This window comes from Streptomyces huiliensis (assembly GCF_020037025.1).
Taxonomy (GTDB): Bacteria; Actinomycetota; Actinomycetes; order Streptomycetales; family Streptomycetaceae; genus Streptomyces; species Streptomyces huiliensis.
In genome coordinates this window covers 1-56378 of sequence record NZ_JAIQLH010000081.1, presented here as the reverse complement: position 1 = coordinate 56378, position 56378 = coordinate 1, and the positions used below count along the sequence as shown (strand labels likewise).

The 56378-nt window shown below is 74.4% G+C and carries 46 protein-coding genes; 27 read left to right on the top strand and 19 right to left on the bottom strand.

What is annotated here, in order from left to right:
• Positions 1-71 precede the first annotated feature (71 nt).
• A complete protein-coding gene (locus tag JNW98_RS16675) occupies positions 72-362 on the bottom strand; it encodes a hypothetical protein (protein ID WP_223769025.1) in 291 nt (96 codons plus the stop codon).
• Positions 363-583: 221 nt separating this feature from the next.
• Here JNW98_RS16675 and JNW98_RS16670 point away from each other — a divergent pair, with 221 nt between their 5' ends.
• Entirely contained in the window at positions 584-2989 is a 2406-nt protein-coding gene (locus tag JNW98_RS16670; protein WP_223769024.1) for a hypothetical protein, read from the top strand.
• Positions 2990-3237: 248 nt separating this feature from the next.
• Here JNW98_RS16670 and JNW98_RS16665 read toward each other — a convergent pair whose 3' ends face one another.
• Positions 3238-4707: an MFS transporter gene (locus tag JNW98_RS16665; RefSeq protein ID WP_223769021.1), complete on the bottom strand. Its 1470-nt coding sequence runs from the start codon at positions 4705-4707 to the stop codon at positions 3238-3240.
• 968 nt (positions 4708-5675) lie between these two features.
• On the opposite strand from JNW98_RS16665, the gene JNW98_RS16660 reads away from it, so the two are divergent.
• The 5 genes from JNW98_RS16660 (at position 5676) to JNW98_RS16640 (ending at position 9996) form a co-directional block, all read left to right on the top strand.
• Positions 5676-6308 (top strand): dTDP-4-dehydrorhamnose 3,5-epimerase family protein, encoded by a 633-nt coding sequence (locus tag JNW98_RS16660; RefSeq protein ID WP_223769020.1) that lies wholly within the window; start codon positions 5676-5678, stop codon positions 6306-6308.
• A complete protein-coding gene (locus JNW98_RS16655) occupies positions 6305-7324 on the top strand; it encodes an NAD-dependent epimerase/dehydratase family protein (RefSeq protein WP_223769019.1) in 1020 nt (339 codons plus the stop codon). The genes JNW98_RS16660 and JNW98_RS16655 overlap by 4 nt, the downstream gene beginning before the upstream one ends.
• Positions 7325-7469: 145 nt before the next feature.
• Positions 7470-7778: a ferredoxin gene (locus JNW98_RS16650; protein WP_263420862.1), complete on the top strand. Its 309-nt coding sequence runs from the start codon at positions 7470-7472 to the stop codon at positions 7776-7778.
• Between the two features lie 76 nt (positions 7779-7854).
• Positions 7855-8967, top strand: coding sequence for a DegT/DnrJ/EryC1/StrS family aminotransferase (locus JNW98_RS16645; RefSeq protein ID WP_223769018.1), 1113 nt, complete (start codon positions 7855-7857; stop codon positions 8965-8967).
• A gap of 159 nt (positions 8968-9126) precedes the next feature.
• On the top strand, positions 9127-9996 hold the full coding sequence (locus tag JNW98_RS16640; protein ID WP_223769017.1) for a YceI family protein: 870 nt from the start codon (positions 9127-9129) through the stop codon (positions 9994-9996).
• Between the two features lie 8 nt (positions 9997-10004).
• Here JNW98_RS16640 and JNW98_RS16635 read toward each other — a convergent pair whose 3' ends face one another.
• Positions 10005-10922 carry an MBL fold metallo-hydrolase gene (locus tag JNW98_RS16635; protein ID WP_223769016.1) on the bottom strand — a complete coding sequence of 306 codons (918 nt, stop codon included), beginning with the start codon at positions 10920-10922 and terminating at the stop codon, positions 10005-10007.
• A 113-nt stretch (positions 10923-11035) separates the two neighbouring features.
• On the opposite strand from JNW98_RS16635, the gene JNW98_RS16630 reads away from it, so the two are divergent.
• From JNW98_RS16630 to JNW98_RS16615, 3 genes are read left to right on the top strand one after another with little or no spacing between them, the layout of a single operon-like run.
• Complete coding sequence (locus tag JNW98_RS16630) at positions 11036-11230, top strand: hypothetical protein (RefSeq protein ID WP_223769015.1); 195 nt, start codon at positions 11036-11038, stop codon at positions 11228-11230.
• Positions 11217-12617 (top strand): amidase, encoded by a 1401-nt coding sequence (locus tag JNW98_RS16625; protein ID WP_263420861.1) that lies wholly within the window; start codon positions 11217-11219, stop codon positions 12615-12617. The genes JNW98_RS16630 and JNW98_RS16625 overlap by 14 nt, the downstream gene beginning before the upstream one ends.
• 22 nt (positions 12618-12639) lie before the next feature.
• Complete coding sequence (locus JNW98_RS16615) at positions 12640-13206, top strand: TetR/AcrR family transcriptional regulator (protein WP_223769014.1); 567 nt, start codon at positions 12640-12642, stop codon at positions 13204-13206.
• On the opposite strand, the gene JNW98_RS16610 is transcribed toward JNW98_RS16615, so the two are convergent.
• Entirely contained in the window at positions 13182-13868 is a 687-nt protein-coding gene (locus tag JNW98_RS16610; RefSeq protein WP_223769013.1) for a TetR/AcrR family transcriptional regulator C-terminal domain-containing protein, read from the bottom strand. The genes JNW98_RS16615 and JNW98_RS16610 overlap by 25 nt on opposite strands.
• A 56-nt stretch (positions 13869-13924) precedes the next feature.
• On the opposite strand from JNW98_RS16610, the gene JNW98_RS16605 reads away from it, so the two are divergent.
• From JNW98_RS16605 to JNW98_RS16590, 4 genes are all read left to right on the top strand, one after another.
• Complete coding sequence (locus JNW98_RS16605) at positions 13925-15427, top strand: FAD-dependent monooxygenase (RefSeq protein ID WP_223769012.1); 1503 nt, start codon at positions 13925-13927, stop codon at positions 15425-15427.
• Positions 15428-15497: 70 nt separating this feature from the next.
• Positions 15498-15995: a macro domain-containing protein gene (locus JNW98_RS16600; RefSeq protein ID WP_223769011.1), complete on the top strand. Its 498-nt coding sequence runs from the start codon at positions 15498-15500 to the stop codon at positions 15993-15995.
• Positions 15996-16136: 141 nt separating this feature from the next.
• The gene (locus tag JNW98_RS16595) at positions 16137-17156 is read left to right on the top strand and encodes a COX15/CtaA family protein (protein ID WP_223769010.1); all 1020 of its coding nucleotides are present in this window, start codon (positions 16137-16139) and stop codon (positions 17154-17156) included.
• Positions 17157-17359: 203 nt separating this feature from the next.
• Positions 17360-18802 carry an FAD-dependent monooxygenase gene (locus JNW98_RS16590; RefSeq protein ID WP_223769009.1) on the top strand — a complete coding sequence of 481 codons (1443 nt, stop codon included), beginning with the start codon at positions 17360-17362 and terminating at the stop codon, positions 18800-18802.
• Between the two features lie 65 nt (positions 18803-18867).
• Here JNW98_RS16590 and JNW98_RS16585 read toward each other — a convergent pair whose 3' ends face one another.
• Positions 18868-20379 carry a glycoside hydrolase family 3 protein gene (locus JNW98_RS16585; protein WP_223769008.1) on the bottom strand — a complete coding sequence of 504 codons (1512 nt, stop codon included), beginning with the start codon at positions 20377-20379 and terminating at the stop codon, positions 18868-18870.
• A gap of 549 nt (positions 20380-20928) precedes the next feature.
• Here JNW98_RS16585 and JNW98_RS16580 point away from each other — a divergent pair.
• The 5 genes from JNW98_RS16580 to JNW98_RS16560 are packed head-to-tail and all read left to right on the top strand — an operon-like array spanning position 20929 to position 26363.
• Positions 20929-22080: a phytanoyl-CoA dioxygenase family protein gene (locus JNW98_RS16580; protein ID WP_223769007.1), complete on the top strand. Its 1152-nt coding sequence runs from the start codon at positions 20929-20931 to the stop codon at positions 22078-22080.
• Positions 22062-23402: a DUF6271 family protein gene (locus JNW98_RS16575; protein ID WP_223769006.1), complete on the top strand. Its 1341-nt coding sequence runs from the start codon at positions 22062-22064 to the stop codon at positions 23400-23402. Before JNW98_RS16580 ends, JNW98_RS16575 begins: the two co-directional genes overlap by 19 nt.
• Complete coding sequence (locus JNW98_RS16570) at positions 23399-24619, top strand: type III PLP-dependent enzyme (RefSeq protein ID WP_223769005.1); 1221 nt, start codon at positions 23399-23401, stop codon at positions 24617-24619. The genes JNW98_RS16575 and JNW98_RS16570 overlap by 4 nt, the downstream gene beginning before the upstream one ends.
• Positions 24607-25197: a GNAT family N-acetyltransferase gene (locus JNW98_RS16565; protein WP_372459263.1), complete on the top strand. Its 591-nt coding sequence runs from the start codon at positions 24607-24609 to the stop codon at positions 25195-25197. Before JNW98_RS16570 ends, JNW98_RS16565 begins: the two co-directional genes overlap by 13 nt.
• A complete protein-coding gene (locus JNW98_RS16560) occupies positions 25197-26363 on the top strand; it encodes an MFS transporter (RefSeq protein ID WP_223769003.1) in 1167 nt (388 codons plus the stop codon). The genes JNW98_RS16565 and JNW98_RS16560 overlap by 1 nt, the downstream gene beginning before the upstream one ends.
• A gap of 159 nt (positions 26364-26522) precedes the next feature.
• Here the strand turns inward: JNW98_RS16560 and JNW98_RS16555 are convergent, their stop codons facing one another.
• The 4 genes from JNW98_RS16555 to JNW98_RS16540 form a co-directional block, all read right to left on the bottom strand.
• Complete coding sequence (locus JNW98_RS16555; RefSeq protein ID WP_223769002.1) at positions 26523-28250, bottom strand: acyl-CoA dehydrogenase family protein; 1728 nt, start codon at positions 28248-28250, stop codon at positions 26523-26525.
• 41 nt (positions 28251-28291) lie between these two features.
• Positions 28292-28846, bottom strand: coding sequence for a PadR family transcriptional regulator (locus tag JNW98_RS16550; RefSeq protein WP_223769001.1), 555 nt, complete (start codon positions 28844-28846; stop codon positions 28292-28294).
• A gap of 72 nt (positions 28847-28918) precedes the next feature.
• Complete coding sequence (locus tag JNW98_RS16545; protein ID WP_223769000.1) at positions 28919-29536, bottom strand: TIGR03086 family metal-binding protein; 618 nt, start codon at positions 29534-29536, stop codon at positions 28919-28921.
• Positions 29537-29624: 88 nt separating this feature from the next.
• Positions 29625-30911 carry a DNA/RNA non-specific endonuclease gene (locus JNW98_RS16540; protein ID WP_223768999.1) on the bottom strand — a complete coding sequence of 429 codons (1287 nt, stop codon included), beginning with the start codon at positions 30909-30911 and terminating at the stop codon, positions 29625-29627.
• A gap of 487 nt (positions 30912-31398) precedes the next feature.
• Here JNW98_RS16540 and JNW98_RS16535 point away from each other — a divergent pair, with 487 nt between their 5' ends.
• The 6 genes from JNW98_RS16535 to JNW98_RS16505 all read left to right on the top strand — a co-directional run bounded on the left by JNW98_RS16535 (position 31399) and on the right by JNW98_RS16505 (position 40780).
• Positions 31399-32679, top strand: coding sequence for an RICIN domain-containing protein (locus JNW98_RS16535; protein WP_372459262.1), 1281 nt, complete (start codon positions 31399-31401; stop codon positions 32677-32679).
• Between the two features lie 172 nt (positions 32680-32851).
• Entirely contained in the window at positions 32852-33889 is a 1038-nt protein-coding gene (locus JNW98_RS16530) for a hypothetical protein (RefSeq protein WP_223768998.1), read from the top strand.
• Positions 33890-34388: 499 nt separating this feature from the next.
• Positions 34389-35534: a carboxylate-amine ligase gene (locus tag JNW98_RS16520; protein ID WP_223768997.1), complete on the top strand. Its 1146-nt coding sequence runs from the start codon at positions 34389-34391 to the stop codon at positions 35532-35534.
• An 88-nt stretch (positions 35535-35622) separates the two neighbouring features.
• Positions 35623-37152 carry a DHA2 family efflux MFS transporter permease subunit gene (locus JNW98_RS16515; RefSeq protein WP_223768996.1) on the top strand — a complete coding sequence of 510 codons (1530 nt, stop codon included), beginning with the start codon at positions 35623-35625 and terminating at the stop codon, positions 37150-37152.
• A complete protein-coding gene (locus JNW98_RS16510; protein WP_223768995.1) occupies positions 37130-37741 on the top strand; it encodes a TetR/AcrR family transcriptional regulator in 612 nt (203 codons plus the stop codon). Before JNW98_RS16515 ends, JNW98_RS16510 begins: the two co-directional genes overlap by 23 nt.
• Before the next feature lie 312 nt (positions 37742-38053).
• The gene (locus JNW98_RS16505) at positions 38054-40780 is read left to right on the top strand and encodes an ATP-binding protein (protein WP_223768994.1); all 2727 of its coding nucleotides are present in this window, start codon (positions 38054-38056) and stop codon (positions 40778-40780) included.
• Positions 40781-40837: 57 nt separating this feature from the next.
• Here JNW98_RS16505 and JNW98_RS16500 read toward each other — a convergent pair whose 3' ends face one another.
• Positions 40838-41758 (bottom strand): SDR family oxidoreductase, encoded by a 921-nt coding sequence (locus JNW98_RS16500; RefSeq protein WP_223768993.1) that lies wholly within the window; start codon positions 41756-41758, stop codon positions 40838-40840.
• Positions 41759-42482: 724 nt separating this feature from the next.
• Here JNW98_RS16500 and JNW98_RS16495 point away from each other — a divergent pair.
• A complete protein-coding gene (locus JNW98_RS16495; protein ID WP_372459261.1) occupies positions 42483-43163 on the top strand; it encodes a helix-turn-helix transcriptional regulator in 681 nt (226 codons plus the stop codon).
• Here the strand turns inward: JNW98_RS16495 and JNW98_RS16490 are convergent.
• The 5 genes from JNW98_RS16490 to JNW98_RS16470 all read right to left on the bottom strand — a co-directional run bounded on the left by JNW98_RS16490 (position 43156) and on the right by JNW98_RS16470 (position 50088).
• Entirely contained in the window at positions 43156-45072 is a 1917-nt protein-coding gene (locus tag JNW98_RS16490) for a feruloyl-CoA synthase (RefSeq protein WP_223768991.1), read from the bottom strand. The two genes, JNW98_RS16495 and JNW98_RS16490, sit on opposite strands and share 8 nt — an antisense overlap.
• Positions 45073-45101: 29 nt before the next feature.
• Positions 45102-46712: an HAL/PAL/TAL family ammonia-lyase gene (locus JNW98_RS16485; protein WP_223768990.1), complete on the bottom strand. Its 1611-nt coding sequence runs from the start codon at positions 46710-46712 to the stop codon at positions 45102-45104.
• Between the two features lie 285 nt (positions 46713-46997).
• Positions 46998-47180, bottom strand: coding sequence for a tautomerase family protein (locus JNW98_RS16480; protein WP_223768989.1), 183 nt, complete (start codon positions 47178-47180; stop codon positions 46998-47000).
• On the bottom strand, positions 47171-48424 hold the full coding sequence (locus tag JNW98_RS16475) for a DegT/DnrJ/EryC1/StrS family aminotransferase (RefSeq protein WP_223768988.1): 1254 nt from the start codon (positions 48422-48424) through the stop codon (positions 47171-47173). Before JNW98_RS16475 ends, JNW98_RS16480 begins: the two co-directional genes overlap by 10 nt.
• The gene (locus tag JNW98_RS16470; RefSeq protein ID WP_223768987.1) at positions 48421-50088 is read right to left on the bottom strand and encodes a (2,3-dihydroxybenzoyl)adenylate synthase; all 1668 of its coding nucleotides are present in this window, start codon (positions 50086-50088) and stop codon (positions 48421-48423) included. The genes JNW98_RS16475 and JNW98_RS16470 overlap by 4 nt, the downstream gene beginning before the upstream one ends.
• Before the next feature lie 151 nt (positions 50089-50239).
• Between JNW98_RS16470 and JNW98_RS16465 the strand changes: the two genes are divergently transcribed.
• On the top strand, positions 50240-51487 hold the full coding sequence (locus JNW98_RS16465) for a cytochrome P450 family protein (protein ID WP_223768986.1): 1248 nt from the start codon (positions 50240-50242) through the stop codon (positions 51485-51487).
• A gap of 71 nt (positions 51488-51558) precedes the next feature.
• Positions 51559-52257 carry a thioesterase II family protein gene (locus JNW98_RS16460; RefSeq protein WP_223768985.1) on the top strand — a complete coding sequence of 233 codons (699 nt, stop codon included), beginning with the start codon at positions 51559-51561 and terminating at the stop codon, positions 52255-52257.
• Positions 52258-52269: 12 nt separating this feature from the next.
• On the opposite strand, the gene JNW98_RS16455 is transcribed toward JNW98_RS16460, so the two are convergent.
• From JNW98_RS16455 to JNW98_RS16440, 4 genes are all read right to left on the bottom strand, one after another.
• Entirely contained in the window at positions 52270-52800 is a 531-nt protein-coding gene (locus JNW98_RS16455; RefSeq protein ID WP_223768984.1) for a GNAT family N-acetyltransferase, read from the bottom strand.
• Between the two features lie 84 nt (positions 52801-52884).
• Positions 52885-53661: an SDR family oxidoreductase gene (locus tag JNW98_RS16450; protein ID WP_223768983.1), complete on the bottom strand. Its 777-nt coding sequence runs from the start codon at positions 53659-53661 to the stop codon at positions 52885-52887.
• 43 nt (positions 53662-53704) lie between these two features.
• Positions 53705-55006 carry a phthiocerol/phthiodiolone dimycocerosyl transferase family protein gene (locus JNW98_RS16445; RefSeq protein ID WP_223768982.1) on the bottom strand — a complete coding sequence of 434 codons (1302 nt, stop codon included), beginning with the start codon at positions 55004-55006 and terminating at the stop codon, positions 53705-53707.
• 213 nt (positions 55007-55219) lie between these two features.
• The coding region (locus JNW98_RS16440) for an alpha/beta fold hydrolase (RefSeq protein WP_223768981.1) at positions 55220-56378 on the bottom strand (1159 nt) is incomplete at its 5' end.

Genomic DNA, 56378 nt, shown 5'->3' with positions numbered 1-56378 from the left:
CCCGGCTGCTCCCCGGTTGCTCGACCCCCTTCGTGGCCACCGCGCTGCCCGGGCTCGCGCACGCCCTCACCTCACCGGTCCGTCTGGCCCGCCGCCACCCTGGCCCCTTCCTCGACCAGGCCGAGCGGGACCTCGCCGAACGGCCCCGGGGCTCCGGGCACGCCGACTGGTGGCAGCGGCACGCCGGCGCCCTGGCCGTCGTCACGGCGACCCGGCCGGAGCGGGTGCTCGCCCTGCTGGAGCGGCACGGGCCCGGCACCCTGCCCCACTGCCTCCGCCGCTCGGCGGGCGCCCTCGTCGCCGCGGACGCCGAACGCTTCGTCCGCTGGCTCCTCGCGCCGGAGCGGGACCGCCCGCGTCACGAACCCGGCCTGCCGTCCGGGGTGTTCCGCGCGCTCGTGCGGGCCGACCCGCCGTCCCTCCCCATGCTGGGCCGGCACTGGCGGACGAGGACGACGCATCTGACGGCCCTGGTCAAGGCGGTGCCGCCGGGCCGCCGGGCCGCCGGGCCGCCGGGCCGCCGGGCCGCCGGGCCGCGTTCCTCGACGAGGTCACGGCGGCCGACGAGGCCGGGCGGGTACCCGTGTTGGACCTCGCCCTCCTCCCGCGCGAGCGCCGTTGGGCGGAGGTCCGGCGGGAGCTCACCGACCCCGACGCGCCGGTGTGGTTCTGGCGCGACCTGCTGGATATCCGCTCGCACGGTCCCTTCGACGAGGCGAGGCCCGAACTGCTCGCCGCGCTCGACCGCCCCGACGCGGGCGACCGCGCCGCCGTCTGGCCGCTGCTGATCGCCTGCGCGGGACGGGACGGGGGACGGGCCGCGGTGGCGGAGGTGCTGGAGCTCATGTCGCGGCGGCTGCGCAACGAGCGGGACCCCGTGCGCGCCGCGGCCCTCGACGCCCTCGCGGACCTGCACCCCGCCCGGTTCGCCGCCGAGGACGCCGGGCCGCTCGACCGGATCCTGCCGGACGCCCTCGGCGCCCGCGACACGTCGGCCGCCACCCGGGACGCCCTGCGCCGGCTCGCCGTCGGACTGCTCGTCGAGCACGGCACGACCGAGGACTCCCGGCCCGCTCTCCTCGACTGGGCGCTGCACGCCCTGGAGCGCGTCACCGGGCACATCGGCGACCGCGCCTTCGGGCCGCTGCACCGCACCCTGCGGCGGGGTCAGGAGCACCTGCTCTTCGAGGTGCTGCGCCCTTGGCTGGAGGCCGCTCAGGAAAAGGGGGACCACCGGCTGCTGTTCGCGTTCACCACCGCCCTCGGGCGGCGGGCCCACCGGATGCCCGCGCTGCAGCGCATGCTGGAGGACGCCCTCGGCACCGGTGACGACGAGGCGTTCACGACGGCGGTCCGGCTGTGGCTGGAACCGCCCGCGACGCGCGACGAACGCGCCGCCCGCGTTCTGGAACGCGAGCCCTCCGCCGCCGCCCTCCCGCCCGTCCTGGAAGTCCTCGCCGCGAGCCGGACGGACCTCCTCGACGTCCTCCTCGGCGACCGCCCGCCGTACGGGCGCTTCCTGCCCCCGGGCGCCGACCGGCCCCTGCCCGACGCGCGCCACAGCGACCGGCTGCTGCCCCGCCAGCAGGAGGCGGTCGTCAGGGTGGCCCGCGCGGTCGTCGACGACGTGTTCCGGCCGCTGCCCGAGCGCGTCGCCGCCCTGGACGCGGTCGCCGGACTGCCGGCCGGGCACCGGCTGGTGCTGGGGCAACTGGGCGCGCCCGACGTGCTCCTGGCCGAGGCCGCGCTGGCCGCGCTACCGCGCGGCGGCCGGCCCGCTGACACCCTCGGCACCCTGCTCGGCCACGCCGGTGACGACCGCGCCCGGGTGGCCGTGTACGCGGCCGGCCGGGCGGCCCGGTCCGTCGCGCCGTCCGAGCTGGCCCGCCGGCTGGAGGATGTGCTTCTCCGGCAGCCCGGCGCCAAGGTGACCAGCCGGAAGGAAGCCGTCCGGCTGGCGGCCCGGTTCCTGCCGGCGCCGCGCGCCGCGGCGCTGCTCGCCGCGGCGTACCGGATACCGGACCAGCACCCCGACGTCCGGGCCGCGGCCGTCACCGCGGCGGCCGGGCTGCCCGGCGCGGCGGACGCGTGGACCGTGCTCGACCACGCCGGGCGTGCGGAGCCACGCGTCCGGCGGGCGCTCCTGGCGACCGCGCCCCTGCGGCTGCCCGCGGCGCACCGACCCCGGTACGCGCGGCTGGTCGCCGACGTGTGCTCCACGGAGGACCCCGAGGTGCGCGAGGCGGCACTCGGAGCGCTGGCCGACTGGGCCCCTTACGCTCCCGGGGCCGCCGCCGTGCTCCGCGAGACCGTCACCGACTTCGACGTTCGTGTGGGCTGGCTCGAGGCGGCCCGGGCGCTGGGCTCCCTGGCCGTCTCCGGACTGCCCCACCCCGTCGGAGGCGCCGCGCCCGGCAGTCTGCTCCACGACACGATCGGCGAGCTCCTCGCCGCGGTCCGGCGCGCCGAGTACGACGCCTGCCCGGACCGCGACCTTCCCGCCCGCCAGCGGCTGCGCCGGCTGCTGCACGGCGTGCCCTCCCGCCCGGATCCCGGGCTCGTCCCCGTCCTGGAGGCGGTGGCCGCCCAGCTGGCCGGCGAGCCCGCGTTCGCCGAGGCCCGCGCCGACCTGCTGCGCGCGCTGATCGTCCCGGAACAGGAACTCCCGCTTCTTCGGGCCCGGTTGTCGGCCCTGGCCGAGGCGCTCCGGGGCCGGCCCGGGCTCGCCTGCCGTATGGCGGAGTACCTGCGGAACCAGTTCGCCGTCGGGGCACCGCCGCCGGATCCCGCCGTCGTCCTGGCCGCGGCGCGGCACTCGGCCGCCGCCGACGGGGTACCGGGCGGGCTGCTGGCCGTCGCCCTGGTGGCCGCCGAGGGGCAGCGGCTGGGGTGGCCGGAGGAGTGGCGGGTGCTGCTGCGTGAGCTGCGGCGGCATGAGGACGAGGAGGTGCGGGCGGCGGCGTTGGAGGCTGTGGTGCATTACGAGTGACGTCCGGCCTCGTCGGGTGTTCGCCCTGCCGGTGTGCGGGCCTGCCGGTGTGCGGGCCTGGGCGGTCGACCGGCGGCGCGGGAGCCGTCGTGCCCCCCATGGCTCGGGTGGCGGGCCGGTGGGTGTGAAGTGCCCCGGTCCCTCCCCCAGAGGGGGCACCCCCATTCACCGTTTCCTGGGGGCTCCGCCCCCAGACCTCCGAAGCGTGCTGTTCTCACGCGCCGGACGGGCTGGGCCGGGGTGCCCCTTCAGCGGCTCACCGGTGGCACGGGAGCCGTCGCGCCCTCCGTCTCGCCCGCCGTCGTGCGGCGGACGATGAGGAGCGCGCAGGCGAGGGCGGCCGTCGCCGCGGCGACGGCGAGGGCGTAGCGGGCGCCGGTGGGGGAGTCGGTGAGGCCCCAGGTGGCGGAGGCGAGGGCGGGGCCGAAGGTGAAGCCGAGGTTGCGGGAGAGCTGGACGGCGGAGCCGGCCGTGCCGGCGGCCCTCGGGGGTGCCGCGTTCATCACCAGGGCCTGCGTGGGCCCGCCGTACAGGCCCATGCCGGCCCCGGCTATCGCGAGCCGCCAGACGATGTCGCCCGTGGACCAGTCGTGGTCGCCGAGGAGGGTGAGCAGGAAGAGGCCCAGGGTGGTGAGGGCGGCGCCCGCGACGGCGGTCGGGCGGTGGCCGTACCGGTCGGCGAGGCGCCCGCCCAGCGGCCCCGCCACGCCCATCGCCAGCGGGAAGGCGAGCACGGTCAGGCCGGTGGCCGTCGCCGACAGCCCGCTGTCGTCCTGCAGCCGCAGGGCGACGACGTAGTGCATGGCGCCGAAGCCGCAGGCCAGTGCGAACACCGCGCCGTAGACACCCTGCGTACCCGAGGCCCGGACGACGTCCAGGACCGGCCGGGCGCCCGGCCCGCGCAGCCACCGCACCGCGGGCGGCAGGCCGGCGAGCGCCAGCAGGAGCCAGGCGGGGGAGGAGGGGGCGAGGGTCAGGGCGAGCAACAGCGCCGTGATCGCGCCGCCGACGAGCGCGGCGTCCGCCAGCAGCCGGCGGTCCGGGGCGACGAGGCGGCCGCGGGCGGGCAGCGCGCGGCGCGCCACCAGCAGGGCCCCGAGGCAGAACGGCAGCTTGACGAGGAAGACCGCGCGCCACCCGAAGGCGTCGAGGAGGACGCCGCCCACGGCGGGCCCGGTGACGGCGCCGAGGGGGCCCAGGGTCGCCGGGACGCTCATGGCCCGGCCGCGCAGGTGCGGCGGTACGGACCGGGCCGCCAGGACGGGCATGAGGACGAACAGCACGGCGGCGAACGCCCCTTGGAGCACGCGCGCCGTCGCCAGCATCGGCATCCACGGCGACGCCGCGGAGAGCAGGCCGCACAGCGCGAACCCGGACGTGGCCGTCAGGACGGCCGGCCGCAGCCCCGTGCCCGTACCGCCGCCGCTCACGTCCAGCCACCGCCCGGCGGGCAAGAGGAGGGCGACGACGGCGAGTTGGTATCCCAGGACCGTCCACTGCGCCATGGAGGGGGAGACCCGGAGATCGTGCGCGATGTCGGCCAGTGAGACGTTGACGATGTTCATGTCGAGCATGGCCACGAACGAGAGCACTCCGGCGATGCCGACCAGCACCCACCGGGGCCGTCCGTCCTCGGCCGGCGGGCGCGTCCGCTCGGGCCCCACCGGCCCTACCGGCCCCTCCGGCCCCACCGGCCGTTCTTCCGCACCGTGTTGCATCGTGTCCCCTCCGAGGCCGTGAGGCCGCCGTCGTCCGGTTCCGGAGGGCGAGGGCGCTCGCCTCCGTGCCGTGCCACCGGCGCGGCCCGCGCCCCGGTGACCGGAAGAGTTCGCGGTGGGGTTCCCCGGCCCGGACGGATTCCGTGGCTCCCGGTGTCGTTCAGGGGAAGAGCGCCGCCCCGAGGAAGTCGGCCGCGGGAGGCCGCTGGTTCCCGGGACGGATCGGAAAGCGGTTCGGCCCCGAAGGCCAGGATGGCACGCGGGAGTTCACCGGGGGCGCCCGGATACGGCCTCTTCCCGTCGCCTTCCCGCCTCCTGTCACCTCCCGTCGCCTTCCGCTTGCCGTCCCGCGCGCCCCCGGGCGGCGTCGGCGGATGACCGGTTCCACGTCTTGCTTTTCGGCCGTCCGGCACGTTGGTTGAGCTTGTCGCCGGGGCGAGCGGGGAAGGCCCGGTCGGGGGAGCGGCCGCGCCGGCGGCACCGGGGGCCGTTCAACCGGGCACGGTACGCGGTTGAACACCTGCGGCTCGGGCCCGGGCCGGTCCGCGCCGGTTTCTCCGCGGGCCGGAACACCGTACCGCTCCCGGCCCCCGTCGGCGGTCCAGGGCACGCGGCACCGGCGCCGGTGGGGCGTCGGGCTCGAACGCCGCTTTCCTTGAACGGCCCCGCTGGAGCATCGTTTCGGTGACCGGGCGGCAGGGGGACGGCAGGGAGCGCCCGTGCTGCCTGCCCCGACAACCCCGTTGCCGGTCCGGTTCGCCGGGAACCGGCCACGGAGCGCCTTCGCGCCGTCGGCTCTCCCCTTCCGTCTTCCGTCGACGACTCCCGCCGGGCGGGCAGTGGAGGTGACCGCTGGTGACCGACGAGGACGCGGGCGCGCCGCCCGCCGCCCGGACGACGGCCGTCCCGGCTCCCCCACGGTCCCCATCGGCCCCTCCCCAACGGCACCCACACCGAAAGGCCCCTTCATGGACGTACGTGAACTGAGGATCGCCGGCGCCTTCCACTGCGTCCCCGACAACTTCCCCGACGAACGCGGCCACCTCGCCTCGCCCTTCCAGGAAGAAGCCTTCGCCAAGGCCACCGGGCACGGCCTGTTCCCCGTCCGGCAGACCAACCACAGCCGTTCGCGCCGCGGGGTCGTGCGGGGCGTCCACTACACCACGACGCCGCCGGGCGGGGCCAAGTACGTCCACTGCTCCCACGGCAGGGCGCTGGACATCGTGGTGGACGTACGCGTCGGGTCGCCCACCTTCGGGGTGTGGGAGTCGGTCGTGCTCACCGCCGAACACCCCAGCGCCGTCTACCTCCCCGTCGGGCTCGGCCACGCCTTCGTCGCCCTGGAGGACGCCGTCATGACGTACCTCCTCTCCGTCCCCTACGACCCCGCGCACGAGCAGGCCGTCTCCGTCCACGACCCCGCACTGAACCTCCCCGTCCCCCACGAGGACGTCATCCTGTCCGACCGCGACAGCGTGGCCCTCACCCTGGAGGAGTCCGCCGAGCGGGGGATGCTGCCGGACTACGAGAAGTCGCTGGAGATCGAGGCCGCCCTGTACGGCGCGCACCCGGGGGAGATCCGGACGGGGGGCCGCGCGTGAACGCCGAGGAGAAGCGCCCGTTGGTGACCGTGCTCGGCGCCTCGGGGTTCATCGGCTCCGCCGTCGCGGCCGAACTCGTCCGGCGGCCGGTCCGCCTGCGCCTCGTCACCCGGGGCCACCGCCCGCCGGCGGCCGTCGCCGACGCCAAGGACGTCGAGCTGCGCACCGCCGACGCCACCGACCCGGCGGCCCTCGCCGCCGCCGTGGCCGGCTCGGACGTCGTCGTCCATCTGCTGGCCCACCTGTCCGGCGACATCAACTGGCGGGGCGCGGACCCGGTCGCCGAACGCGTCAACGTGGGCACCATGCGGCACCTCACCGAAGCCCTGCGCCCGGGGCCCGGCGGTCGGCCGGTCACGGTGATCTACGCCGGGGCGGCGAGCCAGGTCGGCCTGTCGGCCTCCCCGCGCATCGACGGCTCCGAGCCCGACGAGCCGCAGGGCGCCTACGACCGGCAGAAGCTCGCCGCGCAGCGGCTGCTGGAGCAGGCGACGCGGGCGGGCGACGTCCACGGGATCACCCTGCGCCTGCCCACCGTCATCGGCTGCGCACCCGGCCGCACCACCTCCAAGGGCGTCGTGGCGGCCATGGCCAAACGGGCCCTGGCCGGCGAACCCATCACCATGTGGCACGACGGCACCGTCCGCCGCGACATGCTGCACGTCGACGACATCGCCCGCGCCTTCGCCGCCGCCCTCGACCACGGGCACGAACTCGTCGGCCGGCACTGGCTGCTGGGCAGCGGCCACGGCGAACCGCTGGGCGACGTCTTCCGCCGGATCGCCGACCTGGTCGCGGAGCGCACCGGCCGGCCCCCCGTCCCCGTCCGCACCGTCGACCCGCCCGAGTACGCCGAACTGGGCGACTTCCACAGCATCGAGATCGACGCGTCCGCGTTCCGCGGCGTCACCGGCTGGCAGCCGCGCCTGACGCTCGACGAGGCCCTGGAACGCACCGTGGACGCCCTGTACCGGCACACCGTGGACGCGCCGGAGGCACCGGAACCGCGGTCCTGAGCGGCACCCGCCCGCCGGCACCGCCTGCCGGCACCGCCCCGCCGGCACCCGCCCGCCGGCACCCGCCCGCCGGCACCCGCCCGCCGGCACCCGCCCGCCGGCACCCGCCCCGCCGCCCGCCCTTCGCCCGCCTGAGGAGAAGAGAATGCCCGAACCACGCACCGCCTCCGCCACCGCTCCCGAGGCCCCCGCGCGGGAGCATCCGCCGGCCCCCGAACCGGCCGCCACCACCGGCCGGTGGCGCATCGAGGTCGACCGCAACGTCTGCGCGGGCACGGGACTGTGCCTGGGCACCGCCCGCCGTCACATGCGCCTGGACAACGGCAGGGCCCGCCCGGTCGAGGAGGTCGTCGACCCCGACCTCAGCGTGACCGACGCCGCCGACACCTGCCCGATGGAGGCGATCACCGTCCGCGACGCCGAGACGGGCGAGGTGCTCGCGCCCGAGCGCTAGCCACCCGTCCGCACCTGACGGATCGTCACCTGACCGTTCCCTTCTGCTGTTTCCTCCGACCCGAGGTGGTTTGTGCATGAGCGTGCTGGTATGGGCCTACGGCGATGAGTACGAGGCCGAACGCGCGGAGATCCTCGACGCCGTGGACACGGTGTTCTCCTCCGGACGCCTGGTGCTGGGGCCGAGCGTGCGGGACTTCGAGACGGAGTTCGCCGCGTACCACGGCATCGGCCACTGCGTCGGCGTCGACAACGGGACGAACGCCGTGAAACTCGCCCTCCAAGCGCTCGGCATCGGCCCCGGCGACGAGGTGATCACCGTCTCGAACACCGCCGCGCCCACCGTCGTCGCCATCCACGGCACCGGCGCGGACGTGCGGTTCGTCGACATCGACCCGACGACCTACCTCATGGACCCGGCGGGCCTGGCCGCCGCCGTGACCCCGCGCACCCGCTGCATCGTCCCCGTCCACCTGTACGGCCAGTGTGCCGACATGGACGCCATCGGGGAGATCGCCCGCGAGCATGGCCTGGCGGTCGTCGAGGACTGCGCCCAGGCCCACGGCGCCCGGCAGAACGGACGGCTCGCCGGCACGTTCGGGGACGCCGCCGCCTACTCCTTCTACCCGACCAAGGTGCTCGGCGCCTACGGCGACGGCGGCGCCGTCCTCACCGGCCGGCAGGACACCGACCGCGCGCTGCGCCGCCTGCGCTACTACGGCATGGAGGAGCGCTACTACGTCGACTCCCTGCCCGGCCACAACAGCCGGCTCGACGAGGTGCAGGCGGAGATCCTGCGCCGCAAGCTGCGCCGGCTCGACGACTACATCGCCCGCCGGCGCGCCGTCGCCGACCGCTACCAGGAGGCACTGAAGGACACCTCGCTCACCCTGCCGCGGCTCGCTCCCGGCAACGACCACGTCTACTACCTCTACGTCGTGAGCCACCCCCGGCGCGACCCCATCCTGGAGCGCCTGCGCGCCCACGACATCGAGCTGAACGTCAGCTACCGCTGGCCCGTCCACACCATGCGGGGCTTCGCCGGCACCCCGGCCGCCGACGCCCGCCTCCCCGTCACCGAGCGCCGCGCCGAGGAGATCTTCTCGCTGCCCATGTACCCGTCGCTGCGCCCGGACGTCCAGGAGCGGGTGATCGAGGCCCTGCTCAAGGTGGTGTCCGGCGTGGACTGAGGTGGAGGGGAGAGCGCGTCTTCGGGCTGGTTGACGCGCTTTCGGGGCGATGGCGCCTGGTGATGCCCGATAGTGCCTGATGGGTCGTTTTGCGCTGGTGTGGTTCGGTGTGGTGGTGTTGGGGGCGGTTGTTGCGTTGAGGGGAAAGGTGTGGCGAGAGTGGCTCTCGAGCTGTTGCGCCGTTGGAAGGGTTCGTCGGGGCAGGGGGGCGTCCGGCTGCCGGACGGCGCGGGAGGGCTGGACTGCCGGGTCCTGGACCCGGTGCAACTGCCGCTGTACCGCGCGGACGTGTCGGTCCGCGACGCGTCCGGCCGGGAGGTGCTGACCGGTCAGACGGACCCGCACGGCCGGTTCGCGGCCACCCTGGCGCCGGGTGACTACGTGCTCGCGGTGACGTGCGAGGGCTTCCGCCCGGTCCGCCACCCCGTCACCTGTGCCGCCGGTGCCCACACCACCGTAGAGCCGTTCGCGATGGAGCCGGCCCCGGCGCCGGTCATGCCCACGCCCGGTGCCTGGCGCATCGACCCGGACCACACCGCCGTGCGCTTCGCCGCCCGACACATCGGCCTCGCCCAGGTGCACGGCCGCTTCAACGGGTTCGAGGGGACCCTGTGGGTCGGCGAGCGGATGGAGGAGTCGCGCCTGGACGTCGTGATCGAGACGGCCAGCATCGACACGGGCGTCCGGCAGCGGGACGAGCACCTGCGGTCGGCCGAGTTCCTGGGCGTCGACCAGTACCCGTACATGCAGTTCACCAGCCACCGTTTCGTCCACCGCGGCGGCCCCCGCTGGTCGGTGCAGGGCGTCCTCAACCTGCACGGCGTCAGCCGCAACGTCGCCCTCGACACCCGCTACCTGGGCATCGGCACCGGCATCATGGGCGAGACCCGCGCCGCCTGCTCGGCCGTGACCGAGCTGCACCGCGAGGACTTCACGCTGAACTGGAAGTCGATGATCCAGCGGGGCATCGCCATGATCGGCGCGACGATCCGCGTGGAACTCGACATCCAGGCGGTGCCGCAGGGCTGAGGCCGGCCTCAGGACGCCGGCACGAGCCGGAACCCGTCACCGTCGGCGGTGACGCGGCCCGCCGTCGGGGGCGGGAAGTGGGTGCCCAGCAGCAGCGTGCCCGTCCCGGCGAGGGAGGCGAGGAGCGCGCGGCGGGTGCGTACGGCCTGGGCGGGGTCGGTGTCCACGCAGCTGGTGATGGCCGGGTGCGCCAGCTGGACGGGGTGGTGGACGCAGTCTCCGGTGATGACGGCCGCCCCGCCGGCGGCACGGAGTTCGACGGCGACGTGGCCCGGGGTGTGCCCGGGGGTCGGGAGCAGCCGGAGGCCGGGGGCCAGGTCGACGGGGCCGTCGTGGACGTCGACGAGGTCGAGGAGTCCGGCGTCGCGGACCGGGTGGACGGAGTCGCGGAACATCTGCCGGCGGCTCTCCTCCATGCCCTCCGCTCGGGCCGCCCAGTGGTCCCACTCGGTGTGCGAGGCGATGTAGCGGGCGTTGGGGAAGGTGGGGATCCACGAACCGCCGCCCGCGGCGCGGGTGTTCCAGCCGACGTGGTCGGTGTGGAGGTGCGTCAGGACGACCAGGTCGACGGAGTCCGGCGGGAAGCCGGCGGCGGTGAGCCGGGTCAGGTAGTCGGTGTCCAGGTGGTCCCAGGCCGGGTTGGCGCGGGACTTGCCGTTGCCGATGCCGGTGTCGACGAGCACGCGCAGGCCGCCGGCCTCGAAGGCGAAGGTGTGGCTGGCCAGCAGGGGAGCGCCGTCGGGCGCGGTGAAGTCGGGGCGCAGCCAGGGCACTTCGGCGACGACGTCCGGTGTGGCGGCCGGCAGCAGCCACGCGCCGGTCTCCGGTGGCAGGGCGGTCTCGTCGACGCGGTGGACGCGGACGTCGCCGACCTGCCACGACGTGGGGGCGGGAGTGGCGGCGGGATCGGCGTGTGGGGGGCGCATGGGCCGGAGATCCTTCCTGCGGAATCAAAAGCAGAATCTTTGCGTTAAGTGATCGTAGGTCGTAGGGTCCCACTAACGCAAAGATTCTGCTTTTGCTTGGGAAGGTGGACGCCATGACCATTCCGGACCCCGGCCCGCACGAGGCGGCCGACCGGCGCGCCGCCGTGGCGGCCACGGCCGACCACGTCCGGTCCGTCCTCGGCACCCTGCGCGAGCTCGACCTCGACGGCGTCGCGCCCGCCGCCGCGTACCACCCCGCGGCCGCCGCGGGCCGGCCGGAAGGGGGGCGCGCCGATGCGACCGTATGAGCTGACGCTCGCCGAGGCGGCCGACGCCGTCGCGGCGCGGGACCTCTCACCGGTGGAGCTCACCGACTCCGTCCTCGGCCGGATCGAGGCCGTGGAGCCGGAACTGAACGCCTACGCCGAGGTCTTCGCCGACTCCGCGCGCCGCGCCGCCGCCCTGGCGGAACGCGAGATCGTCGCCGGGCGGCGGCGCGGACCGCTGCACGGCGTGCCGATGGCGCTCAAGGACCTCATCGACGTGGCCGGCACGCCGACCCGGGCGGGCTCCCGGGTCCGCGAGCACCACATGGCGGACCGGGACAGCACCGTCGCCGCGCGCCTGGCGGAGGCCGGCGCGGTGCTGCTGGGCAAGGCCCAGACGCACGAGTTCGCCTACGGGCTGACCACCCCGCAGACCCGCAACGCCTGGGATCCGGACCGGGTGGCGGGCGGTTCCAGCGGCGGCTCGGCGGTGGCCGTCGCCGCCGGGACGGCCACCTTCGCGCTGGGCACCGACACCGGCGGCTCCATCCGCGTCCCCGCCGCGCTGAACGGCGTCGTCGGCCTCAAGCCCACGTACGGGCTCGTGCCCGCCGACGGGGTGTTCCCGCTCTCCTGGTCGCTGGACCACGTCGGCCCCCTGACCCGTACCAGCCGGGACGCCGGCCTCGTCCTGGCCGCCCTCACGGGACGTCAGATGCCGGACGTGGAACCGGACTTCGGCACGCTGCGCGTCGGCGTCCCGCGCAACCACTACTTCGACCGGACCGCCCCCGCCGTGGCGGAGGCCGTCGCGGCGGCGACCGGCCGGCTGCGGGACCTCGGGGCGCGCCTCGTCGACGTCGAGATCCCGTTCGCCGAGCACACCCAGGCCACGCTGTGGGGGCTGATGGTGCCCGAGGCCAGCGACGTGCACGACGAGGCCCTCCGCTCGTCCCCCGAGCTGTACGGACCCGACGTCCACGCGCTGCTGGAGGCCGGCCGGCTCGTCTCCGCCGGCGACTACCTGCGCGCCCAGCGCGTCCGCACCCTCATGCGGCAGGCGTGGACGCGCCTCTTCGACGACGTGGACGTCGTCGCCGCGCCGACCGTCCCCGTCACCGCCGTCCCCCGGGACGCGGAGACCGTGCGGTGGCCCGGCGGTGGCGCCGAGCCCGTCGCCGACGCCTACGTCCGGCTGTGCGCCCCGGCGAACATCACCGGCCTGCCGTCCCTCTCCCTCCCCGTCGGCCTCGACGGCGCGGGGCTGCCCATCGGCATGCAGCTCATCGGGCGGCCGTTCGACGAGGCGACGCTGCTGGGGATCGGGCACGCCCTCGAACAGACCGGACCGCGAACCGGGACGGGCCGGCCGGGCCTGGCGCCGGACCGGGCCACCGTGCGCCCGCCCGTCCCGCTCCTCGCGCAATGACGTTGCGTTAAGCTGGGTTGTCATGAGCCCCAGACCCGCCGTGCGCCCCGGGGGCCGCAGTGCCCGCGTCCAGGAGTCCGTCCACTGGGCCGTGCGCGAACTCCAGGCCGAGGGGGCCGCCCTGACCGTGCCGCTCGTCGCGGCCCGGGCCGGCGTGACCCCCTCGACCGTCTACCGCCGCTGGGGCGACCTCCAGGAACTGCTCTCCGACGTCGCCGTGGAACGGCTGCGTCCGGACGCGCCCCCGGCGGACCACGGCGACCTGCGGGCCGACCTGGAGCACTGGGCCGTCGTCTTCCTGGAGGAGATGGCGTCCCCGCCCGGCCGCTCGTACCTCCGCGACGCCCTCGCCGGCGACCCGGACGGTTCCAACGCCGGGGTGTGCTCCGGCTTCGCGCGGGATCAGGTCGAGCTGATCCTGACCCGCGCCGCGGAGCGCGGCGAGCACGTGCCGGACGTCGAGACCGTGATGGACCACCTGGTGGCGCCGATGATCTACCGCGTCCTCTTCCGGCCCGGACCGCTCGACGCCGGTTTCGCCCGCGACCTCGTCGCGACCGTCTTCTACCGGCTGATGCCGCTGCCCTGAGGCGCGCTGCCCTTGGACGTCGTGGGGTCCGCCGGCAGCGCGGCGGCACGGAGGATCTGCCGGACCCCGAACCGGAACCGCCCCTCGAAGTCGGCGGACACGAAGTCCTCCAGGACCGCCCCCAGCCCGGGGAACCGCCGCGCGTCCACGGCGGCGCGCAGCCGGTCGCGGGCGCCGGCGGCGGGCTCGGCCTGCTCCTCCTGGACCAGGCCCAGGGTGAAGTAGAAGAGGTTCCAGGCCGTCCACGCCGCCGTCCTGCGGTCGGGGCAGCCGAGCAGCAGGGCGGTCAGCAGGCGGTCGGCGAAGGCCAGCGTCCGCGGCTCGGGGGAGGCCGTGCCGGCGACGAGCGCGGCGCCGTCGCGGTGCCGGAGCATCGCCCCGCGCAGCCGTCCCATCAGTTCGGCCGCCCGCTCGTCCCACGCCTCCGGCAGGTCCGCCAGGTCGATCTCCCCGAGGAGCGCCTCGGCCATCGTGTCCAGCAGCCGGTCCTTGTTGCGGATGTGCCACATGACGGTGTTCATGCTGACACCGAGCTCCGCCGCGATCGCGCGGGTGGAGAGCTTGCCGAGGCCGCCCCGGTCGAGGACGTCGAACGCCGCGCCGACCACCTGGTCGAGCGTGATGCCGACCCGGGATCGGTCGGCCGCTTGCTTCTTGGTCACTGATCGATTATATCTTGGGCGCATCCGGTCTTGGTCAGTGATAGAGAGGCGGAGTCATGGCACAGAGCGTCGTCATCGTCGGCAGTGGGCCCACGGGGTCCTGGCTGGCCTGCGAACTGCGGCTGGCCGGCGTCCCCGTGGTGGTCCTGGAACGGGAGACGGACGTCGACCCGCACTCCCGCGCGCTGACGGTCCACCCCCAGACGATCGAGACCTTCGCACTCCGCGACGCCCACCACGACCTGCTGACCGAGGGGGGCCGGATCCCCAGCGGACACTTCGCCGTGCTCGACGAACGCCTCGACTTCCGCGGGCTGGACACCGACTTCCCGTTCACCCTCACCATCCCGCAGGCGCGCACCACGGAACTGCTCCGGCGGCGCGCCCGGGTCCTGGGGGCGGACCTGCGGAGCGGACACCGGGTGACGGACTGCGCGGAGACCGACGGCGCGGTGCGCGTGTCGGCCGAGGGACCGGACGGCGCGTACACCCTCGAAGCCGCCTACGTGGTCGGCTGCGACGGGACGCGCAGCACCGTACGCCGGTGCGCGGGCGTCGAGTTCGACGGCACCCCGCACACCGCGCTCGGCACCCTCGGCGACGTGGTGCTCGACGACCCGCCGCCGGGCGCGGTCGCGAGCGCGTGGACGACGGAGGGCACGCTCATGGTCGTCCCGCTGCCCGACGGCCGGCACCGGATCGCCATGCACTCGCCCGAGGACGTCCGCACCGACCGGTCGGGCGAACTCACCTTCGAGGACTTCCGCGCGCGCGTCCGGCGCGTCACGGGCACGGACTACGGGATGCACAGCCCGTCCTGGCTCTCCCGCTACGGCAACACCAGCCGCCTGGCCCGACGTTACCGCCGGGGCCGCTTCCTGCTGGCCGGCGACGCGGCGCACCAGCACATGCCGGCGGGCGGCGTCGGGCTGAACGTGGGTGTGCAGGACGCGATGAACCTCGGCTGGAAGCTGGCCGCCGTCGTCCGGGGCCGGGCGCCGGAGGAACTGCTCGACACTTACCACGCCGAACGGCACCCCGTGGGTGCCGACACCATCGAGCACACCCAGGCCCAGACGGCGCTCATGATGGGCTTCTCGCCGCAGGGCGTCGCCCTGCGGTCCCTGCTGGGGAAGCTGATCGCCGAACAGCCCGGCCTCAGGGACGCGCTCGCCGAACGCCTCTCCGGGCTGTCCGTGCGGTACGCGCCGCCCGGCCCGGCGCATCCGCTCGCGGGCCACCGGGCGCCGAACCTGCGCCTGTCGGACACCCGCTCCCTGCACGATCTCCTGCGGGACGGCCGCCCCGCGCTCGTCGACTTCGGGCGCGCCGGCGGCTTCGACGTCGAGGCCGTCGCGGGGCGGATCGACCGGTACCGGTGCCCGCACCCCGTCGGACAGACCCGTCCGGCCTGGGCCGGCGTCAGCGCGGCGCTGATCCGGCCGGACGGGTACGTGGGATGGGCGACGGACGAGACCGACGCGGCCGTCCTCGCGGCCGGGGCCCCCGACGCGCTCGCGGCCGTGTACGACCCGCGGCGCGTGGCGCAGCCGGCATGACGGACGCGCCGGACGCTCTGGACGCACCGGACCGGCCGGATTGTCAGTGCCGCCCTCTACCGTTGCGCCCATGAGAACGGATCGCGGGGGAACGACGGACATCGCCTACGTACGGGGTGACGCGACGACACCGCTCGGCAAGGGGCCCAGGATCATCGCCCACGTCAGCAACGACCTGGGCGGCTGGGGCAAGGGCTTCGTCCTGGCCCTCTCGCGGCGCTGGCCGGAGCCCGAGCGGGAGTACCGGCGCTGGCACCGGGCGCGCGCCGAGAACGACTTCGGGCTCGGCGCCGTCCAAGTGGTGCGGGTGGAGCGGTGGTTGTGGGTCGCCAACATGGTCGGGCAGCGCGGCATACGCACCGGCAGCGGCGGGGTGCCCGTCCGCTACGAGGCGATCGACGCGGCCCTGGCGAAGCTCGCGGACGAGGCGGCCCGGCTCGGCGCCTCGGTGCACATGCCCCGCATCGGCTGCGGCCTGGCGGGCGGCCGCTGGGAGCGGGTGGAGCCGCTGATACGGGCGCGGCTGACGGACCGGGGGATACCGGTGACCGTGTACGACCACGGCTGAGCCCGCGCGCGGCCGCACCCCTGCCTCGTACGGGGACGGCGGCCGCCTCCAGCCCGCCGGGGCGTGTCCGGAACGGCACCCTTGCCACCACCCCGAGCGTACGCTGACGCCCAGGTATCACAGAGCACGAAAGGGATCATCGTGCGCACACCTCTCTCCTGGCTCGCGGACCGCTATACGCTCGGGCCTCGCAGTATCCGACAGGCAACGTTCGTTTCGGTCGTGGCCAGTATCGGCATCATCATCACCGGGGGCGTCGTCCGCGTCACAGGCTCCGGCCTCGGCTGCACGGACTGGCCGGCCTGCACCGGGGAAACCCTCGCCCCGACCGCCGAGATGGGGATGCACGGTGCCATCGAGTTCGGCAACCGCCTGCTCACGGGCGTGCTCTGCGCCGTCGTCGGCTGGGTGATCATCGCGGCGCGGCTCCAGCGCACCCCGATGCCCTCGGTCCTGCGCGGCGGCTGGGCGCAGTTCTGGATCGTCGTCCTGAACGCGGTGGTCGGCGGCGCCACCGTCTGGTTCAAGCTGAGCCCGTACATCGTCGCCGCGCACTTCCTCGCCGCGATGCTGCTGCTCACGGCCGCGGTAGTCACCTGGCACCGGGCCCGGCGCGAGGACGGGGAGCAGGCCTCGTCCGTACCGCTGCCGCCGGCGGCCCGCACCGCCACGGTGGCGCTGCTCGCCGTCAACGCCCTCCTCATCCTGGTGGGCACCCTCGCCACGGGCACCGGCCCGCACGCCGGCGACTCCTCCGACGTCCCCCGCATGCCCCTGAACTGGCGATTCGTCACCACACTGCACGGGCTGCTGGGCGCCGCCGTCCTCGGCCTGCTGATCTACCTGCTGTCCGTCCTGCCCAAGCGCGGCTGCGCCCTGGCCCGCCAGAAGACCGTCCTCCTGCTGATCACCGTCGTGGCGCAGGGCGGCGTCGGGCTGATGCAGTCCCTGAGCGGCCTGCCCGCCCTGGCGGTCGTCCTCCACCTCTTCGGTTCCGCGCTCGCCTGGGCCGGCGCCCTGCAGGTGTACCTAACGGTCGGTATGGCGAATTCGAGCCGTCCGGCACCGGCCGCCGAGGCCGAAAACGACGCGACCAACGACGCGACCAACGACGCGGCCGAAGGCCGGCCCGAGCGCCTGAGCACGCTTTCCGGCCGCTGACGCTCCGGCCCCCGCGCACACCAGGGTGGCGATCCCCTCCACGGAGGGCGGTCGCCACCCTTTCGTCTGCCCGGATCCGCCATGAAGTGACCGAGACAGATTTATTACTCGGTTGCATTTTCGCGGTCCGGTGGGCTTTCATGGTCTGGCGAGCGCACGCGGCAGCGCGCGCCGCCTTACCGACGCAAGGGGGAAGCAGACACATGACCCGCACCACCACCGTCCCGCCGGACACCGCGGTACTGATCGTCGGCGCCGGGCCCGCGGGCCTGACGCTCGCCTGCGTGCTGGCGCGCGCCGGCGTGGCCGTCCGCGTCGTCGACAAGGCGCCGGAGTTCCACCGGGAATCCCGGGGCAAGGGGCTCAACCAGCGCGGCCGGGAGATCTTCGAGGACCTGGACGTGGGCGACGCGGCCACGGCCTCGGGCATCGAGCACATCACCCTGCGCAAGTACCGCGGCGGCGTCGCGGTCAGCGACCACGTCAGCTTCGGCGACAAGGCTCCGACGGCCGACGCGCCGTACGCGAGCGGGTTGATCATCCCGCAGTGGCGGACCGAGGAGATCCTCCGCGACCGCCTGGCCGGGCTGGGCGTCGAGGTCGAACTCCGCAGCGAGCTCACCGGGTTCGACCAGGACGAGCACGGGGTCACCGCCACCCTCGCCGACGGCCGGCGGATCCGGGCCGACTGGCTCGTCGGCTGCGACGGCGGACGCGGATCCGTCCGCAAGCTCCTCGGCCTGTCCTTCGAGGGCGCCACGGAGGCCGAGGAGTGCATGGTCATCGGCGACGTGCGCGCCGACGGGCTCGACCCCGCCTACTGGCACCAGTGGTTCGACGAGGACGGCGGCATCATGCTGTGCCCCTTCCGCGGCAGCGACCACTGGCAGCTCCAGGCCGCGCCCGAGCGCGACGCCGACGGCGCGGTGCTGCCGCCCTCCCCGGAGTCCTTCCAGCGGATCTTCGACCGGCACGCCCGTGTGCCCGGCGTCCGGCTGACGGACGTGCGGTGGACGTCCGTCTACCGCATCAACGTCCGCATGGCCGACCGGTTCCGCGTCGGCCGTGTCCTCCTCGCCGGCGACGCCGCGCACGTCCACTCGATCGCCGGCGGCCTGGGCATGAACACCGGCATCCAGGACGCCTTCAACCTCGGCTGGAAGCTGGCCTTCGTGGCCCGCGGCGAGGCCGCCGAGCCGCTGCTCGACACCTACGAGGAGGAGCGGCTGCCGGTCGCGGCGTGGACGCTGCGCCTGACGGACGAGCGCCTCGGCGCGGTCCGCGAGGGCGTGCGCAGGGCCGGCGTCGGCACCGAGGCGGTCGTCACCGACGACACCACCACGCTGCGCGTCGCCTACCCGTGGAGCTCCCTGGCGTGGGGCGGCGCCGACGCGGGCCACCGGGCGGGCGGGGTGCGGCGCGGCGAGGGCGGCCCGTGGTTCACGCTGCGCGGCCCGGCCGGCCCGGAACTCCGTCGACTGGCCGGGAAATACGGTCCGTTGGTCCGCGTCCAGGAGGACCCGGCGGCGCGGGACCTGCTGCTGGTGCGGCCCGACCACCACGTCGCGCTGCGCGTCGCGCCGTCGGACGCGGGGGAGGTGGCGAAGCGGCTGGACGGGCTGCGTCCCAGCCCGTCCGGCGTCTGAGGGCCTCGCGACGGAGCCGCGATGCCGAGGCTTGGGGCCGAACCCCGGCGGACATGGTGGGGAACTCAGCGCCCGCCGGCCAGGACCTCCGCCGCGGCCACTCCGGACGCCGTGCTCGCGCCGTGGGTGAAGATCTGCACCGCGCCGGGCGCCGCGGCCCCCGGCAGGCCCATCTCGACGACGATCGCGTCGGGCCGCGCCGCCGTGAGGTCCGCGAGGGCGCGGCTCATCCACGCGTGGCGCGGGGCGTCCCGGGTGACGACGACGAGCGGGCGGCCCACCGCCGCCCCCAGCGCACGCGTCTCCAGCGCGGCGTCCGGCGCGCCCAGGTCCTGCGGGCGCAACCGGACGGACGTCGTCCCGGGCAGCCGCTCGCTCAGCGGCCCGGCGACGCCCCACGGCGTCTCCTTGCCGATGGCCAGGTTCGTGGCGGGCACCAGCTCCACCACGTGGGGCGGCGCGGACAGCGGCAGCGCGGTGCCCACGGCCCCGGTCAGCCGGAGGGCGCGGCGGGCGGCGGCGAACCCGATGCCGTCGTCGGCCGCGCCGGCGGCGGCGTCCCGGCGCAGGCCGGCCGACCAGCCCGCGAACGACCGTACGCGGCCCGCCGATTCGGCGAGTCGCTCCTCGGCGAGGTCCCCGCGGACCACGGCGTCCGCCAGGGCGTCGGTCAGCAGGCGGGCGGTCGCCTCCTCGGCGCTCTCGCCGCCCACGCAGACGGCGTCGACGCCCGCGGCCACCGCCTTCACCGCGGCTCCGCCGATCCCGTACGGGCCGGAGACCGCGCCCATCTCGATGGCGTCGCTCACGATCAGACCGTCGAACCCGAGCTCCCCGCGCAGCAGGTCGACGAGGATCCGCCGGCTGAGGGTGGCGGGCAGCGCGGCGTCGTACGCGGGCACCAGCAGGTGGCCGCTCATGACGGCGCGGACGCCCGCGTCCACTGCGGCCCGGAACGGCGGCAGCGCCTGCGCGGCGATCTCCTCGCGCGTGGCGCCGTAGACCGGCAGGTCGTGATGGGAGTCGACGGCGACGTCGCCGTGCCCGGGGAAGTGCTTCGCGCAGGCCGCCACGCCGGACGACTGGAGGCCGCGGACCCACGCGGCCGTGTGCCGGGAGACCACCGCCGGGTCGGAGCCGAAGGACCGGACGCCGATGATCGGGTTGTCCGGGTTGGAGTTGACGTCCGCGCTGGGCGCGTAGTCGAAGCTCACCCCGGCGGCGCGGAGCTGGCGGCCCAGGTCGGCGGCGACGGACTCGGTCAGCCCGGTGTCGTCGACCGTGCCGAGGGCGAGGTTGCCCGGCCGGGTGGAGCCGGTCCCGGACTCGATGCGGGTGACGTCCCCGGCCTCCTCGTCGATGGCGACGACCAGCTCGGGATTCTCCGCCCGCAGCCGCTCGGTCAGCCGGGCGACCTGCTCTGGGGAGGCGATGTTGCGCGAGAAGAGGACGACGGAGGCCAGCCCGTCGGCGATGTCCCGCAGCACCCAGTCCGGCGCCTCGGTACCCACGAAACCCGGCTGCAGGACGGAGAGTGCGAGCCGCCGCAACGCGGTGCTGTGCTTGCTGGAGGACATCGGCCGGTGCCTTTCGGAGGGGGGCGGCCGGCGCGGGCGTCGGCGGAACGGCGGCGACACCCCTCGCCGGAGTTGGTATAGACCAACAAGGGTGCGCCTAGGGTAACCGCATCTGTCAAGAGGTCGACCGGCGGCGTTTGGGCGTGCAACGTCCGCGTATGGGAAGATGATCCGCGGTCTGACGCGGCCTCACCACGTCCGCCCAGAGCGGGCGAATGGATCACTCGCGAGTGAATGATCTCAATTCGGATGTTGACATTCTGAGTTGGTCTAGTCCACCTTGATCGGGTGCACATACAGCGTGGGGCGCGTGAGGCGCGCGGCCCGGAAGAACCGACACGGACTCACCCGTCCCCGGACGCCGCCCGGGATCACGGCCCGAGGCGGACGCCGCTCCCGGAGCGGTAGCCGAGCCGCGACCCACCACCACCCGTACCCACCGCGCGCGAAGGCCTGCCCCGGCACGTCCCGGCACCGGCCGCGCGCCCCCGCCGTGCACCGTTGGCGTTCCCAGATCCGGGGGGCGACAGAAAGGATCCGGAGTACCGCATGCCGACCGCCGAGCCCTACCTCCACCGAGCCGTCACCGACGTCCCCTACTTCAGCGCGGACGGCGAAACCTACCTGGCCCGCACCCAGTTGAGGGACCTTCAGAAGAGACGTCCCCTCAGAGTGCTGTCCGAGGAGGACTTCGTCTTCTGGCAGACCTACGGCTACGTCGTCGTCCGCGAGGCGATCCCCGCGGCCGCCGCCCGGCGCCTCCTCGACTTCGCCTGGGACTTCCAGGGCATGGACCCCGACCGCCCCGACACCTGGTACCAGGACCGCGCGTGGCGCTCCGACCTGGACCGGGAACTCCACGTCTACGGCTTCGTCGAGGCCTACCACCACCAGCTCATCTGGGACAGCCGGCAGACCCGGCGGGTCTACGACGCCTTCGTCGACGTGTGGGACTGCGAAGAGCTGTGGGTCACCCTGGACCGGCTCAACCTCAACCCACCCAACGTCCGCAACCGCTCCCGGTCCCTGATCGAGCACCGTGAACGCGGCTTCGACATCGAACTGCACTGGGACGTCGACACCACCCAGGGCATCCTCCCGCAGCGCGTCCAGGGCATCATCGCCCTCGACGACACCCGGCCCGACGTCGGCGGCTTCCAGTGCTGCCCCGAACTCTTCCGCCGGTTCGACCGCTGGAAGGCCCTCCAGCCCGACGGCCGTGACCCCATCCGGCCCCGCATCGACCGCGACGACATGCCCGTCGTCCGCCCCGAACTGCGCGCCGGTGACCTCCTCATCTGGAACGGCCTGCTGGCCCACGGGGTGGCGCCCAACACCTCCGAGGACGGGGTGCGCGCCGTCCAGTACCTGTCCATGATGCCCGCGCTGGAGAACCACCGCGCCCTGCGCGCGTCCCGGATCACCTCCTGGCGCGACCTCGCCACCCCGGAGTGGAACGCCACCCTCCTCGGCGACGCGCACCGGCACGAGTCCCTGCGGTACGGGCGGGCCGAACTGAACGACCTGGGCGCCAGATTGCTGGGCCTGCGGTCCTGGCACGGCGGGCCGGCCGGGGAGGCCGGGCCGGCCGGGTCGGCCACCGCCGGCGCCGACCCCGTCGACGCCACGACCGCCGACGCCGTGACGGCCGCCGAGTCGGGCCGGTCCAACGAGGAAGAGATATGCGCGGAATCTGTCTGACCCTGCCCACCAACCGGCCCTGCGCCGAGACCATCGCCGCCCTCGGCCGCGAAGCCGCCTACGCCGTCGAGCACTTCGACGTCGAGGTCCACCTCCTCGTCCTCGACTCCTGCGCACCCGCCGACGCCGCCGCGCACGCCGAGGCCGTCCGCCGGCTCCCCGCGCACCCCCGCATCACGGCCCACCACCTCGACGAGGCCGCGCAGCGGGACTTCCTCCACCGCGTCGTCACGGACGCCGGCGGGCCCAAGCCCGAGCTGCTGCTCGACCTGATGCTCCCGGACCGCCTCTCCTACGGCGCCTGCACCAACCGCGCGTTCCTCCTCGCCGCCGCGCTCGGCTGCGCGTCCGTCCACCGCAGGGACTCCGACAGCCGCTACCAGACCCTCGACGGCGAACCGGTGTACCCGATCCACCACGAGCTCACGTCCCTGGGCCGGCGTGCCGCGGACGCCGGCGCCGACGTCACCGCGACGGCCCTCGCCCCGGAGCACCTGGATCGCCGGATCGCCATGGTCGGCGCCTCGTTCATCGGCGAACTCTCCGTCGACATAAGCGAGATCGAGACCCTCGACCCCGCCGCCTACCACGACGTGGTCAGCCTCTGGGCGCCCGAGGACTGGACCGACGAGCAGAAGCGCGACCTCGTCGCCGAGTCCTTCCGCGGCGCCGGCACGGAGCCCTTCCGCGGCGACCGCTCCCTGCTCACCCTCGTCGACCCGATGCGCGTCGACATGTGCAACATCGCCTTCCACGACGTCCACGAACGCGTACCGCTGCCGCCCGCCACCGACACCATCGGCAGCGACTACTTCCTCATCCACCTCGTCCACGACGCCGGACTCCCCGGTGTCCTGCACAACCGACACATCGTCAACTACTACACCGGCGAGCGCCGCACCGACACCGGCTTCGCGGCCTACCAGCTGCGCTACGCCAAGTTCCTGCTCTCCATGCTCTACTTCAACGCCGTCTACGCCCGCATGGCCGAGGCCGGCGACGCGCTCCTCGACGACCGGGGGCGGGTCCGGGCGTCCGCCGTCGCCGCGCTCGCCCGCGAGAGCGCCGGCCTCGACCGGGCCGGGAGCGTCCGACGGCTCGACGCCCTCGGCGCCGCCTACCGCCGCCTCGGCGGCCGGTACGCCGAGGTCGCCGACCTGCTGGCCGGCCGCCGCGAACGCCTCCTCGACGAGGCCCGGCGCGACATCGAGGACTTCGCCCTGCTCACCGAGGCGTGGGAGGCCCTGGTCCGCGCCGCCCGCACCACCCCCGTCGTCCGCACCACCCCCGTCGTCCGGACCCCGTCGGGACGGCCCCGATGAGCACCACGACGACTCTGTGCGACAGCCCTGCCGCCACCCCGCTCTTCGCCGCGCTCGCCGCCGCCGACGAGGACCGGATCGTCTTCGACCTCGACGGCATCCGCGCCCGCTACGCCGAGCTGTGCCGCCAACTCCCGGGCGTGGAAATCCGGTTCGCCATGAAGGCGTGCCCGGTCGACGAGGTGCTCGCCACCCTGGCCCGCGCGGGCGCCGGAGCCGACGCCGCGAGCCCGCCGGAGATGGAACAGGCACTCCGGGCGGGCGTACCGGTAAACCGGATCCACTACGGCAACACCGTCAAGTCCGACCGGGACATCGCCCACGCCCACCGGCTCGGCATCCGCGACTTCGCCACCGACAGCCTGGAGGACGTCGCCGCCATCGCCCGGCACGCCCCCGGCGCCCGCGTCTTCTGCCGCGTGGCGACCAGCGGGGAAGGGGCGCTGTGGGGCCTCACCCACAAGTTCGGCTGCCCGCCCGGCCAGGCCGTCCGCGTACTGGAACGCGCCCGCGAGCTCGGCCTGACCCCGTCCGGCCTCTCCGTGCACGTCGGCTCCCAGCAGATGACGGCCGAGGCGTGGCGCGAGGCGCTGAGGGTCCTCGGCGCGGTACTGGCGGCCCTGCGCGGGCGCGGCATCACCCTGGACCACGTCAACCTCGGCGGCGGCCTGCCCGCCCTCGGCTACCTCGACCGCCAGGGCATGCCCCTCGACCCGCCGCTGGACGCCATCTTCGCGGCCGTCCGCGAGGGCACGGCCGCGCTGCGGCGGAGCCACGGCGCGCCGCTGGACTTCGTCATCGAACCCGGACGCCACCTCGTCGCCGACCACGGCGCCGTCCGGGCCCACGTCGTCCGCCTCGCCGAACGCCCCCGGCCGGACGGCACCCGGCAGCACTGGCTGTACCTGAGCGTCGGCAAGTTCAACGGCCTGTACGAGATGGACGCGCTCCAGTACCGGCTGGTCTTCCCCGGGCGGCGCGACGCCGGGTACGTCCGCGCCGTCCTCGCCGGACCCACCTGCGACAGCGACGACGCCCACACGCCCGGGCACGCGCCCGTCGAGGTGCCACGCGACCTGGCCTCCGGCGACCCCGTCTGGGTGCTGTCCTGCGGCGCCTACGCGACCAGCTACATGACCCAGGGCTTCAACGGGATCGCCCCGCTGCCGTACACCTGCGCCGGCGCCCCGGACGGCGGAGCGGAGTGGGCGCGGTGAGCGGCGGCATCCGCGTCCGCGGCATCGCCGAACGCGACTGGGACGCCGTCGTGGCGCTTGAGGCCGACGCCTACACCGCGCTCGGCCTCTCCGAGGGGCGCGCCGCGCTGCGGTCCCGCGCGGACGCCTCCCCGGACACCTGCTTCGTCCTGGACGTCGACTCCCGGCCGGCCGGCTACCTGCTGGCCCTGCCCTACCCGGCCTTCCGCTGCCCGGACCTGACCCGGCCCGAGGCGCCGGACGGCCCTGCGGACCCGTCCGCCAACCTGCACTTGCACGACATCGTCGTCGCCCCCCACCTGCGCCGCAGGGGACTGGCCCGGCACCTGCTGCTGCACCTCACCCGCACCGCCCGGGCGCGGGAGCACGAGCGGATCTCGCTCGTCTCCGTCGGCGGCAGCGAGGCGTTCTGGTCGGCCCGTGGCTTCACCGCCCACCCCGACGTGGCCCTGCCCGACGGCTACGGCCCCCACGCCGTCTACATGTCCCGGCCGGTGCCCGCCGACGGCGCCGGGGACCCCGAACCGGGCGGGACGGCGCCGCACGGCGGCCCGTCCGTGCACCACGAAGCGAGCTGATGTACGTGTTCCGTCTCCACGACCCCTTCCAGCGCGCCCAGTTGGCGATCGTCGCGCTGTTCTGCTCCCTCGGCTTCCAGTACGCCACCTGGGCCGCGCGGATCCCGGCCCTCAAGACGGACCTCGGCCTGTCCGCGGCCGAGGTCGGCGTCCTGCTCATGGCCGCCGGGATCGGCGCGGCGGTGTCGTTCCCCCTGGTGGCGCTGCTGATGAAGCGACTGGGCTCGCGGCGGCTCGCCCTGCTGTCACAACTCGCCTTGGCCCTGCTCCTCCCGGCCCTGGCCGCGGCTCCGAACTACCCGGTCGCGCTGCTGGTCCTGGGCGTGGACGGGGTCTGCGTCGGCTGCCTGAACGTCGCCATGAACGCCCAAGGCGCGGCCCTCGAAGTGAAGTTCGAGCGCACGGCCATGGCCCGGTTGCACGCGACGTTCAGCGGCGGCTCGCTGCTCGCCGCCCTCCTCGCCTCCGGCATGACCGCCGTGACCTCTTCGGTGATGGCGCACTTCGGCGTGGCCGCCGCCCTCCTCGTCCTGCTCAACGCGTCCGCGTGGAACGGACTCCTCACGGAGGAGCAGCCGCAGGAGGCCGCCGAGAAGAGGACGCGCGGCGGACGGCGGTCCCTGCCGTCCCGGGTCACCCTCTGGATGTGCTGCGCCATGGCCTTCGGCACCGTCACCGAGGGCGCCATGAACGACTGGTCCACCCTCTACATGAAGGACGTCGCCGACGCGTCCGCCGGCCTCGCGCCCCTCGGCATCGCCGTCGTCTCCGGCATGATGGTCGTCGCCCGCCTCTTCGCCGACGGCTGGCGCGACCGCTGGGGCGACGGCCGCGTCGTCCTCCTCGGCAGCGCCCTCGCCGCCGCCGGGCTCGCCTTCGCACTGCTGAGCGGCGGCGTGGCGGCTGCCCTCGCCGGCTTCGCCTGCGTCGGCCTGGGCATCGCCGCCGTCACCCCCTGCGTCTACGCGGCGGCGGCCCGGCAGGGCTCCGACTCCCTGACCCTGGTCGCCGCCATGGGCACCACCGGCCTGCTCGCCGGACCGCCCCTCATCGGCTTCATCGCCGGCGCGAGCGGTCTCGTCTGGGGGTTCGCCGCTGTCGCGGTGGCGGCGGGTGTGGTGGCCTTGTGCAGCACGCGCATCCGGTGGACGCCGGTGGGTGGCTGAGGGGTCGCAGACCCCCGAAGCGCCCTTCGGGCGCTGTCCTCAAACGCCGGACGGGCTGGTAATCCAGCCCGTCCGGCGTTTGAGGACAAGGGGTCTGGGGCGCAGCCCCAGGAATCGGCGAAGGGGCGGGACCGGGGCACAGCCCGCCGCAGGCGCCGCCTACGGCGCCATCTCGTACGCCCCGGACAGCGCCTCGACCCGCTCCCACACCCGCGCGGAGCGCCCCTCATCGACGACCGGACGCCGCACCGCACCAAGCGCCCACCGCTGCTGCGCCTCAGTCGCCGAGTCCTTACCGTGCAACTCGACCGCATGCGCCGAGAAGTCGCGCACAAGCACCGCGCACAACTCGTCGAGCACGTCCTCGTCCAGCTCCGTCAGCCGCGCCTGCTCCAGGATCAGCTGGCCGTGCACGACGAGCGCGAACAACTGGCCCACGGACAGCAGGAGATCGAGGTCGCGGCTCTGCGCCTCGTCCGGCGCGGCGGTGGTGACGAACGCGCACAGCGCGTCCGCCTGCTCGCGGAGGCGGCCGACGTTCGGCAGGTGGGCGTACGCGTCGAAGGCCGTCCGCCAGTCGTGGAAGCGGATCGATCCGAGGCCGCGCGCCGGGCCCTGGCGGAAGAGGAAGGCGTCGTCGGCCGCGTCGAGGCGGGTGGGGACGGGCTCGTAACCGGCGGGCTCCAGCAGGTGGTTGCGCAGGAACTTGAGGATGAGCGCCAGGTTGACGTGGACCGTTCCCTCCAGCTTCGGCAGGCTGCGGATCTCGACGGCGGCCTGGCCGAAGTAGTTGTCCTTCTCGAAGCCCTTGGCCGCGATGACGTCCCACATCAGGTCGACGACCTTCTCGCCCTCCGTGGTCACCTTCATCTTCGTCATCGGGTTGAAGAGGAGGTAGCGGCGGTCGTCGGGTCCCGCGGACCGGAAGTAGTCGACCGCGCGGTCGCTGAACAGCTTCATCCCGACCAGGCGGACGTACGCGTCGGTCAGCTCGCGGCGGACGTGCGGGAACGCGGTGACCGGACGGCCGTACAGGATGCGGTTGTGCGCGTGGGTGACGGCCTCGTACATCGCGTGCTCGCAGATGCCGATCGAGGCGGTGCAGAGGTTGAACTTGCCGACGTTGACCGTGTTGAGCGCCGCGTCGAAGGCGGCGCGACCGGTGTGCAGCACGTCCTCGGCGCGGACCGGATAGTCCGCCAGCCGGAACTCGCTGACGAACTTCGAGGAGTCGACGACGTTCTTCACCAGGTGGTACGCCGGGTGGCGGCTGTCCGCGGCGAAGAAGACGTAGCCGTCGGGGCCCTCGATGTCGGTACGGCGGCCGAAGACCGAGACAAGGCCCGCGGCGTTGCCGTTGCCGATGTAGTACTTGGAGCCGGTGGCCCGGAAGCCGCCCTCGCCGTCGGGGGTCAGCAGCATGTCGGTGGAGTAGATGTCCGCGCCGTGCGTCTTCTCGGAGAGGCCGAAGGCGAACACCTCGCCCTGGTCGAGGAGTTCGGCCGCACGGGTGCGGGCGGCGGCGTTCTCGCTCTGCCACACCGGGCCGAGGCCGAGGATGGTGACCTGCCACGCGTACCAGTAGTCGAGCCCGTAGAAGCCGAGGATCTCGTTGAGCGCGGCGATCCGGGCGGTGTCCCACCGCTTGTCCGCGTGCCCGTCCCCGTCGGCGGCCGGGGTGAGGAACGTCGCGAACAGGCCCTCCTTGCCGGCGAAGGCGAGGAAGTCCGCGAGCCAGGCGCGGGAACGGTAGTCCTCGATCAGCCGGCGCTTGCCGCGCTCCTCGAACCAGTCGACCGTGGCGCGCAGCAGCCGGCGGGTCTCGGGGTCGAAGTGCGCCGGGTCGTAGGTGCGCGGGTTGAACAGCAGGGGGTCGGCCTTGGCCATGGGGAAACGCCTTTCCGGCTCGGAGGATGAGAGAACGAGGGCTAGCTGGCGCCGATGCGGTGCAGGGTGGCGAGGACGTCGTCCAGCCAGGCGAGCGTCATCCGCTCGTAGGCGATGCCGCCGCGCAGGACGGCGTGCTGGAGCTCCTGGCCGGTGTCGAGCGCCGGGGGCGCTTCGGGGCCGGTGAAGTCGCGCAGCTCGCCCGCGAGGTAGTGGGCGAGCCGCTCGGAGTGGACCCGGCGGTGCCGCTCCACCTCGTCGATCAGCTCGGCCGGATCGCCGAAGGCCACGCCGCGGATCTTCACCGCCAAATCGTGCCGGAGCGCCTCCGGCTCCACCGGCTCCCGCAGCCACCGGGCGAGGACCTCGCGGCCCGGGCCGGCCACCGAGTACTCCTTCTTGTCCGGCCGGCCCTGCTGGGCCACCTCCCGGACGTCGATCCAGCCGTCGCCCACCATCCGCTTCAGGACCCGGTAGATCTGCTGGTGGGTGGCGGTCCAGAAGTACCCGATGGACCGTTCGAACCGCCGGGCCAGCTCATAGCCGGAGCCCGGCTTCTCCAGCAGGGAAACGAGGATCGCGTGCTCGAGCGCCATGCCCTGGATCATCTATGCAACTCGTTTCATAGGAAAGAGCCGCCGGGCGAGTGAGACCGGGCTCACCCTCCGCTACGGCCGCCGACCCATGAGACGGAGGAGGCGGCCCTGCCCGGATCCGTCGGCCGGCGAGGGCTCCGCCGGCCGTCCGTAGTAGACCGAGCCGGACGTGAGGGGGCTCTCGGAGACGCCCTCGTAGATCCAGGCGAAGTGGTCCAGGACCCAGCGGACCGTGTCCGCGTCGAGCCGCTCGTCGAGGCCGACCGCGCGGGCGAGGTCCCAGGTGTGCGTGACCGCGTCCACCACGTACAGGCCCAGCAGCCGGCGGCCGGGAACCGGCCCGAAGGGGTAGTCGACGGTCCGGTCGAGCGCCCCGGGCGCACGGAACGCAGCCCGGCACTCGGCCGCCGCCTCTTCGAAGCCGGCCACCGGATCTCCCTCGACCGCGTCCGGATCCAGGTTCGCCAGGAACTCCGCGCTCCCGCCGCCACGGAGGAGCGCGGTGTACAGCCGGCCGCCCTGGATCATGTGGTTCGCGAGTTGCCGCACGTTCCACTCCGTGCACGGCGTCGGCGCCTCCCAGGCCGCGCCGGGCACCGCGCGCAGCCGGGTGCCGAAGCCTTCCACGGCGGCGTCGAAGCGGGTGAGGAGTGTGTTGTCCGTGTCGTCCATGAGACCGAGGTTCTTCATGGGGCCGAGTCTGTCCGTCGCGCGCCACCGCTTCCGGCGGGAATCGGACCTCCAGGCGGGGAGGTCCTGTGGCCTGCGTCAGGGCGGATCAGTTTCCGAGGTCGAGTCCACTGGCTTCTCGGTTGAAGACGGGATTGGTGAACAGCAGCTTCTCCGTTCCGTCCGCCCGCTGGACCTTGGCGCTCATGACGACCGATGCGGGGATCGTGCTGGCTTCGTCCTTGTAGATGGGCGTCACCAGGTAGTAGACCGCGTCATAGTCTCCCAGGGGGAAGTCCTTCATCTCCTTCTGTACTTCCATCTCAAAAGTGCGCATGCTGGCCGGTCCGGTGTTCATCCCCACCTGCCAGCAGGGGACGAGGTTGTCCAGTCCGCCGTCCCCCACCAGCCCCTTCCCGCCGAAGACTTTGGCGATCAGGTGACACCGCGCGAGCGTGGATTTGGCCGGGTGCGTGGCGGCGAACTGCTGCGCGTCCTGCCAGCCGGTGATGTTCTCCGCGGGATCGCTGCCGTTGCCGAGCGTCTTCCCCAGGCAGGCCTGCGCCCCGGTCGCCCGGGTGCCGGCCGGACTGGCCGGGTCGGTCCGGTTGCGGTGCGGGACCGGTTGGTTGCTGTTCAGGATCCACCCGTTGCCGGAATTGGCCTGCATCATCTTCAGGCATGCGGCCTTCGGCTTGGTGAGGTGTTGCCTGTCGTGTGCCTCGATGTTGAGGCAGAGCTCGCCGGACAAGAGCCGGACGTAGGACGCGCCCGGGTCGACGACGGCGGAGTAGGACCCCTCGGCCTGGTCCTTGTCGCTGCGGTAACCGCCCTGCCAGGTGTCACGCAAGGCGAGGTTGCCGTGCTTGGAGTACTGGTGGGTGTAGTTGTCCGGCCCCGTGATGGTGACGAGCCACTCGTAACCGGTGGCCTTCGCGTTCAGCACGAACCCGGTCTCCATGGCGACCGGGTGGTGGTTGGGCTTCTCTTTGAGCTTGACCCAGGAGGTGCCGCACGGTCTGGGCTCGGGGGGCTTGAGCCGGGTCCTGGCCTGCTGGGCGGCGCGGCGCATCACGAGGTCCTTGTCGGCCGCCGGGATGGGAAGGGTCCTCCCGTCGGCCAGCCGCACGGTGACGTTGCCCGCTCGGTCCGGAGTTCCGGAGACCAGACCGGTCACGCGCATGGTGGTCATCCGCGACGTGACGGTACGTTCCGCCGGACTCTTCGTGACGGTGTTCCCGCGGTCGGCCGGAGGCGCGGTGGCGGCCGTCGCCGTGCCGCCGAAGGCGACGGCGGCCGCCGTCGCGGCCACCGTCGCCCCGGACAGGACACGGCGCAGCCGGTTCGGCTTGCGGTCCCGCTCTCTGCGGCGGCGACGTAAACCGGGTATGGACATTTCGTTCCTCCCCTTGTTTCCGGATCGGTACGGTCGTCCGTCGTTCATAGAGTCGTTCGGGCGGGCGCGCAAATATCCGGGCCGTGATGGCCTGACTGGGGAACTCGGTTTCGGAATAGGCAAGTTGGCCGGATGTCGCCACTGTTTGACAGGGGACGGACGTGCCGGCGGGTGACGAAGGGCCGGTGTCCGGCAGTCGTTGCCCGGAGGAGCGACGGCAGTGGATGCGCGGCCGAGCAGCCCGTTCGCCCGACGGTGGACGGCAGATAGTGCCGCCGCGTGGGAACCGATGAGTCAGGACAGAGCAAGGCTGTCGGGCGGCCCATGAAGTGCCCGTGGTGTCAGCCGGGACCGGCCGATTCCGCCATCGTCACCGCGTCGCCGCCGACGCTAAGTTCCCCTTGACTGAGCACCGCCCCTCCCACACCACTGGCAGGGCTCCGGCCAGGTCCGGACCGGCAGGGCGCCCGGCCAAGGAAAGGGCATCGTGAATCCTTTGAGATCCTCCGGTCGCTGGGGCAGAGGGCTGGTCGCCCTCGCCGTGACCGCCACGTCGACGCTCGCCGCCCTCGACGTCATGGCCGGCTCCGCCGCCGCGGCGGGGCACCCGAAGCCCGCGACGGCCGCCGACCAGCCGAAGCTCGGTGACGCCTGTACCTCCACCGACCTCGGGAAGCGGTACCCGTTCATCAAGACCGCCCAAGTGCAGCCGACCATCACCCACTTCAAGGGCTGGTACGTCACCGACGGGTCGACGGGCTCCCAGACGGTCGAGACCCGCACGCAGACCGTGGTCACGGTCCAGGTCGGCCTCACCGCCAACATCCAGGGCAGCTTCCAGGTCGGAGTGCTCGGCCAGGTGGGCGGGAGCCTGGGCCTGACCGTGCAGATGTCGTCCTCCACCACCAGCAGCCAGTCCAAGTCCATCTCCTGGGACTTCCGCAGGCCCGGCTACTACGGCCTCTACGAGGGGACCCGCAAGGTCACCGGGCAGTACGGCAGCCTGAACTGCAACCGTGTCGACCAGGGCAACGGCACCTACGCCACCAAGTGGATCGAAGGCCCGGAGAGCGGCAGCTTCACGACCTACACCACGCTGGAGGAGGGCGCGGTCCGCTGCGAGGACACCGTGCCCGTCAACAGCATCATGAGGAGGGCCCAGGACCTGCTCGGCTGCGGCAACCCCGCCCGGGCGGCCGGGCGGACGGCCGTGGAGCGGAAGACGCCCGCGACGGCGCCGAGGGCGGACGCGACGGCGCCGAGGGCGGCCAAGAGCCCCGAGTGGCCCCCCGCGCCCAAGGTTCCCGCCGGCTTCACCTGCGACCAGGGCTACTCCAAGATCGCCACGCCCGAGCGTTCGCTGTTCTGGTCGGCTCCCGACTTCCTCGGCGGTGACAACGTCAAACTGGGCGCCGGCCCCGGCATGTTCGGCAACCAGGACCAGTGGCAGCTCTGTCGCGGTCCGGAGAACACCCGCGGCTTCGTGGAGTACGTCTTCCTCAACAAGGCCAGCGGAAAGTGCCTGACCGTCACCGAGGCCACCGCGGCCGAAGAAGGCGCCCCGCTCCGGCAGGCCGACTGCAAGACGGACGACCTCCAGCGCTTCTACGTCTACCGGGACGTTCCCGGCTCGGACAGGATCGGCGTCCAGAACAAGTTCACCGGATACATGATCGGCCACGAACGCACCGCCGACGGCCAGCCGCTGCGCCAGTACAGCATGGGCAAGCCCGACGGCACCGGGACGTACGTGCAGGTGAAGGTGTAGCCGCCCCCGGTCACGCCCGGCCCCGCGCCGTCGGCCAGGGCCGGGAGCAGGCACCCGGGCCGCCGGCCGACGGCGAGTACCGCGAACCCGGCCCCCAGCGGGCGTACCGGCCGATCAGACCGCCGACGGAACCACCCGCACCGCTCACGCGTCGGTGACGGATGTGACTGAAGTGACGCCTGAACTGCCCGCCGACCACCGCGAGCTGATGATCGCCCTGTCCGGGATCGTCAACGACTACCCCTCCGTGGACCCGGAGGAGGCCCTCGCCGCACTCGCGGACGAGGCGGCGGAGGCGCTCGGCCGCCACGGGACCCCGCAGGGCCGCCGGGAGCGGACCGGGTACACGATCCTCCTCTACGCCACCTGCTGGTACGCCTCCGCGCGCGTCTACGGCAAGTCCCTCCTCACGTCGTACACGGAGGCCCTGGACGGGATCCTCGCCACGCTGGGGCCGGACCCCTGCACCTGTCCGGCCGACGGCGGCGGTCACCCCGCGCACCTGGACTCCGAGTACGGCGTCGAGGCGGGGGCGAGCATGCTGACCGAGGCCGGCCGGGCCGCGTTCGCCGAGGACAGGGGTCTTGCGGGCGAGGCGATGGCGGTGTTCGACTGCGAGGCGTTCCTCGCGGAACTCGCCGGCCGGGCCGCGGACCGGGTACGCGAGGCGTACCGGCGGAACTTCGGCGGCATCGACGTCTCCCACCTCGACGCGCGCTTCGTCCGCGACGACGGCGGCGTCGACGTCGTCGCCCTCCAGGAGGCGATCCGCCGTACCTGGGAGAACAACACCGGCCCGGTCGCCCTGTGGTCCGCCCGCCGCTGGCTCTCCGGGCAGGTCCGGGACGACGAGCGGATCGGCCTGTTCCTGTGCCTGTGGATGGGCGTCGCCCAGACGTACGCGGGGCTGCCGCCCTCGTACACCCGCGACCTGGCCGCCGCCCTCGCCACCGTCGACCAGGACGTCACCTGCGAGCACCCCCGGCACCCCTGGTCCACCGCCACCGCCAACACGCGGTCCCGGTACCTCGCGGTGGTCCACCTGTACGCACCGGAGGACCACCCGGACACCCCCGTGCCCGCCGAACTCTCCTCCCGCGAGCTGTGGGAATGCCCGGTGCAGTATGCCGAGCTGGCGCGCACGGCGCTGAAGGACGTCCAGGACTGGCGCGTCATGCGCGGCGGCGACGAGGAGGATTGGGAGGGCTGAGCGGGAGCCGGGCGCGCCACCACTCGCTCGGCCACGCGCCCGGCCGTCCGCCGGCGGGTCGGGGAAGGCGGGCCGGAGACCCGGAATCCGGCCGGGTGGAGCACCCGGGCCACGACGTCGACGGTGCGCGGCGCGAAGCGGGGGACGGGCAGGCGGAACGCGTGCCCGTCCCGGCGGGCCATGACGACCGGGAGGGCGTCCCGGATCCGCGGGTACGCGCGGGGCCGGCGAGCGCCGCGCGCGGGAGCCCGGCGAGCCCGGCGAGCCCCGGGCGGCCCGGATACCGCGCCAGGGCGTGGCGCGGCAGCGCCGGCTACGCCCCCCCGTGCCGCGGCCGGTCGGCCGGCTGCTTCCGGGGCCCGGCCGGCGGCGGCAGCCGTGCCGCCGCCGTACGATCGCCGCAGGTCAGGCCCCCGCACAAGGGCAATCCCGACGCGTGACGGCACCACCCCGGCGGCGAGCGGGCGACAACCGCGACCCGCGGCCCGATCCTGGAACCGTGAACGGCGAGCACGGCCGGAGCGGACCCACGGTCGGCGTCGAGGAGGAGTTCCTCCTCGTGGACCCCGCGACCCGCGGCGTCGTCGCGGCCGGATCCCGGGTCGTCGCACGCGCCGCGCCCGCGCTCGGCGCGTGTGTCTCCGGGGAGTTCACCGAATGCCAGGTCGAGGGGAAGACCCCGCCGTGCGCCCGGATGGACGAGCTGCGCGCGGAGCTGCTCCGCGTCCGTACCGGCCTGGCCGCCGCCGCCCGTGCCGAGGGCCTGCGCCTGTGCGCCTCGGGTACCCCCGTCATCGGCGGCGACGGCTGCCGCACGGAGATCGGCGGCCACCCGCGCTACCGCGCCGGGCTCCTGCAGTACCGCCGGATGCTCGACGACTTCGCCGTCTGCGCCCTCCACGTCCACGTGCACCTCCCCGACCGGGAGACCGCCGTCCTGGTCGGGAACCACCTGCGGCCGTGGCTGCCGCTGCTGGTGGCGATGAGTGCCAACTCGCCCTTCCACGAAGGCCGGGACACCGGTTACGCCGCCTGGCGCCCGGTCATCCGCGGGCGCTTCCCGTGCCTGGGGCCGCCCCCGTACGCCGAGTCGCTCGCCGACCACCTGCGGCAGGCCGAGGCCATGGCCGCCACCGAGGCCGTCCTGGAGCCCGGCATGCCGTTCTGGGACGTCCGGCCCAACCCCGCCCTCCCGACGCTGGAGGTCCGCACCATGGACGTCCAGCCCGACGTGGACGGGACGGTGGCGCTCACCGCCCTGATCCGGGCGCTGGTCGTCACGGCCGCCCGGCGGGTCGTGGACGGCGACCCGGGCCCCCGCACCGGCGCCGAACTGCTGCGCGCCGCGTACTGGCGCGCCGCCCGCGACGGCTGGTCCGGTGACGGCTTCGACGCCCCGACCGGCCGCCGCCTGCCCCCGTCCGCCCAGGCCGGACGGCTGTTCCGGCACCTCCGTCCCGTCCTGCGCGCGTACGGCGACGAGGAGCGGGCCGCGGCCTTCCTCCGCCGCCTGGACGCGCACGGCTCCGCGGCCGAGCGGCAGCGGGCCCTCCTCGCGGCCCGGCCGCGGCTCGAAGCGGTGGTGGACGACCTCGTCCGGCGGACGTGCCCGGACGACGACACCGCCGCGCCGCCCGAGGAGTGAACGCGGCTCGGGATTGCCCCGCCCGAAAAAATGAGAGTACGCTCCGAAAAGAGATTGGACTCTTATCAGGGGGTGGACTCTCGTGTCAGTGGATCCGAGTGCGCGCAGGTGGTGGGCCGTCGGGGCCCTCGTGCTCGCCTCCCTGGTCGTGGGCTTCGACGTGACGATCCTGAGCCTGGCCCTGCCGGCCATGGCCGACGACCTGGGTGCCGACAACGTCCGACTGCAGTGGTTCGTCACGTCGTACACGCTGGTCTTCGCCGCCGGAATGATCCCGGCCGGCGTCCTCGGGGACCGCTACGGGCGCAAGAAGGTGTTGCTCGCCGCCCTGGTGATCTTCGGCCTGGCGTCGCTGGCCTGCGCCTACTCCACGTCGTCGGGTACGTTCATCGCCGCCCGCGCGGCACTCGGCCTGGGCGCCGCCCTGATCATGCCGACGACACTGTCGCTGCTGCCGGTGATGTTCTCCGACGAGGAACGGCCCAAGGCGATCGGCGCCGTGGCCGGCGCGGCGATGCTGGCCTACCCGCTCGGCCCGATCCTGGGCGGCTACCTCCTCGACCACTTCTGGTGGGGAGCGGTGTTCCTGATCAACGTGCCGGTGGTGGTCCTCGCCTTTCTCGCGGTCTCCGCCTGGCTGCCGGAGTCGAAGGCCGCGCGGGCCAAGCGGTTCGACGTGGGCGGCCTGGTGTTCTCCAGTACGGGCCTGGCCGCGATGACCTACGGCGTGATCCAGGGCGGCGAGAAGGGCTGGACGGACGCCGGCACCCTGGCACCGCTGCTCGGCGGCCTGCTCGCCGTCGTCGTCTTCGTGCTCTGGGAGAAGCGGGTGGCCGATCCGCTGGTCGACCTGTCGCTGTTCCGCTCCGCCCGGTTCACCTCGGGCACCCTGCTCGGCACCGTCGTCAACTTCACCATGTTCGGCGTGCTGTTCACGATGCCGCAGTACTACCAGGCGATCCTGGGCACCGACGCGACGGGCAGCGGATTCCGGCTGCTGCCGATGGTCGGCGGCCTGCTCGTGGGCGTCTCGGCCGCCGGGCGGATCGCCAAGGCCGTCGGGCCGAAGGCCGCGGTCGGCCTGGGCTTCGCCCTCCTCGCCGCCGCCCTGTTCTGCGGCGCCACCACGGACACCGGCAGCGGCACCGGCCTCGCGGCCGCCTGGACCGCCGCCTACGGGCTGGGCCTCGGCTTCGCCCTCCCCACCGCCATGGACGCCGCGCTCGGCGAACTGTCCACGGAGAGCGCGGGCGTCGGCTCGGCGGTCAACCAGTCGATCCGCACCCTCGGCGGCAGCTTCGGCGCGGCCATCCTGGGATCCGTCCTCAACTCCCGCTACCGCGGCGGCCTCGACGTCGGCAGCCTGCCCGAACGCGCGCAGGGCGCGGCCCGGGACTCCGTCTTCGGCGGCCTGGCCACGGCCCGCGCGGTGCGGTCCACCGAGCTCGCCGACAGGGTGAGCTCGGCCTTCGTCCACGGCCTGGACGTCGTCCTGGTGGTCTCCGGCGGCCTCGGCCTGCTCGGCGCCCTGGTCGCCGCGGTCATGCTCCCGCGCCGTGTTGGTGCTCGCGCCGCCCAGCCCGCAGAATCTGAGCATGAAGCCGCAGACGCAGCCTGACCAGGCCAAACCGGTGCCCGGCCTGAGAGAACGCAAGAAGGCCAGGACCAAGGCCGCGATCCAGCGGGAGGCGGTGCGGCTGTTCAGGGAGCAGGGCTACACGGCCACGACCATCGAGCAGATCGCCGAGGCCGCCGAGGTCGCCCCCAGCACCGTCTTCCGCTACTTCCCGACCAAACCCGACCTGGTCTTCTCCCACGACTACGAACTGCCCTTCGCGATGCTGCTCCAGGCGCAGGCTCCCGACCTCACACCGGTCCAGGCGGAGCGCCGGACGATCGGCTCGATGCTCAAGGACATCCCCGCCGAGGAACTGGCCCTCCAGCGCGAGCGCTGGGTCCTCATCACCTCCGAGCCCGAGCTGTGGGGAGCCGGCCTCGGCAACATGAGCCGGACCATGGAGATCATGTCCGAGCAGGTGGCCAAACGCGCGGGCCGCGACCCGGGCGACGCCTCCGTCCGCGCCTACAGCGGGGCCGTCTTCGGCGTGCTGCTCCAGGTCTCCCTGGAGTGGGCGAAGAACCCGGAGCTGGACTTCGCCGCCGCCCTCGACGAAGCCCTGCTGTTCCTGGAGGACCTGCGGCCCTGACCGCGGTCCTCCGCCACGGGGCGGGCCGCCCCCCCCGCCCCGTCCGGCGACCGCGGGTACGTCAGGATGCCGCCGGCCGCCAAGCAAAGGGCGCGAACCGGCCCTGCAACCGGGCGAGTTCAGGCGGTGTGCCGCTCCCGTCCCTACCCCGGACGCCCGAGCCCCCTCCCAGGCGAGGGGAGCATCCGCGACATGACGGTCCTTGGCGACCAAGTAATACAGATCACACCAGTCGTACACGACGGATAAACCCATTGATCGGAGAATGCGTCTAGCAATGGCACGGATCCCCAGGAAAGGACCTCCCCGCGCATGCTGGTCGGACGAGAACGCGAACAGAGCGAACTGGCCGCCGTCATCGCCGCGGTCCGGGAAGGACGCAGCGACTGCCTGGTGCTGCGCGGGCCCGCCGGTATCGGCAAGAGCGTTCTCCTGGACCACGCGGCCGAGCAGGCCGGCAGCGGCGTACGCGTCCTGCGGGCGATCGGCGTCGAGAGCGAGGCGGAGTTACCGTACGCCGCCCTCCACCAGATCCTGCGTCCCCTCACCGCCGGAGAGGCGGACCTCCCGGCCCCCCAAGCCGCCGCACTCCGCTCCGCGTTCGGCATGGACACCGCTCCCGCCGACCGGTTCCTCGTCGCCCTCGCCGCCCTCGCGCTGCTCTCGGAGTCCTCCCGCAGCAGACCCCTGCTCCTGCTCGTCGACGACGCCCAATGGCTCGACACCCCCTCCTCCGACGCCCTGCAGTTCGTCGCCCGCCGCCTCGGAGCCGAAGGCGTCGCCGTGATCTTCGCCGTGCGCGACGCGGCCACCGGCGGATCCCCGGCCTTCCCCGCCCCCGGCGTACGCGAACTCCGCGTCGGCCCGCTGGAACCCGACGCCGCCCGGGCGCTGCTCGCCCGCCGGCTGCCCACCGCCGCCGCGGCCACCCGGGAACGCGTCCTGAACGAGGCCAACGGCAACCCGCTGGCCCTGGTGGAACTCCCGGCCGCCCTCAGCCCCGGACAGGTCAGCGGCGAAGCCGTCCTGCCCGACGAACTCCCGCTCACTGAACGCCTGCAGCAGCTCTTCCGCCACCGGGCCGCCGACCTCCTCGCCCAGCCCGGGAACGCCCTCCTCCTCGCCGCCGCCGAACACAACGGCGACCTCGCGGTCGTCCTCCGCGCCGCCGAACGCACCGACCGGGCCATGGACGAACTGTGCGCCGCCGCCGCCCGCGGCCTGCTCCACCTCGACCAGCACCACATCCGCTTCAGTCACCCCCTCGTCCGCTCCGCCCTCTACCAGGGCGCCCCCCTCAACGAACGCCGGGCCGCGCACCTGGCCCTGGCGTCGGCCACCGGCGCCGGGGACGACCGGCACACCTGGCACCTGGCCGCCGCCGCCGTCGGCTTCGACGACCACTCCGCCGGCCTCCTGACCCGGCTGGCCGACCGCACCCGCTGCACCGGCGGCGTCGCCACCGCCGCCAAGGCCCTGCGCCGGGCCGCCGCGCTCGCCTCCGACCCCGGCACCCGCGCCCGGCTGCTCACCGACGCCGCCGAGTGCGCCTGGCAGGCCGCCGAACCCCAGCAGGCCGAGGCCCTGCTCGGACAGGCCGAGCCCCTGGCCGGCACCCCGCGGCTGCGCGCCGGGGTGCTCCGCGTGCGGGGCGCCATCGTCCACGCCTCCGACGACCCCGCCGCCGCCTGCGCCATGCTGCTGGAGAGCGCCCGCCTGATCCGGACCACCGATCCGTACCTGGCGGGGGAGTCCCTGGTGATGGCGGCGCGGTCGGCGTGGATCGCCGACCTCCCCGAGCGGCTGGGCGGCATCGCCGAACTCCTGGACGGACTCGCGGGCGACCGCCCCGCCTGCGACGCGCGCCGGTTCGCCGACCACATGCGGCACGTCGGTTCCCTCGCCGAACCCGCCGCCCCCGGCGGCCGGCCGGGCGACGGCGCCGACACCCCGGTCGCCTGGCTGGGCCCCGCGCACCCACGGCCCTGGGCGTGGCCCCCGGTCTTCCTCCCCCACCTCCTCGGTTCCACCGAACCCGTCCTCGAAGCCCTCCAGAGCGCCGCCGACACCCTGCGCAAGGGCGGCGCGATCGGCACCCTCCCGATGACCCTCGCCCCCCTCGCCTCCCTCCAACTCCTCACCGGCGCCTGGCCCGCGGCGAGCGCGAACGCCACCGAGGGCCTCGACCTCGCCCTGGCGACCGGGCAGACCGGCCCGGCCGGCCACCTGCGCGCCACGCTCGCCTGGATCGCCGCCGCCCAAGGGGACGGCGAACGCTGCCGTGAACTGGCCGCCGCCTCCCTCGACGTCACCGTCCCGCGCCGGGTCCGCTCCGCCGTCGCGCTGGCCCACTGGGCCCTGGCCCTCGACGCGCTCGCCGACCACCGGCCCCACGACGCCGTACGCTTGCTGGCCGAGGTCTGTACCACCGGCGGGTCGGCCCGTCACTACATGATGCGCCAACTGGCCCTCCCGGACTACGTCGAGGCCTGCGTCAGGGCCGACGAGACCGCCCGCGCCCGCGCCGCCCTCGACGACGTCCCCCTCCCCGCGCACCTGCGCTCCGCCCAGCACCGCTGCCTTGCCCTGGTGGCGACCGGGAACGAGGCGGAGAAACGTTTCCTCGCCGCCCTCGACCAAGCCGGCCCCTCCGCCTTCGAAACCGGCCGCTGCCACCTCCTGTACGGCGAATGGCTGCGCCGCAACCGCCGGATCAAACACGCCCGCGACCACCTGCTGCGCGCCGAGGAGCAGCTCACCGCCGTCGGAGCCGCCCCCTGGGCCGAGCAGGCCCGCGCGGAACTCCGCGCCGCCGGCGGCCGCACCACCCGCTCCGCCCCGCCCGCGTCCCCGGCCGCCGAGGGCCTCACCGCCAGGGAACTCCAGGTCCTGCGGCTGGCCGCCGAGGGCCTGAGCAACAGCGAGATCGCGGCCCGGCTGTTCGTCAGCCCCCGGACCGTCGGCTACCACCTCTACAAGGTCTTCCCCAAACTGGGCGTCACCTCCCGAGGGCAGCTGTACGGGCGGTCCTTCGGCTGAGCGGGTACTCCCCGTGGACGCGAAGTGCCGGACACAGCCCGGCACTTCGCCTCCGGTTCAGGCCGTGACAGCGTCGGCTGGGTCCGCCGGGTCCGCCGGGTCCGCCGCCCGCCGCGCGGGGGCCTCCGCGAGGTCGGCCGCGTGATCCGCGGCCCACCGCGCCAGCGTGCGGCCCGGCCTGCCCAGGACCCGCTCGACATCGGGCCGGACCTCGGGCGGCTCCTCCGCGTACTCGGCCTGGTAGCCCAGCAGGTACTCGGCGACGTCCCACGGCATCCCGGCCGTGATGTACGCGGCGCGGGCCCGGCCGTACGTCACCGTCTCGAAGCGCAGCGGCCTGCCCAGCCCCTGGGCGATCGCCGCGGCCTGCTCCCGCTGTGTGAGCCGCTGCGGCCCGCTCAGCGAGTACGCGCGCCCGGCGTGGCCGTCCGACAGGAGCGCGGCGGCCGCCACCTCGGCGATGTCCGCCTCGTGGACGGGGACGCCGAGCGCGTCGGGGAAGGCGCTGCGCACCGTGTTCTCCGCGCGGATCGACGGACCCCACAGGTCCAGCTTGTTACTGGCGAACTCGCCCGGCCGCACGTGCGTCCACGGCAGGCCGGAGGCTTCGATGACCTCCTCGACGTCGCGCAGCATCTCGTAACTGCCCGCCCGCCGCACGGTCACGGCGAGGCCGGAGAGGTCGACGATGCGCCCGACCCCCGCGTCCGCGGCGAGCTCCACGAAGGCGCGGGCCTGCCGTACCGCACTCCGCGGGTCGAGCATCCCGGACATGTAGTGGACGCCGTCCACCCCGTCGAGCGCCGCGGCGACTCCGGTGAGATCGGTGAGGCTGCCCGCCACCACCTCGACGGCAGCGGGCAGCCGGGCTCCTTCCGGATTCCTGGTCAGGGCCCGCACGCGCCGGCCGGCCCCCAGCAGCCGGTCGACCAGGACACGGCCCACCTTTCCCGTCGCGCCGGTCACGAGAACGGTCATGGCTCCTCCTCCTTGGCTGCCGCCGAACTCGTCGGCGGGCGGCCGAGGATAGGCGAGCGGGGCCCGCTCGCGCACATGAGCGTGCCGGTGGACGAGGCGGCGCGGGGGCCCGTCAAGGAGGCCGGGCAGCCGGCCTCCGGTGATGTCCCTTCTCGGGCGATCCACGTCGAATGACTGATGCGTATGCCGGTGGGTTGCTTTAGGCCGCCGCGATCCGACCGGCGAGCGTGGCCGGAACCCGGGCCGATGTCCGGAATCGGCCGGTCGACGACAAGTCATACGACGGATGCCGGGGTTCCGGCGGCTCGCGAAGACTGACGATCAGTGACACCGCATCAGACGGAGGCACCGACCGGATGCCTCCGAGGCGAGGAGCAGCCATGCGCACGGGGGAGTGCCCTTCCCACAGGACCACCGCGGAGGGTGGCGGCCGGCCGGAGGCATGCCGGCCGAGATGACCGGGCACCGTCGGCCTCCCGGCACCGGTGTACCCGTACGCCGTCCGCCCGCGTAGGGCACCCCGCTCGTCCCGCCACCCCGCCCCCGAACCACCAGGACGCCCCCGTACGCCCCGGCGCACGCCGGCCGCCGCTCGGAGGGCCCTGATCCGTACGTCCGACACCGGCGTCCCGGGCCACCCCCGCGCCGCCCGTCCACCGCGCGGCGCGAGGCCGGCGGACCCATCGGCGACCGCATCCTCGTCACCGCACGTGCCCGAAAGGCGATGAGTTCCTTGGCGACCCCCACCCCCACTCTCGAGGGCCTCCTCACGACACCGGCGGCGCAGCACGCCGAAGCGCACCCCCCGCTCCACCGGCCGGGCTCGGCCACGGCCTGCCTCGACCGGGGCCTCGTCCTCCGGCAGGCGGACGAGGAGTTCTTCCGCCGGTTCGGCGGCTCGGCCCCACGCCTCGTCGGCCGGTCCTTCACCGACCTGGTGCACCCCGGCTGCCGGGAGCCCCTGCTGCGGCAGTTCGCCGGGCTCACCGAGGGCCGGCGCGACCGGTTCGGCACCGAGGTCATCGCGGTGGGACCGGACGGCACCCCGTTCCGGACCGACCTGACGGCGCTGGCGGTACGCGGCGGGACCCCCGACATCTCGGCCGTCTGGCTGACGCTGGCGGCGGCCGGCGAGGCGGCGCAGCCCGCCGCGGCGACGCCCCGCAAGAAGATCCTCAGCGAGATCGACGCACGTATCCTCGAAGGCATCGCGGCCGGTGTCTCCACCGTCCCCCTGGCCGCACGCCTGTACTTGAGCCGGCAGGGGGTCGAGTACCACGTGAAGAGCCTGTTCCGGCAGCTCCGCGTGCCCAACCGGGCCGCACTCGTCTCCCGCGCCTACTCCATGGGCCTGCTCAAGGTCGGTACCTGGCCGCCCAAGGTGGCGCAGGACTTCGTCAAGTGAGCCCGGACCGCGGGGTGATGACGTGCCGCGGCGCGGGTTCCGCGTGCAGCCGGGCGACCAGCGGCGCGCGGGCGGCCAGTACCCGGCGCTGGTTGACGTAGCCCTTGTCGGTGATCTCGCCCGCGTCCAGGTCGGGAGGGTCGGCGAGCACCAGCAGCCGCTGGACCCGGGACGCCGACCCGGCACCCCGGTTGAGTCGCTCCAGCGCCGCGCCGAGGTGGGCCGCCAGTGCGTCGGAGTAGAGCACCTCGCCGTCCGCGGCCGGCCGCCGGCCGAGCACCCGCTCGGCCTCGGCCGGGTCGAGCCACGCCAGCGCGCAGACCGCGTCCCGGTGCTCCCCGGTGACCACCGCGTCGGAGAGGACCGGCGCGGCCGACAGCAGTGCTCCGCGCACGGCTTCGACGTGCACGAACGTACCGGTGGAGAGCTTGAAGTCCTCGGTCAGCCGGCCCCGGAACACGAGCCCCGCGTCCGCGTCGCCGGGGTCGGCGAACGCGACGGCGTCCCCCGGCCGGTAGTAGCCCTCCTCGTCGAAGGCGCGCGCGTCGAGATCCGGGCGGCCGAGGTAGCCGGGCGTCACGTGCGGCCCGCGCACCCGGACCTCGTAGCCGTCGCCCTCCGCCGGTACGAGCTTCAGCTCCACACCCGGCAGCGGGACGCCGATGCACCGCGGGTCGGTGAACGGGAAGTGCGCGCTGGTGGACGCCGGCGAGGTCTCGGTGGCACCCCACGAACCCGTCACCGGCACGTCCCGCCCGGTCACTTCGCGGCCCAGCGCCCGGAGGCGTTCGCGCAGGGCCGGGGCCAGCGCCGCCGCCGCGTTGAAGACGAGCCGCAGCCGGGCGAAGAACCGCTCCGCCAGCTCCCGGTCGCGCTCCAGGGCGGGGACGAGCCGCGCGTACCCGGCCGGGACGTTGAACGCCAGGGTCGGGGAGACCTCGCGCAGGTTGGCCAGGGTGCGCCCGAACAGCTCCGGGGTCGGGCGGCCGTCGTCGAGGTACAGGGTGCCGCCGTTGGCCAGCACCAGGTTCACGTTGTGGTTTCCGCCGAAGGTGTGGCTCCACGGCAGCCAGTCCAGCAGCACCGGCCGCTCCCCGGCCAGGAACGGCCACACCTGCCGCATCATCCGCTGGTTGGCGCACAGCATGCCGTGCGTGGTGACGACGCCCTTCGGCGCTCCCGTCGAGCCCGACGTGAAGAGGACCTTCGCGACCGTCGCGCTCGTGACGCCCGCACGGGCCGCCTCGAACACGCGGCCCGGCACCGTACGCAGCAGGGCGTCCAGCGAGTGCTCTGCCGGCCCGCCCCGCGCCGCCACGACGATGGCCTCGCCGCCCACCGCCGCCAGCGCGGGACCGAACCGCCCGGCGTCCTCCGCATACACCGCGCCCGGCCGCAGGAGTTCCGCGATCGCCCGGACCCGCGCGTGGTCCCGGCTCAGCAGGGAGTAGGCGACGCTGACCGGTGCCACCGGGATCCCGGCGCTCAGCGCGCCGAGCGTCATCAACAGGTGCCCGGTGGAGTTGCCGGACAGGACCATCAGCGGCCTCCGCGCGGACAGCCCGCGGTCGAGCAGCGCCTGCCCGATCGCCTCCGCCGCCGCCAGCACCTCGCCGTACGTGCGGTGTTCCCACCGGCCGCCGGTCCCGCGCTCGGCGACCAGCGGGCGGTCGGGCCCGGCCTGGGCCCAGGTGCGGAGGTGGTCGGTCACGGAGGCGGGGTACACCCCCAGCGGCTGCGCCGACGCGAGGAGCACGGTCCCGTCCGGCCGGTCCCGCCGGACGGTACGGGCGGGCGCGAACAGCGGTGACGCGGTCTCCCCGGCGGTGGTCTCTCCGGCGGTGGTCTCCCCGGCGGCGGGGGGCGGGGCGGCGGGGTGCGGGGCGGGGCGCGTGGTCGGGTGCGGCATCGGGGTTCCCTCCCGGTCTCGCGGGGCTGTCAGACGTGCCGCTCGACCGCGCGGCGGAGCTCGCCCGCGCGCAGCAGGGCGGCGACGGTCTCGATGTCGGCGTCCAGCGGCCGGTCGGCGGAGAGGAACGGCGAGTACCCGCGGACGAGCGTGTGCGCGGCCCGGGTCGCGCTCCCCAGCCGCCCGACCCCGGTGAGGTCCGCGGCCTGGCACAGGGCGAGCAGGTGGATGGCGGTGACCTGGCTCGTCAGGCGGACCACCGTGTGCGCGTGCCGCGCGGCGATGGTGCCCATGCTGACCTTGTCCTGGTTGTGCGCCTCGGTCGAGCGGGAGAACGAGCTCACGGGCATCGTCAGGTGCAGCGCCTCGGCGGTCAGCGCGGACGCGGCGATCTGCGCGCCCTTGAACCCGTGGTGCAGCCCCGCCTCCGGGTCGTCGGGACCGACCGGGACGACCAGGTTCGGCGTGAGGCCGATGCTGAACTTGTCGTCCACCAGGATCGCCAGCTGGCGGTCGAGCAGGTCGGCGACCCCGGCCACGGCGGCGGAGACCGCCTGCGCCGCCTGGGCGACGTGCCCGCCGTAGAAGTTGCCGCTGTAGTGGACGGTGTCGGTGGCCGCCTCGAAGAGCGGGTTGTCGTTCGAGGAGTTGATCTCGGTCGTCAGCCAGTCCTCGGCCCAGCCGAGCGTGTCCCGCAGCACGCCGACGACGTGCGGCGCGCACCGGATCGAGTACGGGTCCTGGATGCGGCGCTCCAGCTCGACGTACCGGCGCTCCTCGCTCGAACCGGGGCCCACGAGGTCGGTGTCGGCGACCACGGCGGGGGAGTCGCCCAGCATCCGGTGGACGTTCGCGGCACTCGCGAGCTGGCCGGGGTGCGGCTTGTGCTCGTGCGGGAACGCGGTGAACTGGTCGCGGCTGCTGCGCCGGACCTCCGTGGACAGCGCGGTGCACAGCTCGGCGGCCCACGCCAGCTCGGCCGCCTCGGCGACCGCCAGGGCGGCGTAGGCGGCCATGAAGGACGTCCCGTTGACGAGCGCGAGCCCCTCCTTGGCCTTGAGGGTGACGGGCGCGAGGCCGCCGGCCCGGATGGCCTCGCCCGCGTCGAGCGCCCGGCCCTGGCTGCGCAGGGTGCCCTCGCCGGTGAGCGCGGCGGCGAGGTAGCCGAGCGGCGCGAGGTCGCCGCTGGCGCCGACCGAACCGCGCTCCGGTATCTGCGGCAGCAGGTCCTTCTCCAGCAGCGACAGGATCAGCTCCACCGGTGCCGTGCGGATGCCGGAGTTGCCCCGCGCGGCGCTGTTGGCGCGGATCAGCATGGTGGCGCGGACGACCTCGTCGGGTGCCATGTCCCCGGTGCCGACCCGCAGGAAGCGGAGCAGGTTCCGTTGCAGCGCCCCGGCCTTGTCGGCGCTGACCTGACGGCCGCTGCTGTCGCCGAAGCCGGTCGTCACCCCGTAGATCGGGATGCCGGAGGCGACGATCCGCTCCGTGGCCTCCCGCGACGCCGTCATGCGCTCGGCCGCGGCCGCCGCGAGGGCGATTCTCTGCTTGCCCGGCTGGGTCGCGACCCGCCGTACGGCCCGCAGCGAGAGGCTGTGGCCGTCCAGCTCGATGGTGGTGTCGTCGGTGGGCGAGGCCATGTCGGTCCCCTTCGGTCGGTGAGCGATCGACCGCGTGCGCTGCGTCCTTGCCGGGCAGCCCGCGGCACGCCGGTCCGCGGTCGCGGAGGCGGGTGGGTACGGGCCGGCGGTACGGGAGGCTCCCGTCGCCGGCGAGGCGGGTGGGGTGGGTGGTGCGGCACCGCGAACGGGCGCGGCGGGAGGATGCCCGCCGCCGGCCGGAAGGGTGGCGCGGCGGCGGTCGGAGGTCGACGGCACCGGCCGGGGTTCCGGCCGGAAGCGGCCCGTGCGCGGTCCGGGCCGCGCTCAGCCGGGCGTTCCGCCGATGCCCCACTGGTCGCGGGGGATGCCCTGGAGCGTCACCCACGTCACGTCGCGGCACTCGGGGCCGAGGGCGCGGACCGCCGCCTCGGTGAGCTCCCCGATCAGGGCGCGGCGGGTCTCGGGCGTGAGGCGGTCTTCGTAGAGGCTGACCTGGATCAGGGGCACGAGGGTTCCTTCTCTCGTCGGGCGGGCGCGTCCCGGCCGCTCAGCGCGGCGGCCAGGTTGGCGCCGAGGGTCTCGACCTGGCGGTCGGACATGGCGGGGTGGCAGGGCAGGTTGAGGTGCTCGCCGAACCACAGGCGTTCCGCGACCGGGCACTCGCCCTCGCCGTGCCCGCGCAGCCGCCACTCGGGCAGCAGGTGCACCGGGTGGTAGCGCAACTGGGCGGGGGTACCGGAGCGTTGCAGGGCGTCCAGCACGCGGTCGCGCCGCCCGTCGCCGGGGACGAGCGCGGTGTAGAGGTGGTACGGGTGCACGGCGTCGGGCGCGGCGGTCAGCGGCAGCACGTCGAAGCGGCGGCACACCGCGTCGAGTTCGGCGGCGATCGCCCGCCGGCGGGCGACGAACTCCGGGAGGCGCCCCAGCTGCACCAGGCCCACCGCGCAGGCGGCCTCGGAGAGCGCGGCGTTGGTCCCGCTGCCCCGCAGCCCCGTGCAGTCCTCCCGGTAGGCGTAGTCGGCGTACGCCATCCACGGCAGCGCCGCGGGGGGCCGGCGGTGCGCGGACGGGGTGAAGGTGCCGTCCACCGCGTTCGACCGGATCCGGTCGATCCTGCGGGCCAGTTCGGGCGACGGGGTGCACACCATGCCGCCCTCGCCGAGGGTGGTGATGTTCTTCGACGCCTGGAAGCTGAAGCAGGACAGGTCGCCGAGCGCGCCGGGGCGGCGGCCCCGGTACTCGGCGCCGATCGCGTGCGCGCAGTCCTCCACCACGAGGGCGCCGTGCGCGTGCGCGATGGCGGTGATCCGGTCCATGTCGGCGGGGTTGCCGCCGTAGTGGACGAGGATGACGGCCTTCGTGCGCTCGTTGACCAGGGTCTCCAGCGCGTCCGGGTCCATGTTGAGGCTGCCCGGCTCCACGTCGCAGAACCGCACGGTCGCCTCGGTCGCGAGCAGCGGCTGCGCGGTGGCGTGGTACGTCTGGGGCGTCACGACGACCTCGTCCCCGGCCCGCAGGTCGAGCAGCCGGATCGCGATCTCCAGCGCGACCGTCCCGCTGGTGACCGTCAGGGCGTGCGCGGCGCCGACGTGCCGGGCGAAGGCCCGCTCGAACTCCTCGCGCACCGGCCCCATCGACAGGGGCGCGTCCGCGCGCAGCACCTCGGCCACGGCCCGCACTTCGGCCTCGCCGAGCAGGCTGCCCCGGTGCGGGTGGACGCCGCCGGCGCGGTCCGCCGTCGCCCGGCTCACGAGTGGGCACCGGCCGGCTCGCGGTCGGACCCGGCGGCGTCCGGGCCCGGCGGCGCGTCGAGGCCGAGGTCGGCCACGAGGCGCTTCTTGTCGACCTTGCCGAGGCCGCTCTTGGGGAACGCCTCGACGCACACGACCCGGTCGGGGAACTTGTAGGACGCCAGCCCGCGGTCGCGCAGGTAGCGGCGCAGCTCGCCCAGGGTCGGGGGCGTGCCGACCGGGATGATCACGGCGCAGGTGCGTTCGCCGAGGACGGCGTCGGCCATGGGCACCACGGCGGCCTGGTCGATCCGCTCGTGGCCGGTGAGGTGGCCCTCCAGCTCGGGGGCGGACACCTTGTCGCCGCCGCGGACGATGACGTCCTTCGCGCGGCCCATCACCACGACGCCGCCGTCCTCGGTGATGCGCACCAGGTCGCCGGTGCGGTAGAAGCCGTCCGGGGTGAACGCGCCGGCGTTGTGCTCCTCGGCCCGGTAGTAGCCGCGCAGGGTGTACGGGCCCCGGGTGAGCAGTTCGCCCGTCCCGCCGGCCGCCACCTCGTCGCCCGCCGCGTCGACCACGCGCAGCTCGTCGTGGGGGGAGATGGGCCGGCCCTGGGTGGTGAGGACGGTCTCGGGCGCGTCCTCGCGGCGCGTGAGGCACAGCAGGCCCTCGGACATCCCGAACACCTGCTGGAGGCGGGCCGTCAGCGCCGGTCCGACCTCCTCGGCGAGCGACCGGTGCACCACCGCGCTGCCGACCTGCACCAGCTCCAGCGTCGCCAGCTCCTCCTGGCGCCCGTCGGCGGCGGAGATCCAGGAGTGGGCGATCGTCGGCACGACCGACGTCGTGGTGACCCCGTGCCGGGCGATGAGCGGGAAGCACACCTGGGGGTCGGGCACGGTGCTCAGCACGACGGCGCCCCCACTGGCGAACACCCCGACCACACCCGGGCAGCCCCACGTGAAGTTGAAGGCGATCGGCAGGGTGGCCAGGTAGCGGGTGTCCTCGGAGTACTCGCAGATCCCGGCGGCGGTACGGGCCTGGTAGAGGTAGTCGTCGTGCGTCCGCGGGATGAGCTTCGGCAGCGCCGTGGTGCCGCCGGACAGCAGGAAGAAGGCCACGTCCGAAGCGTCGGGACCGGGCGCGCCGGCCGGGTCCAGGGGCGTCTCCGCTTCGGGGAGCGGCGCGAACTCCCCGGGGTCGCCGACCACGAACACGTGCCGGAGCGACGCGTGCCGCTCGCGCAGGGACCGGGCCAGCCCGCGGTGGTCGAACCCCAGGAACCGGTCGAGGGTCACGTAGGCGCTCGCCCCGGTCAGGCCGCAGATGTGGTCCAGCTCCGCCATGCGGTGGTTGGGCAGCGTGAAGACCGGCAGCACGCCGATGCGGAAGAAGGCGAACGACACCGCCACGTGCTCGGCGACGTTGGGCAGTTGGAGCACGGCCCGGTCGCCCGCCCGCAGGCCGGCGGCCGAGAACCCGGCGGCCAGGCGGTCGGCCCACCGGTCGAGGGCGGCGTAGGTGAAGGACCGGTCCCCGTCGATCAGAGCCACGTTGTCCGGGGTCCGCGCGGCCTGGGAACGCAGCAGCTCGCCCAGGGGCTCACCGGCCCAGGTGCCGTCGGCCCGGTAGCGCTCCGCGGTCTCGGCCGGCCAGGGGACGAATCCATCGAGAAGAGGCATGGCAGGGGTTCACCTTCGTTCTGTGACGGCTGGCATCGGAGAACGGTCTATCAACGGAGCTCTGAGGAATTCCTTAGTCCTTCCGCGGCTAGCCTCACGTCCCGGTCGGGCCGGACGGGCCGGACGCACCGGACAGAGGGGAGCACCCGTCATGACCGTCGACGAGGCTTCGGCGCACGAGGGCCGCCTGCCGGCCTTCGAGGTGTTCGACCAGGGCTTCAAGACCGATCCGTACCCGTGGTACCGCAAGCTGCGCGAGGCGGCGCCGATCCACCGCGTACGGATGACCCTGGGCGCGGACGTGTGGCTGGTGACCGGCTACGAACTGGCCAAGTCCGTGCTCGCGGACGGCCGGTTCTCCAAGATGACCGTCAACGCCGAGCGGGCGTGGCGCTCCCTGGAGCTCATACCGGACGACCCCGACGCCCTGGTCAACCGGATGCTGCTGATGAGCGATCCGCCCGACCACGAGCGCCTCCGCCGCCTGGTGTCCCGGGCGTTCACGGCGCGCTCGATGGAGGCGATGCGGCCGCGCATCGCCGAGGTCGCCGACGAACTCGTCGCACGGTTCGCCGGCCGGGGCCGCGTCGACCTCATCCGCGAGTTCGCGTTCCCGCTCCCCGCCATGATCATCTGCGATCTGCTCGGCGTCCCCGCCGAACACCGCACCCGGTTCGAGGAGTACCTGCGGCTGCTCTGCCTGGCCGAACCCGAGGACGTCCACCGGATGCCCGCCGTCTTCGCCGAACTCACCGCCGAACTCGCCGAGTTGGTCGAGCGCAAGCGGGCGGAGCCCGACGAGTACCTGCTCTCCGCATTGGTCGGGATCCGGGACGGCAGCGATCGGCTCTCCGACGACGAACTGGTCTCCATGGCCTTCCAGCTCATGTACGGCGCCCAGGACACCACCGTCAACCTCATCGGCAACGGCATGCTCGCCCTGCTGGACAACCCCGCCGCCATGGCGGAACTGCGGGAGAACCCGGAGCTCATCCCGGGCGCCGTCGAGGAGATCCTCCGCTTCGACCCGCCGGTGGAGACCGCCACCCCGCGGTACGCCCTGGAACCGCTCGACGTCGGCGGGATGCGCGTGGAGAAGGGCGGGGTCGTGCTCGTCTCCCTCGCGAGCGCCTCCCGCGACCCCGGGCAGTTCGAGGACCCCGACGTCTTCGACATCCACCGCGAGGTGCGCGGACAGCTCGCGTTCGGGCACGGGCTGCACTACTGCCTCGGGGCCGTGATGGCCCGCGTGAAGGGCGAGGTCGCCCTGCGGGCCCTGCTGTGCGGCCTGGACGACCTGCGCCCGGACGAGGGCGCCGAACCGCTGGCGCGCCACTCCGGGTTCATCATGCGCGGCCTGAAGGCGCTCCCCGTCCGCTTCACCCCGCGCGCCGCGTGAACCGGACGCGCCCGCCCCGCACCGCCTCGGGACCCTGGGTGCGGCACCGGCCCGGGACCGCCCCGGGATCGGTGACGCTGTTCTGCTTCCCCTACGGGGGAGGCGGCAGCCGCGCCTACGCCGAACTGCTGGAACCGCTGCCCCCCTGGGTGACCCCCGTGACCGCGCGCCTGCCCGGCCGCGAGAGCGCGCGGCGGCAGCCCGCCCTCACCGACGTCGGGGCGATGGCCGACCTGCTCCTCCCGGGCGTCGTCGAAGCGGTCGACCGCCCGTTCGTGTTCTACGGCCACTCGCTCGGCGCGCGCGTCGCGTACGAGGCGGTCCACCGCCTCGCGGACGCCGGCCGGCCGCTGCCCGCCGCGCTGTGCGTCTCCGGGGCGCCGGCCCCGGCACTCGGCGTCCACGCCCCGTGCCACGACCAGCCCCGCGCGGAATTCCTCCGCACGCTGCGGGCGATGGGCGGCGTCGCACCGGAGGTGCTCGCCGACGAGGAACTGTGCGACTACGTCCTGCCGGTCATCCGCGCCGACATGCGGGCCGCCGAGACCTACCGGCCACCGCGCCGGACCCCGCTGCGCACACCGGTCACGGCACTCGCCGGACGGGACGACCCCCGGGTGCCGGTGGAGCACGTGCGGCGATGGTGCGACGAGGCCGGCGGAGGATTCCGCTTCACGGTCTTCGAGGGAGGCCACTTCTTCTTCCGCGACCACCCGTCGGAGGTCGCCGCGGTGTTGGACGGCCTGCTGCGGGAAGTCGCAGGGGATTAGGGGACCGGCCCATCAGGGCCGCAGCAGCCCGCCCACCCACCAGTCGTGCGGTACACCGTCGTTGGCGATGCCGCGCTTGCGCAGTGTGCCCTCGACGGTGAAGCCGAGTCTCTCGGCGACGGCACGCGAGCCGGTGTTCCCGACCATGGCCCACCACTCGATGCGGTGCACGTCGAGCGTGGCCCACCCCCAGTCGCACAGGGCCCGGGCGGCCTCCACCGAGTACCCGTGTCCGCGCTGCTCCTTGACCGCCCAGTAGCCGAGCTCCCAGACGCCGCGGCTGACGCGGGTCAGGCAGTACGAGCCGACCAGGGCGCCGGTGTCCTCGCGGAACGCGCCGAAGGTGTAGTCCTTGTCCGCGGCCCACTGGGCGGGCAGCTTCTCGCCGACGAGCTCCTCCGCGTCCGCGCGCCGGTACGGCACCGGCACCGGGGTGTACAACTGGATGTCCTCGTCCTGGCAGGCCTCGTACACCGCGTCCACGTCGGCAGGCGTGAAGGCCCGCAGCACCAGACGGTCGGTCCGAAGAGTCACCGGGTCCATCGCGGCAGTATGACCGCCGACGACAAGCGGCGGCCAGTGGATTTCCGACCGGCCGCCACTCCGGGCCGGGCACCGCCCTCCCGCCTAGAGTCCGAGCCGGACGCCCCCCGCCGCCTCGATGCGCTGCCCGGTGACCCAGCGGCCGCCCGGTCCCGCCAGGTAGGCGACGACGTCGGCGACCTCGCCGGGCGTACCGACCCGGCGCAGGGCGGTGGTGGCGGCCATGGCCTCGCGCTGGGCGGGCACCTTCATGTCCGGGTTGATGTCGGTGTCGGTGTACCCCGGGGCGACCGCGTTGACGGTGATGCCGCGCGGCCCCAGCTCCAGGGCGAGGTCGACGGTGAAGGTCTCCAGCGCCGCCTTGGTCATGGTGTACGCGGCGATCACCGGCATCGCCACCCGGGTCGCGGCGGTGGTGACGTTGACGATCCGGCCCCCGTCGCGCAGCCGCGGCAGCGCGCCCTGCACCAGGAAGAACGGGGCCTTGGCGTTGACCGCGAACAGCCGGTCCCAGTCGGCCTCTTCGAGGTCCCGCACACCGCGCGGGACGGTGATCCCGGCGTTGTTGACCAGGATGTCCACCGGCGCCGGCCCCGAACCGCCGCGGACGGCGGCGACGCCCTCGTCGTAGCGGCGCCACAGCTCGTCGAGGGCGCCGAGCGCGCCGAACTCCGCGCGGACCGCGAAGGCCGACCCGCCGGCGTCGCGGATCTCCCGCACCGTCGACTGCGCGGCCTCGTCGTCCCGCCCGTAGTGGACGGCGACCAGCGCGCCCTCCGCGGCGAGGCGGACGGCGACGGCACGGCCGATGCCGCGACCGGCCCCGGTCACCAGGGCGATGCGGTCGGTCGGATCTGACATGGGTTCCTCCGGGAGTGGGTGGTGGTCGGATCAGGCAAGGGAGTCAGACGGACAGCGCGGCCCGCGCCCCGGCGTCCGCGATCCGCTCCAGCGTCGCCAGCGTCCGCGCCCGCACCCGCTCGATCTGGGCGGGCGGGGAGCAGACGGGGGTGTACGGGATCTCCAGCGAGAACGCGCCGTCCACGGTGCTGACACAGGCGAAGAGCGGACCCTGCCCGAACCCGGGGCCGTAGTCCTCGCGCCCGGCCGTCAGCCGGGTGTCGCGCAGCCGCAGCCCGGGCGGGGACACCGGCCCGGCGATCCGGCCCATGTTCGACACGATCACCGTGGTGGCCAGCAGCTCCGGGTGGTCGACGAGGCGGGCGAGCAGGGCGGTCTCCACGGCCCAGCCGTCGCCGGCCAGGGCACCGCGCAGCCCCTCGGTGACCCGGCGCGCCAGCGGACCCACGTGCTCCGGGCCCTCGCCCGGCGCGACGTCCACCACGTCCGGGAACCCGGAGACCAGCGGCAGCATCACGCCGGCCGCCGCCGGGGGCTCGACCCGGGAGCGCAGGTCCACGGGCGAGAAGCAGCCGAGGGCGGCGGTACCGGAACCGCCGAGCTCCTCCCGTATCGCCAGGAGTAGCGCCGCGGCGGTCACGCCGTGCACCGAGGTGCCCAACGTCCGTGCACCCGCCGCGAGTTCGCCGGTCCTGTCGGCGGACAGGGCGACGCGGACGTTGTGCACCGGCTGCCGCCCGGCCGACGGCGCGCCGTCCCCGCCCGCCTCGACGTACGGCAACTGCGCCAGGGGACGGTCGCGCGCCTGTTCCAGGCGCTCGGCGAGCAGCGCCGCCACGGCGTCCCCGGACACGGCCGGCAGCCGCTCCGACACCGTGGCCGGCCACGCGGCCGCCGCCGGGCGGGCCGGTTCGCCGGCCAGCACCGCGGCGTAGTGCCGCCAGAGCTCCGTGTGGAGGGTGAGGGCGCTGGTGCCGTCGGTCACCACGTGGTCCACGACGAGCCCCACGACCGTGTCCGAGCCCCGCGCGGCCGTCGACAGCCGCGCGACCGGGCCGCCGACGGGCAAGGGGGACGTGGCGATCTCCGTCATCACGTCCTCCCCGGGCGCCGGTTCGGCCAGACCCGGCCGGTCGGCCGCCCCCAGCCGTTCGAGGGCGAACCCGCCGCCGTGCGGCACGATCCGGCTGTCCGCCGTCGGATGCGCGTCGAGCGTCCGCGACCAGGCCGCGGCCAGCACGTCGAGGTCGAGGCCGCCCTCGACCTCGACGGTGACCACCGCCCGGCTGCGGTCGCCGACGTGCAGCTCCTCAAGTGGGCAGAGGGGACGGAGGGAGTCGGGCATCGGTTGTGCTCCTCGGGTCGTTCGGGCGGGCCCGCCATCGGGGGAGGGTCCGCCGGAAAGTGCGCGGTGTCGCGCGTCAGCCGGTGACTGCCGCGCAGTGGATCAGGGGGATCGACGGGGGAACGGCCACGGCGCCGGAGCGCCGGACCCGGCCGGCGGCCGGGCGCCCGGCCGGGTCCCGCCTCCGGGGAGGTCCACCGGAGGCCGGGCCGGTCATCCGGCCGCCACCTCCGCCCGTTCCCCTCCGCCGGCTCCGGCGAGACGTGCCTCGACCGCCTTCGCGATGACCTCGATCGGGCCGGGGTCGGTCAGGGCGTAGTGGGAGCAGGCGAGGGGGACCTCCTCGAAGACGCCGGTGGTGAACGGGCGCCAGGACGCGGCCCGGTCGGCGATGCCGCCCGCGACCTCCGGTTCGTCGTCGGCCACCTCGGTGGCGCTGATGAAGAGGACGTCGGCGCGCAGCCGTTCCGGAACCAGATCGGGGGCGATCCGCAGGTTGTTGCGGACCACCTTCGCCACGGTGATCGCCTCCTCACGCGTGAGCGTGCCGGGCACCGCCTCGGGGTCCCGGCGGGAGGAGTCGAGCAGCGCGAGCGACGCGTCGACCGTGGCCGGCGCGGGCATGGTCAGGCCGGCCAGCCGCAGGACGAGGGCGGCGGCCTGCGCCTCGACCGCCTCGCCCTCCAGCGCCGCCGCGTCCGGCTGCGGCGTGTCGAGCATGGTCAGCAACGCGACCTCCTCGCCCGCGGCCTCCAGGGCGGCGGCCAGGCGGTGGGCGACGGCACCGCCGAACGACCAGCCCAGCAGGTGGTAGGGGCCGTGGGGCTGGACGGCCCGGATCCGTTCCAGGCCGTCCCGGATCACGTCCTCGGCGCGATCGGCGGCGGGGAGGGCGCCGTCCAGGCCCAGGGCCTGGAGGCCGTACACCGGGCGGCGCGGGTCGAGGTGCGGCAGCAACCCCGTGTAGCGCCAGGCGACGCCGCTGACCGGGTGCACGCAGAACAGCGGCGGCAGGTCCCCCGCGGCCCGCATCGGCAGCATCGGGGCGAACGCCTCCTGCCCGACGGCCCCGCCGCGCCCGGCGCGGTCGAGCAGCCCGGCGATCGTCGGCGTGGCGAGCAGGGCCGCGGCCGGCACGTCGAGCACGCCCGCGGTGCGCAGGCGCCCGCCGAGCAGCACGGCGCGCATCGAATCGCCGCCGAGGTCGAAGAAGTTGTCGTCGAGCCCGATGCCGTCGACGCCGAGCACGGCCTCCCACTCGGCCGCCACGGCCCGCTCCGCGTCGGTGCCCGGCGGCACGTGCGGCACGGCCAGCGGCGGACGCGGGACGCGGCGCGAGGCGCGGTCGCCGGCGCGGTCGCCGGATCCGCCG

Bases quoted from the DNA above. Each gene is read 5' to 3' on its own strand.
- JNW98_RS16665 (WP_223769021.1), bottom strand. From the start codon at position 4,707: ATGCAACACGGTGCGGAAGAACGGCCGGTGGGGCCGGAGGGGCCGGTA.
- JNW98_RS16660 (WP_223769020.1), top strand. From the start codon at position 5,676: ATGGACGTACGTGAACTGAGGATCGCCGGCGCCTTCCACTGCGTCCCC.
- JNW98_RS16650 (WP_263420862.1), top strand. From the start codon at position 7,470: ATGCCCGAACCACGCACCGCCTCCGCCACCGCTCCCGAGGCCCCCGCG.
- JNW98_RS16645 (WP_223769018.1), top strand. From the start codon at position 7,855: ATGAGCGTGCTGGTATGGGCCTACGGCGATGAGTACGAGGCCGAACGC.
- JNW98_RS16635 (WP_223769016.1), bottom strand. From the start codon at position 10,922: ATGCGCCCCCCACACGCCGATCCCGCCGCCACTCCCGCCCCCACGTCG.
- JNW98_RS16630 (WP_223769015.1), top strand. From the start codon at position 11,036: ATGACCATTCCGGACCCCGGCCCGCACGAGGCGGCCGACCGGCGCGCC.
- JNW98_RS16625 (WP_263420861.1), top strand. From the start codon at position 11,217: ATGCGACCGTATGAGCTGACGCTCGCCGAGGCGGCCGACGCCGTCGCG.
- JNW98_RS16615 (WP_223769014.1), top strand. From the start codon at position 12,640: ATGAGCCCCAGACCCGCCGTGCGCCCCGGGGGCCGCAGTGCCCGCGTC.
- JNW98_RS16605 (WP_223769012.1), top strand. From the start codon at position 13,925: ATGGCACAGAGCGTCGTCATCGTCGGCAGTGGGCCCACGGGGTCCTGG.
- JNW98_RS16600 (WP_223769011.1), top strand. From the start codon at position 15,498: ATGAGAACGGATCGCGGGGGAACGACGGACATCGCCTACGTACGGGGT.
- JNW98_RS16590 (WP_223769009.1), top strand. From the start codon at position 17,360: ATGACCCGCACCACCACCGTCCCGCCGGACACCGCGGTACTGATCGTC.
- JNW98_RS16585 (WP_223769008.1), bottom strand. From the start codon at position 20,379: ATGTCCTCCAGCAAGCACAGCACCGCGTTGCGGCGGCTCGCACTCTCC.
- JNW98_RS16580 (WP_223769007.1), top strand. From the start codon at position 20,929: ATGCCGACCGCCGAGCCCTACCTCCACCGAGCCGTCACCGACGTCCCC.
- JNW98_RS16575 (WP_223769006.1), top strand. From the start codon at position 22,062: ATGCGCGGAATCTGTCTGACCCTGCCCACCAACCGGCCCTGCGCCGAG.
- JNW98_RS16570 (WP_223769005.1), top strand. From the start codon at position 23,399: ATGAGCACCACGACGACTCTGTGCGACAGCCCTGCCGCCACCCCGCTC.
- JNW98_RS16560 (WP_223769003.1), top strand. From the start codon at position 25,197: ATGTACGTGTTCCGTCTCCACGACCCCTTCCAGCGCGCCCAGTTGGCG.
- JNW98_RS16555 (WP_223769002.1), bottom strand. From the start codon at position 28,250: ATGGCCAAGGCCGACCCCCTGCTGTTCAACCCGCGCACCTACGACCCG.
- JNW98_RS16550 (WP_223769001.1), bottom strand. From the start codon at position 28,846: ATGGCGCTCGAGCACGCGATCCTCGTTTCCCTGCTGGAGAAGCCGGGC.
- JNW98_RS16545 (WP_223769000.1), bottom strand. From the start codon at position 29,536: ATGAAGAACCTCGGTCTCATGGACGACACGGACAACACACTCCTCACC.
- JNW98_RS16540 (WP_223768999.1), bottom strand. From the start codon at position 30,911: ATGTCCATACCCGGTTTACGTCGCCGCCGCAGAGAGCGGGACCGCAAG.
- JNW98_RS16510 (WP_223768995.1), top strand. From the start codon at position 37,130: ATGAAGCCGCAGACGCAGCCTGACCAGGCCAAACCGGTGCCCGGCCTG.
- JNW98_RS16505 (WP_223768994.1), top strand. From the start codon at position 38,054: ATGCTGGTCGGACGAGAACGCGAACAGAGCGAACTGGCCGCCGTCATC.
- JNW98_RS16500 (WP_223768993.1), bottom strand. From the start codon at position 41,758: ATGACCGTTCTCGTGACCGGCGCGACGGGAAAGGTGGGCCGTGTCCTG.
- JNW98_RS16495 (WP_372459261.1), top strand. From the start codon at position 42,483: ATGAGTTCCTTGGCGACCCCCACCCCCACTCTCGAGGGCCTCCTCACG.
- JNW98_RS16490 (WP_223768991.1), bottom strand. From the start codon at position 45,072: ATGCCGCACCCGACCACGCGCCCCGCCCCGCACCCCGCCGCCCCGCCC.
- JNW98_RS16485 (WP_223768990.1), bottom strand. From the start codon at position 46,712: ATGGCCTCGCCCACCGACGACACCACCATCGAGCTGGACGGCCACAGC.
- JNW98_RS16470 (WP_223768987.1), bottom strand. From the start codon at position 50,088: ATGCCTCTTCTCGATGGATTCGTCCCCTGGCCGGCCGAGACCGCGGAG.
- JNW98_RS16465 (WP_223768986.1), top strand. From the start codon at position 50,240: ATGACCGTCGACGAGGCTTCGGCGCACGAGGGCCGCCTGCCGGCCTTC.
- JNW98_RS16455 (WP_223768984.1), bottom strand. From the start codon at position 52,800: ATGGACCCGGTGACTCTTCGGACCGACCGTCTGGTGCTGCGGGCCTTC.
- JNW98_RS16450 (WP_223768983.1), bottom strand. From the start codon at position 53,661: ATGTCAGATCCGACCGACCGCATCGCCCTGGTGACCGGGGCCGGTCGC.
- JNW98_RS16445 (WP_223768982.1), bottom strand. From the start codon at position 55,006: ATGCCCGACTCCCTCCGTCCCCTCTGCCCACTTGAGGAGCTGCACGTC.